At 61.8% G+C, this 56,650-nt stretch carries 51 protein-coding genes, 1 tRNA gene and 2 pseudogenes; 13 read left to right on the forward strand and 41 right to left on the reverse strand.

Going from position 1 to position 56,650, the window contains the following annotated elements; translation table 11 throughout:
• Positions 1–133: 133 nt before the first annotated feature.
• The 10 genes from ACSQ2A_RS19650 to ACSQ2A_RS19695 all read right to left on the reverse strand — a co-directional run bounded on the left by ACSQ2A_RS19650 (position 134) and on the right by ACSQ2A_RS19695 (position 7,459).
• Positions 134–367: a hypothetical protein gene (locus ACSQ2A_RS19650; RefSeq protein WP_436073601.1), complete on the reverse strand. Its 234-nt coding sequence runs from the start codon at positions 365–367 to the stop codon at positions 134–136.
• A 222-nt stretch (positions 368–589) separates the two neighbouring features.
• Entirely contained in the window at positions 590–832 is a 243-nt protein-coding gene (locus ACSQ2A_RS19655) for a DUF6894 family protein (protein WP_436073602.1), read from the reverse strand.
• A gap of 85 nt (positions 833–917) precedes the next feature.
• A complete protein-coding gene (locus ACSQ2A_RS19660; protein ID WP_436073603.1) occupies positions 918–1,157 on the reverse strand; it encodes a sunset domain-containing protein in 240 nt (79 codons plus the stop codon).
• Positions 1,158–1,217: 60 nt separating this feature from the next.
• Complete coding sequence (locus ACSQ2A_RS19665; RefSeq protein WP_436073604.1) at positions 1,218–1,457, reverse strand: hypothetical protein; 240 nt, start codon at positions 1,455–1,457, stop codon at positions 1,218–1,220.
• A gap of 388 nt (positions 1,458–1,845) precedes the next feature.
• A complete protein-coding gene (locus tag ACSQ2A_RS19670) occupies positions 1,846–3,360 on the reverse strand; it encodes an ABC transporter substrate-binding protein (protein WP_436073605.1) in 1,515 nt (504 codons plus the stop codon).
• 368 nt (positions 3,361–3,728) lie between these two features.
• Positions 3,729–4,976 (reverse strand): hypothetical protein, encoded by a 1,248-nt coding sequence (locus tag ACSQ2A_RS19675; protein WP_436073606.1) that lies wholly within the window; start codon positions 4,974–4,976, stop codon positions 3,729–3,731.
• A gap of 107 nt (positions 4,977–5,083) precedes the next feature.
• Positions 5,084–5,872, reverse strand: coding sequence for a metallophosphoesterase (locus ACSQ2A_RS19680; protein ID WP_436073607.1), 789 nt, complete (start codon positions 5,870–5,872; stop codon positions 5,084–5,086).
• 2 nt (positions 5,873–5,874) lie between these two features.
• Entirely contained in the window at positions 5,875–6,729 is an 855-nt protein-coding gene (locus ACSQ2A_RS19685) for a metallophosphoesterase (protein WP_436073608.1), read from the reverse strand.
• Positions 6,726–7,085, reverse strand: a complete 360-nt coding sequence (locus ACSQ2A_RS19690) for a DUF6634 family protein (RefSeq protein ID WP_436073609.1) — start codon at positions 7,083–7,085, stop codon at positions 6,726–6,728. Before ACSQ2A_RS19690 ends, ACSQ2A_RS19685 begins: the two co-directional genes overlap by 4 nt.
• Entirely contained in the window at positions 7,085–7,459 is a 375-nt protein-coding gene (locus ACSQ2A_RS19695; RefSeq protein WP_436073610.1) for a DUF6634 family protein, read from the reverse strand. Before ACSQ2A_RS19695 ends, ACSQ2A_RS19690 begins: the two co-directional genes overlap by 1 nt.
• Positions 7,460–7,669: 210 nt before the next feature.
• Between ACSQ2A_RS19695 and ACSQ2A_RS19700 the strand changes: the two genes are divergently transcribed.
• Complete coding sequence (locus ACSQ2A_RS19700) at positions 7,670–7,963, forward strand: helix-turn-helix transcriptional regulator (RefSeq protein ID WP_436073611.1); 294 nt, start codon at positions 7,670–7,672, stop codon at positions 7,961–7,963.
• A gap of 362 nt (positions 7,964–8,325) precedes the next feature.
• Here ACSQ2A_RS19700 and ACSQ2A_RS19705 read toward each other — a convergent pair whose 3' ends face one another.
• The 7 genes from ACSQ2A_RS19705 to ACSQ2A_RS19735 all read right to left on the reverse strand — a co-directional run bounded on the left by ACSQ2A_RS19705 (position 8,326) and on the right by ACSQ2A_RS19735 (position 16,774).
• Positions 8,326–10,338, reverse strand: coding sequence for a beta-N-acetylhexosaminidase (locus tag ACSQ2A_RS19705; protein ID WP_436073612.1), 2,013 nt, complete (start codon positions 10,336–10,338; stop codon positions 8,326–8,328).
• A gap of 88 nt (positions 10,339–10,426) precedes the next feature.
• Complete coding sequence (locus tag ACSQ2A_RS19710; protein ID WP_295414219.1) at positions 10,427–11,293, reverse strand: MurR/RpiR family transcriptional regulator; 867 nt, start codon at positions 11,291–11,293, stop codon at positions 10,427–10,429.
• 29 nt (positions 11,294–11,322) lie between these two features.
• Positions 11,323–12,399, reverse strand: a complete 1,077-nt coding sequence (locus tag ACSQ2A_RS19715; RefSeq protein ID WP_295414217.1) for an ABC transporter ATP-binding protein — start codon at positions 12,397–12,399, stop codon at positions 11,323–11,325.
• 99 nt (positions 12,400–12,498) lie between these two features.
• Entirely contained in the window at positions 12,499–13,695 is a 1,197-nt protein-coding gene (locus tag ACSQ2A_RS19720; protein ID WP_295414469.1) for an ABC transporter substrate-binding protein, read from the reverse strand.
• Positions 13,696–13,756: 61 nt separating this feature from the next.
• Complete coding sequence (locus ACSQ2A_RS19725; RefSeq protein WP_295414468.1) at positions 13,757–14,599, reverse strand: carbohydrate ABC transporter permease; 843 nt, start codon at positions 14,597–14,599, stop codon at positions 13,757–13,759.
• A 119-nt stretch (positions 14,600–14,718) separates the two neighbouring features.
• The gene (locus tag ACSQ2A_RS19730) at positions 14,719–15,606 is read right to left on the reverse strand and encodes a carbohydrate ABC transporter permease (protein WP_436073613.1); all 888 of its coding nucleotides are present in this window, start codon (positions 15,604–15,606) and stop codon (positions 14,719–14,721) included.
• A gap of 13 nt (positions 15,607–15,619) precedes the next feature.
• Complete coding sequence (locus ACSQ2A_RS19735) at positions 15,620–16,774, reverse strand: Gfo/Idh/MocA family protein (RefSeq protein ID WP_295414214.1); 1,155 nt, start codon at positions 16,772–16,774, stop codon at positions 15,620–15,622.
• A gap of 374 nt (positions 16,775–17,148) precedes the next feature.
• Between ACSQ2A_RS19735 and ACSQ2A_RS19740 the strand changes: the two genes are divergently transcribed.
• The 5 genes from ACSQ2A_RS19740 (at position 17,149) to ACSQ2A_RS19760 (ending at position 22,077) form a co-directional block, all read left to right on the forward strand.
• Positions 17,149–17,637 carry a hypothetical protein gene (locus ACSQ2A_RS19740; protein WP_436073614.1) on the forward strand — a complete coding sequence of 163 codons (489 nt, stop codon included), beginning with the start codon at positions 17,149–17,151 and terminating at the stop codon, positions 17,635–17,637.
• 117 nt (positions 17,638–17,754) lie between these two features.
• Positions 17,755–18,942, forward strand: coding sequence for an MFS transporter (locus ACSQ2A_RS19745; RefSeq protein ID WP_436073615.1), 1,188 nt, complete (start codon positions 17,755–17,757; stop codon positions 18,940–18,942).
• On the forward strand, positions 18,942–20,375 hold the full coding sequence (locus ACSQ2A_RS19750) for a M81 family metallopeptidase (RefSeq protein ID WP_436073616.1): 1,434 nt from the start codon (positions 18,942–18,944) through the stop codon (positions 20,373–20,375). The genes ACSQ2A_RS19745 and ACSQ2A_RS19750 overlap by 1 nt, the downstream gene beginning before the upstream one ends.
• 186 nt (positions 20,376–20,561) lie before the next feature.
• Positions 20,562–21,317, forward strand: a complete 756-nt coding sequence (locus ACSQ2A_RS19755; RefSeq protein ID WP_436073617.1) for a DeoR/GlpR family DNA-binding transcription regulator — start codon at positions 20,562–20,564, stop codon at positions 21,315–21,317.
• Between the two features lie 16 nt (positions 21,318–21,333).
• Positions 21,334–22,077 carry a hypothetical protein gene (locus ACSQ2A_RS19760; protein ID WP_436073618.1) on the forward strand — a complete coding sequence of 248 codons (744 nt, stop codon included), beginning with the start codon at positions 21,334–21,336 and terminating at the stop codon, positions 22,075–22,077.
• Between the two features lie 173 nt (positions 22,078–22,250).
• Here the strand turns inward: ACSQ2A_RS19760 and ACSQ2A_RS19765 are convergent, their stop codons facing one another.
• The 12 genes from ACSQ2A_RS19765 to ACSQ2A_RS19820 form a co-directional block, all read right to left on the reverse strand.
• A complete protein-coding gene (locus ACSQ2A_RS19765; protein WP_436073619.1) occupies positions 22,251–23,966 on the reverse strand; it encodes a hypothetical protein in 1,716 nt (571 codons plus the stop codon).
• Positions 23,963–25,081 (reverse strand): protein-glutamate methylesterase/protein-glutamine glutaminase, encoded by a 1,119-nt coding sequence (locus ACSQ2A_RS19770; RefSeq protein ID WP_436073620.1) that lies wholly within the window; start codon positions 25,079–25,081, stop codon positions 23,963–23,965. The genes ACSQ2A_RS19765 and ACSQ2A_RS19770 overlap by 4 nt, the downstream gene beginning before the upstream one ends.
• A gap of 13 nt (positions 25,082–25,094) precedes the next feature.
• Entirely contained in the window at positions 25,095–25,973 is an 879-nt protein-coding gene (locus tag ACSQ2A_RS19775; protein ID WP_436073621.1) for a CheR family methyltransferase, read from the reverse strand.
• Positions 25,974–26,028: 55 nt separating this feature from the next.
• Positions 26,029–26,490, reverse strand: coding sequence for a chemotaxis protein CheW (locus ACSQ2A_RS19780; RefSeq protein WP_436073622.1), 462 nt, complete (start codon positions 26,488–26,490; stop codon positions 26,029–26,031).
• A gap of 12 nt (positions 26,491–26,502) precedes the next feature.
• Positions 26,503–28,293 carry a methyl-accepting chemotaxis protein gene (locus ACSQ2A_RS19785; protein WP_436073623.1) on the reverse strand — a complete coding sequence of 597 codons (1,791 nt, stop codon included), beginning with the start codon at positions 28,291–28,293 and terminating at the stop codon, positions 26,503–26,505.
• Positions 28,294–28,414: 121 nt separating this feature from the next.
• Positions 28,415–30,730, reverse strand: a complete 2,316-nt coding sequence (locus tag ACSQ2A_RS19790; protein ID WP_436073624.1) for a HAMP domain-containing methyl-accepting chemotaxis protein — start codon at positions 30,728–30,730, stop codon at positions 28,415–28,417.
• Between the two features lie 100 nt (positions 30,731–30,830).
• On the reverse strand, positions 30,831–32,921 hold the full coding sequence (locus ACSQ2A_RS19795; protein WP_436073625.1) for a HAMP domain-containing methyl-accepting chemotaxis protein: 2,091 nt from the start codon (positions 32,919–32,921) through the stop codon (positions 30,831–30,833).
• Positions 32,918–33,415: a chemotaxis protein CheW gene (locus tag ACSQ2A_RS19800; protein WP_436073626.1), complete on the reverse strand. Its 498-nt coding sequence runs from the start codon at positions 33,413–33,415 to the stop codon at positions 32,918–32,920. Before ACSQ2A_RS19800 ends, ACSQ2A_RS19795 begins: the two co-directional genes overlap by 4 nt.
• Entirely contained in the window at positions 33,412–35,508 is a 2,097-nt protein-coding gene (locus ACSQ2A_RS19805; RefSeq protein ID WP_436073627.1) for a chemotaxis protein CheA, read from the reverse strand. The genes ACSQ2A_RS19800 and ACSQ2A_RS19805 overlap by 4 nt, the downstream gene beginning before the upstream one ends.
• Positions 35,505–35,873 carry a response regulator gene (locus ACSQ2A_RS19810; protein WP_035079565.1) on the reverse strand — a complete coding sequence of 123 codons (369 nt, stop codon included), beginning with the start codon at positions 35,871–35,873 and terminating at the stop codon, positions 35,505–35,507. Before ACSQ2A_RS19810 ends, ACSQ2A_RS19805 begins: the two co-directional genes overlap by 4 nt.
• A gap of 19 nt (positions 35,874–35,892) precedes the next feature.
• On the reverse strand, positions 35,893–36,204 hold the full coding sequence (locus tag ACSQ2A_RS19815) for an STAS domain-containing protein (protein WP_436073628.1): 312 nt from the start codon (positions 36,202–36,204) through the stop codon (positions 35,893–35,895).
• Positions 36,205–36,822: 618 nt separating this feature from the next.
• Entirely contained in the window at positions 36,823–37,881 is a 1,059-nt protein-coding gene (locus ACSQ2A_RS19820; RefSeq protein WP_295414190.1) for a LacI family transcriptional regulator, read from the reverse strand.
• A gap of 339 nt (positions 37,882–38,220) precedes the next feature.
• On the opposite strand from ACSQ2A_RS19820, the gene ACSQ2A_RS19825 reads away from it, so the two are divergent.
• A complete protein-coding gene (locus tag ACSQ2A_RS19825; RefSeq protein ID WP_436073629.1) occupies positions 38,221–39,321 on the forward strand; it encodes a Gfo/Idh/MocA family protein in 1,101 nt (366 codons plus the stop codon).
• 139 nt (positions 39,322–39,460) lie between these two features.
• Here the strand turns inward: ACSQ2A_RS19825 and ACSQ2A_RS19830 are convergent, their stop codons facing one another.
• The 4 genes from ACSQ2A_RS19830 to ACSQ2A_RS19845 form a co-directional block, all read right to left on the reverse strand.
• Positions 39,461–39,835 carry a VOC family protein gene (locus tag ACSQ2A_RS19830; RefSeq protein ID WP_295414186.1) on the reverse strand — a complete coding sequence of 125 codons (375 nt, stop codon included), beginning with the start codon at positions 39,833–39,835 and terminating at the stop codon, positions 39,461–39,463.
• 25 nt (positions 39,836–39,860) lie between these two features.
• Complete coding sequence (locus tag ACSQ2A_RS19835) at positions 39,861–40,184, reverse strand: MmcQ/YjbR family DNA-binding protein (protein ID WP_436073630.1); 324 nt, start codon at positions 40,182–40,184, stop codon at positions 39,861–39,863.
• A gap of 126 nt (positions 40,185–40,310) precedes the next feature.
• Positions 40,311–40,967, reverse strand: coding sequence for a peptide-methionine (S)-S-oxide reductase MsrA (gene msrA / locus ACSQ2A_RS19840; protein ID WP_436073631.1), 657 nt, complete (start codon positions 40,965–40,967; stop codon positions 40,311–40,313).
• A gap of 52 nt (positions 40,968–41,019) precedes the next feature.
• Positions 41,020–41,343 carry a hypothetical protein gene (locus ACSQ2A_RS19845; protein ID WP_295414182.1) on the reverse strand — a complete coding sequence of 108 codons (324 nt, stop codon included), beginning with the start codon at positions 41,341–41,343 and terminating at the stop codon, positions 41,020–41,022.
• A 226-nt stretch (positions 41,344–41,569) separates the two neighbouring features.
• On the opposite strand from ACSQ2A_RS19845, the gene ACSQ2A_RS19850 reads away from it, so the two are divergent.
• A tRNA-Ser gene (locus tag ACSQ2A_RS19850) sits at positions 41,570–41,659 on the forward strand.
• Between the two features lie 77 nt (positions 41,660–41,736).
• Here the strand turns inward: ACSQ2A_RS19850 and ACSQ2A_RS19855 are convergent.
• The 4 genes and pseudogenes from ACSQ2A_RS19855 to ACSQ2A_RS19870 form a co-directional block, all read right to left on the reverse strand.
• Positions 41,737–41,901: pseudogene (locus ACSQ2A_RS19855) on the reverse strand (ankyrin repeat domain-containing protein); the annotation flags it as partial.
• Positions 41,897–42,865, reverse strand: a pseudogene (locus ACSQ2A_RS19860) (NAD-dependent epimerase/dehydratase family protein); the annotation flags it as partial. The pseudogenes ACSQ2A_RS19855 and ACSQ2A_RS19860, both read right to left, overlap by 5 nt.
• Before the next feature lie 253 nt (positions 42,866–43,118).
• A complete protein-coding gene (locus ACSQ2A_RS19865) occupies positions 43,119–44,393 on the reverse strand; it encodes an NAD(P)/FAD-dependent oxidoreductase (RefSeq protein ID WP_436073632.1) in 1,275 nt (424 codons plus the stop codon).
• Positions 44,381–45,412: a polysaccharide biosynthesis protein gene (locus ACSQ2A_RS19870; protein WP_295414169.1), complete on the reverse strand. Its 1,032-nt coding sequence runs from the start codon at positions 45,410–45,412 to the stop codon at positions 44,381–44,383. Before ACSQ2A_RS19870 ends, ACSQ2A_RS19865 begins: the two co-directional genes overlap by 13 nt.
• Before the next feature lie 339 nt (positions 45,413–45,751).
• Here ACSQ2A_RS19870 and ACSQ2A_RS19875 point away from each other — a divergent pair, with 339 nt between their 5' ends.
• From ACSQ2A_RS19875 to ACSQ2A_RS19885, 3 genes are all read left to right on the forward strand, one after another.
• Positions 45,752–47,044, forward strand: a complete 1,293-nt coding sequence (locus ACSQ2A_RS19875; protein WP_436073633.1) for a sensor domain-containing phosphodiesterase — start codon at positions 45,752–45,754, stop codon at positions 47,042–47,044.
• Positions 47,045–47,366: 322 nt separating this feature from the next.
• Positions 47,367–48,392, forward strand: a complete 1,026-nt coding sequence (locus ACSQ2A_RS19880) for a helix-turn-helix transcriptional regulator (RefSeq protein ID WP_436073634.1) — start codon at positions 47,367–47,369, stop codon at positions 48,390–48,392.
• 106 nt (positions 48,393–48,498) lie between these two features.
• Positions 48,499–50,568 (forward strand): autotransporter domain-containing protein, encoded by a 2,070-nt coding sequence (locus tag ACSQ2A_RS19885; protein WP_436073635.1) that lies wholly within the window; start codon positions 48,499–48,501, stop codon positions 50,566–50,568.
• A gap of 35 nt (positions 50,569–50,603) precedes the next feature.
• Here ACSQ2A_RS19885 and ubiV read toward each other — a convergent pair whose 3' ends face one another.
• Genes ubiV through ubiT form a run of 3 tightly spaced genes read right to left on the reverse strand, consistent with a single transcriptional unit; the run spans position 50,604 to position 52,987 of the window.
• The gene (ubiV, locus tag ACSQ2A_RS19890) at positions 50,604–51,509 is read right to left on the reverse strand and encodes a ubiquinone anaerobic biosynthesis protein UbiV (RefSeq protein WP_436073636.1); all 906 of its coding nucleotides are present in this window, start codon (positions 51,507–51,509) and stop codon (positions 50,604–50,606) included.
• A gap of 2 nt (positions 51,510–51,511) precedes the next feature.
• A complete protein-coding gene (gene ubiU / locus ACSQ2A_RS19895) occupies positions 51,512–52,489 on the reverse strand; it encodes a ubiquinone anaerobic biosynthesis protein UbiU (protein ID WP_436073637.1) in 978 nt (325 codons plus the stop codon).
• Positions 52,490–52,492: 3 nt separating this feature from the next.
• Positions 52,493–52,987: a ubiquinone anaerobic biosynthesis accessory factor UbiT gene (gene ubiT, locus ACSQ2A_RS19900; protein WP_436073638.1), complete on the reverse strand. Its 495-nt coding sequence runs from the start codon at positions 52,985–52,987 to the stop codon at positions 52,493–52,495.
• Positions 52,988–53,094: 107 nt separating this feature from the next.
• Here ubiT and ACSQ2A_RS19905 point away from each other — a divergent pair, with 107 nt between their 5' ends.
• Positions 53,095–54,606, forward strand: coding sequence for a UbiD family decarboxylase (locus ACSQ2A_RS19905; protein WP_436073639.1), 1,512 nt, complete (start codon positions 53,095–53,097; stop codon positions 54,604–54,606).
• Positions 54,603–55,187 (forward strand): UbiX family flavin prenyltransferase, encoded by a 585-nt coding sequence (locus ACSQ2A_RS19910; RefSeq protein WP_436073640.1) that lies wholly within the window; start codon positions 54,603–54,605, stop codon positions 55,185–55,187. The genes ACSQ2A_RS19905 and ACSQ2A_RS19910 overlap by 4 nt, the downstream gene beginning before the upstream one ends.
• Here the strand turns inward: ACSQ2A_RS19910 and hemN are convergent.
• Positions 55,184–56,539 (reverse strand): oxygen-independent coproporphyrinogen III oxidase, encoded by a 1,356-nt coding sequence (gene hemN, locus ACSQ2A_RS19915; RefSeq protein ID WP_436073641.1) that lies wholly within the window; start codon positions 56,537–56,539, stop codon positions 55,184–55,186. The genes ACSQ2A_RS19910 and hemN overlap by 4 nt on opposite strands.
• Positions 56,540–56,650 lie beyond the last annotated feature (111 nt).

Below are 56,650 nucleotides of genomic sequence, written 5' to 3' on the forward strand. Positions count from 1 at the left end.
CTCGGCCAGTTGAACGACAAAGTGGGGATGCGGTTCCGTGCCGCGATAGAAAATTGGCCCCGACTGTTCGCGCAGCCGGGGCCAGCAACACCACACGATCGGGGACAGGTCGTGGGACACGTCCAACGGTCAATTAGGGTGATAGTTCCGCGGGGCGTCCTGGCTTGGATATCGGAGTGTTTTGCAGAAGCCATTCGAGCAGAAGTGCCCGAACCGTGTCATCCGCGGCGCCGTCGCCTTTCACCGCCGTGAAAAGCCGGCCTTCGATATTTGCCTGAATGATGTCCTGTTCGAGAAAATATGACGCGGTGTAGGTCTGTCCCTCGAACTCTACCTCAACGGTTAGAACTTGGGATTGAGTGTCCATCGCTACCTCCTCTTGACGGAATATTGGTTCGTCTAAAGGTGCGGTCAACTGGTCGGGCCGCCCGACGAAAAAGCGCCCCGGGCTTTGCCGGGGCGAGTGTCAGAGCTTCGTCTGTCCAGAGATGTCGAAGGCCCTGAGCGGTTAAAGGCCTGAATATATCAACCGCCTCGCTCGGCATCATTTAAATAGATTAATCGGCCTCGCTTCTGCGCGGAGGCGCTTTCAATCCGTTTGATCTGAGCGGCTCACGTACGCATCGCGGCGACCGATTTCATTGCCAGTGTCGTCTCTTACCACGATCTGAACCTTGAACTCCGGATGACGCATGGCTTCATCCTGCAGGACACTGATCAGTGTTCGGGATGCCGCGTCCAAGGCTTGGTGAGGGCCATCTAGTTTCACGCCGATCACGTCGTGGGTCATCGTCCCATCTCGTTCCAGCACATCGAAAAAATACATCGGCATGGCTTTGCCTCCGAAGCGCAAACGATGCGTTCGGGTCGATGTTCCCTACGCCGTCTTCACAAGTTACCGGTGGCCCAATTGGGTATCAAACTCGGGACTTACGCCAGCCTGCCGCGCGGGCCTCTTCCTCGGAGCAGAACCAGCGTTCGCCGTGTGAAGCTTGGATCACGGTCTCGTCGTAATATTCCTGCCCCGGCACGTGGTAGATGCGCTCGCCCTTGGTGCTAACGTTACCCTTGATATTGCAACCGTCCTGCGCGCCGGCGGCACCAGCAAGCGCGATGACTAGCGCCGTAGCCGCAGCGATCTGAAATTGTCTTTTCATCTTGAGCCCTCCCAGTGCAGGGCACCACGGAATTCCGCGGCGTGCAAGCGGGCGGGCCAATCACCGAGGCGGCGGTGCAGCTTCCACCTCGTCCCACAGTGGTCGATAGAGCCGGACCATGCTCGTCTGCCCGTCCTGAACCCAATAGACGCGGCACAACAGGCGGGTTTTGTTTTGACCGCCACGAATTCCTTTTTCACCCAACGCCAACATCGCCGCCTCTTCAGGCGAACGGGCATCAATGATGTGTTCAGGCTCGATAACGCCTGAGCGCAAATCGATGACGCGAAACTTGCCCACGGGCGATTCCTCCAATTTGGAGGGCGAGCCATAGCAGGTCGCGCCAGTTCCACTCTTTCACTTTGCAAACTAGGAGGCCCATATGGCCAATGAGCGCGGCCTTTGACCAAACGCTTCTGCACATTCACGAAGTTGGCAAGGACAACCACCCTACGCTTCGAACAATCGATTGCTCGATAGGTCTGCTTTCGGGAATCTTCCCAATGACGCTGAACGGCTGAAATGGGGCGCAAGGCGGAGCTTTGTCTACTACCGCAAAGCATTGCTTAAAGTTGAGACCGGCATCCCAGGAACCGAGATCAGAAGCACGACGAAATAGTGCTTCAGTGGGGCCTGCCACCCTGCGACTACAAAGTCGTTGGGATGCACGATGCCATCAGTTCAGCTGCTACGGATCCGCGTCCCTTACAAACGCCAAGCCCGTGCCTGCCGCGATATCGTCGCCGGTTCGCCAAGCATGCGTAATAGGAAGTGATACGAGATAAACCGTTGCAGCGTCCTCAGCGAGTTGGTCGAACACACCTTGGAAGTGTTCCCTCTCGGCTTGGATTGTTGTGTCCGGCATGTCGCGGAGCGACTGCACGATCTTCTCGTTGCTATAGCCACCAACCCAGACGTTGCCGGCATTTTCGGGGTCGTAGTAGCCGAAGACCCGATACCAATCGTAGGGATGCGATTGGTTGTAGATGACTAAGTCGTAGTCCAAGCCAAATGCTCTCTTATAAGCAATATTCTCGTCGTCGATCACGTCTACCGTGACCTCAAATCCAACGATACTCAGCTGCCGGCTGATCTCTTCCCACAGCTTCTCGTCCGATCCTGCCTGTCGGATTGCGGTAATCCGCCGCCGCTCATCGCTCACAGTTTTCAAAACACCTGCAGCGGCATCTACGGACATAACATCAACGGACTCAACCAGCCGAAGGTTTGATGTGGCGGGAAATGGCTGTGTTTGGGCAACAGCGACACCAGAATAGACCGCTTCGCTTATCGCATGCCTGTCAATTGACGCTGCCACAACGCGGCGCATCTCAACGTCACTGAATGGCTCACGAGTGTGATTGAATACGAGGCGTGATACTGTACCGTTGTCGAAAGAGCCAACCTCGACCCCCGAGCCTTCCAACTCGTGTAGGCTTTCCAAAGGCAGCGCGTATACCCAGTCAACCCGTCCGTCTTCCAAAGCTTGGAGGCGCGCAGCCGCATCCGGTTCTACACTGATTATAGCCTCGTCAGCCAGAGCCTCATCCCGGAGTCGAGGATGCGGAGAAAACTTGGTGAGCACCGCTTGGCGCGTCGTGAACTCGTTCAGTCTGTAGGGCCCTGAGCCGATTGGACTGACGATATTTCCGTCACCATCTACAGATTCAGGAGGGATTATTGCGCAACGACAACCGAGGGCAAGGTCGCTGAGAAACGATGAACCGCCACGATGCAGCTCTATCTCTATTGTTGCGTCGTCCAACGCTGCAACTTTGGCGATTCTTTCGCTCAGAATGGTGTGCATTGCGAAGCGCGCATCACCCAGGACACGATTGAGCGAGAAGACAACATCTTGAGCTGTCACACGCCGGCCGTTGTGAAATTCAGCGTCCCTAAGCGTAAATCGCCAAAGCCTGTTTTGGTCATCAGAGAACCAAGAGGTCGCCAGAGAAGGCATCACCTCGGGAAACCGCATCCTTACAAGGCCCTCGTACACCACCGAGTGGACGATCATATCCGCATCGGAGAGGACTTGGTGTGGATCAGGCGTGTTTAGTGCCATATCTAGCAAGCCTCGGAATGTCGAGCTCTTACCATCTTGCCCGTGGGCGCCGCCTCCAAGCGCGTAGCTTGTTACCGCAGCGCTGGTTATTAAAGAGAACCGCCGTCGTGAAATCCGCAGATGATCATCGTTCGCCATAACCACTTCCTGTACAACTAATAAATTGCCCTGAAGTAACCTTGCGAATTCACTATATGGCGCTCGCTTCTAAGCGTCGATCCCCTAGTCGCTATTCCGAAGGTGCCGCTCGAGCTTAAGTAGATGTGCCAGTCCGAATATTGGCTCCATCTCAATTATCCGAGCTGTCGCAACACGTCGGCGGGCATCAGGACAGTTGTTTAGACGATGCAAGTTTGAGCGCTCGTAACGGACGCTTAGGTACCCAGCCCAAAACTCCCTCATGATTCAGAAGCCGACGTCCGCTTTTGGAAACGCGCGACGGTTCGTCGAAATCGAATGGCCGGAATGGGGCGCAGAGTCGTTAGAGCGCTTGTCCGAATTCCACTTCAGAGACCGAACAACTCTTCCGCCGTTAGTTCTTTGACCTCGTTCGGTGGGATCATGTCGTGAGATCCGATCTTCCATTTCAGCAATTCCGGGTGGATATCTCCCCACTTGGCGAACAGCTTGAGCTGGTAGCTTCTGGCCCACTCCGGAGGCAACACGTTCAGCAGGTGGAATGTAGGCTCATCAACCCCGGTGAGATCGGTAATGGCCTCCTCGCAGACAGTAATCACCTCGTGGAGAATTTGACCGGGAAATGGAATACCGGCGGCACTGTCGAGCTGGATCCAGGCTGAATATGCTTGGGTCATGAGCAGCCCCAACCGCATTGCACCGGGTGGATGACGCTCCTTAAGCACGGTTTGCGGATCAAATTTCCGCCGCTGAAAGAGCCGGCACGCGATGTAGATCGAGATCATCGTGTTGTAGAGGCGAAACCGAAGCCGATCCTCTAAACTCTTAAAGCGGAAATGCTTCTCCACCGAAAGAGATGTTTGAAGCGAGCCACCTATAATTCGCACACCTGCGAACATGTCGGCATCCCACTCCAAAGCATGTGCAGTCCATTGTTCGTCGCCCGAACAATGCGCGAACTCTTCCCACTCCAAGAGCTCACGGCGATCGCGCGCCGCCGAGAGGAAGAGGTGCCCATTGAGCACATGCGCGATTTCGTGGGAGATGAGAAACGCTGCAAACTGGGAGTTCAAGTTGCTGACGAGGTCTCGTTCATCCTCGTTCAACGATCCGAAGGGCCGAGGTTCCCTTAAGGCCTGAAAAGCCTCGAAAGTGTCCAACCCGTCTAAAGGGCCGATGGAGGCCTCCGGTCGCGCCTCTATTCTATATCTCTTCGCGAGGGTCGGAGTTACCAACAGCCGATTGATCAGCCCCTGGCCAATGATCAATGCACCCATCCAGATGGCGATGCATCTGGTGTTTCCTTGCAATAGGAATGAACACCCTTGAATGGCTGGTGACGACACAAGGCAATAGTAGATCGGCTCGTCGACTTCGCAGCTCTTTCGGATCGCCGAAATAACTGTGTTGGTCCTCCTCCCCGCGCGGATGGCGCTGATCGAGAAGGCCTCATCAAGCGGAAGCTCAAAAATGATATCCGCCTCCGGATCTTGCTTCCACAAGATGGCTTGGGCTTCACGCTGCAAGCGCGCAGGAAGGTTTGTCAGCAAACCATGATATCGGCCGCTAAGCTTACGCTGAGCTCGTGTGAGGCCAGGCTTTCCAAATTCAGACATCGCGCGTCAGCGGCCCCTTCGCGGACGCAGCGTTCGGCGTCGTTGAAGCATTGCTATTTCAGATCTAGGGAAAGTCCAGCGGTTGAGGGCCGAGCCCTTGCATAGAGCTAGATCTCTACGACCAAACCTGGATTAAACTCGTCAGCGTTCTCAGTCCCGTATCCTCGGGGATTGCAAATGACCCTCGTGTCGCCGACGCGGTAGTCGGAAGAGTTATGCGTGTGGCCGTGAATCCAGAGTTCCGGATGATGCTCTGCAATAGCGGCGGTCAGATCGCTCACGAAAGCCGCGGTTAGCGGGTCGTTGTGGAACCTGGGGGCGACCGAGCCCGGGTGGGGCGCGTTGTGGGTCACTACGACCTTTCGTCGGTCCGTTCCAGCCATGGCGGTCTCTAGCCAAGTTCGCGAAATGAGGTGCTCTCTGCGAGCTCGGGATGCAGTCCAGATTTCCAGCGAATTCTCGTCCGGGCGAATGAGCCGAAAGTCGTTCATGTACATCTCGCACCACGCCATATCCCGCTGGCGCCTTGCCTCGTCGCCCTTGGCGAAAAAGTCAAAATCAGACCACAGTGTGCTGCCGAAGAACCTGATGTCGCCGATGTCCACGAATTCGTTGTCCAAGAAGTCTATCCCCGACTGAAGAGCTGTTTCTTTCGCCTTCTCTTTCAGGTCCTGCATGCTTGAATAGCGATTGTAGTACTCGTGATTCCCCGGCACATAGATTACGGGCATGTTCGGCCGGACGTAGTAGGCTAGCCAAGCCACACCGTCCTCGGGGTCGCCTTCACTCAGATCGCCGGCACAGACAGCGAGGTCCGCCTGAGCGGGGGCCAGCGTAAGGTTCCACGGGGTGCCTCGACGGCGACGATGGAGGTCGCTGAAAATCCAAATCTTCATCGCTAGAGCTCAACGATGAGGTGCGGATCGAAGTCTCGGGAGTAACCATCCTGGGTAAACCGAAGACCCAGAGGATTTGCGACAATCCTCGTCTTTCCGATTCGGTAATCCGACTTCTTGTGGATGTGCCCATGGACCCACAGGTCTGGAGCGTCGGGTCGATGAAGGATTGCGCTCAAGTCACTGGCATAGCAGTGATCCAGGGGCCCGATGCGGTCCGAATGCAAAGAATTCGGATGCGGAGCGTGATGACTGACCATCACCGTCGGTCCCGCAAAGGGCATCGTCAAGACCTCACGCACGTAGTTCAAGGTGCCTATATGTAGGCCAATGGTGTCGATCGGTCGCATTCGCCGACGCTGCTCGGGATTTTTCTGAGAGGGGCGCTTAATGCGGCGGTAGTCGTTCATCCCTTCTCTGCCTCTGGCGACCCTCATTTTTTCAAACATGGGTGGGTCAAAACCGAGTCGGAAATCGGTCCAGAGGGTTGCCCCGATGAAGCGCACACCAGCAATCTCGACGGTGTCATTCTCGAGGAGATGGATACCGAGTTGATTGGCTCGTTCTCGAGCGCGATTCAGGACCTGCAAATAGGTTTGCAATCCTTCATCGCCGCCGGCTTGGGGAAACTGATAATAATCGTGATTTCCCAAGACATAGACGACCGGAACGTTGCTGAAATTCCGGGAAATCCAGTCGAGAGAACGCGTGGCGGGTACGTGTACGTCCCCAGCGAGAACGACCACGTCAACGGCGTCGAGGATAGGGTCGGGTGCAAAGAATTGCGCCGAAGCGGTCTGGCGATCCCCAAGGGTGAATTCTTGATGCAAGTCGCTCAGTACAGCGATACGCGTCATGTTGCGGTTTCCGACAATTTGAGAGCTTCGAAAGGCTCGCCAAATCTGTAGTAGCGAGAGGCAGTCCTGACCCATCCGCTGTTGCCCCAGACTACGATTTCACTGGTTGTGATAATCCGACGCCCCTGAAGGCTCCCCGGTAGGTTCGGATGGTCAGCAACATGGCCGACGAGTGCCGGCACTCTGCGGTCACCGCCGATCCAGTTGGAAATCGTGACAGCGGTTTCTAGTTCGCCGGTTGAGGGAGCTTCGCCTTGCAGCATTCGGCGGAGGTCGCGTGCCAATGCCTCGAGCTTTTCAATTTTCTGCCAGACCGCGGCCGGGTCTGCGAAACCGTTCTGCTCAAAGAGAAGCATTATCGGCTACCCCCGATGTCGGGGCTCGGATCTCCCCAGACCCCATCGCCGTCAAACTTCTTTCCGAGGCGGTAAAAGCGCCCGACTGTCCTTACCCAGCCCCCCTCCTGGTTCTCGATTACGACGGCCGATGTAAGCCGACTTTCCATGCTCGATGCGGCATCGGGGTGATCTATCGCCATAGCTGCTAACGCCACGGCGTCTGGTCGAGCCACGGCCCAACCCACGAGTAGCGGGGCTGCTGCCAAAGTCTGGCGGGATACTGGCTCGCCGTTGAGAAGCCTCTCAATGTCGGTGGCCAACACCTGCAGCCGGCTCAGTTCGGCCTGTGCCGCGGATGGATCAAGAAACCCCGTCGACCGATAGCTCAGCATCTATGCTCCATCCACGCTTGGTGATTCGGAAATGCGATCGTCTATTCGCTTGCTTCGTCCGTTTCGTAATCCTTTGAATGGCGACGGCACAGATGGATTGTCACACAAAGTGACACTTTTTGTCACTTGAAGTGACACGCATTACGTGACTTATGGACTATTTTGCGTTGCCGCTGGCAGCGCCAAATGTCGTGTGCCATGCCAAAGCGCATGAGCACCAACATCCATATCCTCAAAGCTGTGCGGGTGGCCTTTGGCTACAGCCAGGCCGATGTGGCCGCGATGATCAACGTGAGCCGGAGGTCGGTCATTCGCATGGAAAATGGTGAGGATAATGGACTGAGCACGTTCAAAGCTGTGCAAGCAGAATTTGAGCGACAAGGGGTGCGCTTCATCAAGGCGGATGAAGATGGTGGCTGGGGAGTAAGAATGCCCATGGGCTGGAGTGGCCCCACTCCAGAGATTAGGAACGCATCTTCGCTACAAGGGCGCAAGGACGACTAAGGTGCCCTCAAGATAGTCTGAGGCAAGACGCCACTGCTGAGCCAAATTGCAGCTCCGGTTGAATACCGGCGTGATCTACGAGGCTAAGAGTCGGTGCGCACAATTACATCCAGCAGGGGTGGTCCGGCTCCTCCGCTAGGTGGTGGCCCCTCCGCCGGCCCACCCTTCCAAACGCCCCGCTGACGGTCGGCATATGGAAATCACCCTGGTTCTACAACCTTCATTTTCAATGATCGGACAGACAATCGTGCGCTGCTTCATGAAATTCCCCCATTCGCCCGAATGGCGACATCAAGTGCTAACAGTATGTCAGCAAAAAGCCGCCGTTTGACAACGGCGGCTTCTCGTTTTTTCAGGCCTTGTTATTCGGCAGCCCAGTTGCCGTACATGATCGGCATCAGTCCGACCATGGACTTGAACCGGTCCCAGCTCTTGCGCTCGGGCAGCGTCCAGCCGGCTTCTGCAATGGCCGAAAGACGCGGGAAAACCAGGCGATCGAAAATGGCGCGGTCGGTCATGGATTCAGACCAGATGCAGCTCTGGATACCCAGGAGATGCTTGAGCCCTTCTTCCGAGAAACCGGCGCGGGCTTCGAACTCATAGGTTTCCTGCGGACCCGACCAGCCGGCCCAGCCGGCGCCCGGTTCGGCCCAGGAAATTCCGTTCGCCATATCAAGATAGTAGCGCTGGCCGGGCGAGACGACGATGTCGAAACCGCGCTCGGCAAGTGCCGCATTGATCTCCACATTGCGCCAGCCGATGACATAGGAGGTCTTCTTGTCCACGGCATCGCCATGGGCCGCTTCTTCCCAGCCGCCGGTGATCGCGCCCTTGGACGCAATGTACTTGTGCACACGCTTGATGAACTCGGCCTGGATGATCGCCGTGGGCGAGCCTTCGATTTCATCGGCGCCGTGGTGATTGCCCAACTGGTTGAATTGCTTGGCGTGCTTTTCGCGCATTGCCGGGCCGGCGATCTTCTCGATCATGTCGAGCGCCAGGGGCGAGCCCGACCAGGCGGCCAGCGGCACTTCGTCGGCGCCAAGGTGGAAAATGCCCGCGGGGAACATTTCCAGCACTTCGTCGATGACGGTCTCGACGAACTTGTAGACCGGCTCATGCGCGGGATTGAGGCTGTTGTTCGGAAAGCCCTGAACCGACTGATATTCGCCCTGTTCGTTGGGGTCGCGCAGTTCGGGCAGTGCCTGCAGAGCCGCGTAGAAGTGGCCCGGCATATCGACTTCCGGGATCACGGCGATGCCGAGGCTGTCGGCGAGCGCCACGATCTGGCGAATGACGTTCTTGGAATAAAAGCCGCCCGTCGGCTGCGGACCGGAGCCGAGCAGCGGCGGCAGCGCCTTGCCATGGCCGCGCCAGGCGGCAACTTCGGTCAGAGCCGGATAGGCATCGATCTCGATGCGCCAGGCTTCGTCTTCCGTAAGATGCCAGTGGAATTTGTTCATCTTGTTCCAGGCCATGATCTTGATGAGCTGGCTGACTTCGCCGCCGGTATAGAACTGGCGCGCCACGTCGAGATGGCTACCGCGGAAGGCAAAGCCCGGCTCGTCGGCAATGACACCGCCTGTCGGGAAGGTAAAAGTGTGCGGATACTGCTTGGCGCCGCGCAGGATATGGCCGAGCGTCACGAGACCATAGAACATGCCTTGGCGCGTGCTGGCCGAAATGGTGGCGCTATTCTCAGCAAAGGTCAGTTCATAGGCTTCCGGGCCCATGCCGACCTTCTCGGTAATGTGGACCGGCATGCCGGCTTCCGAAGCCGGACGCACCAGTGCTTCGACCGCAAAGAGATCATGCACAAGGCCGGCAAACGCGGCGGCAGCGCGGTTGGCAGCTTCGCCCTGCGGCTGCAGGTCGAGCCCGGCCGGGGCGATGCGCGCGCCAGTCGTCGCGACCGACTTCGGCCAGGGAATGATCGAATGCGGCACCGCAGCCTTGGCTGGCACCGGGAATTTTGCCGTGCCCTTCAGCAGCGGCGAATTGTGGCCCTTGCCCTGGGTCGGCTTGGTCGGGATGACGACGGTCTGGCCGTTCTCGAGCACGACATAGGCCGAATTGGCGCCATCACTCCAGTGGCGCAGGCCATAGGAGAGGCCACGTGCCGTCGAGGTCCAGGTCGCACCGGGCTCGAGCACATAGCCATCGGGCGGCGCGATCAGGGTGTGGTTGGAGAGGCGCACCAGCAGCTTGCCGTTTTCCAGCGTCGCATGCGGGTCGACGCGGGCGGGACCGGAAAAGCCGAGCTGAAAATTGGAAACGGGTTCGTCGCCGATATTGGTCAGCTCAAGCCCATAGCCGAGCGGCTCGCTGCCTGCAGCAGGGGTCCAGGTGGTGACGAGGGAAAACTTGGCAGTCATTTGCTTCTCGTTTTTTTGGCAAAAGGCGCCGCGCAACCGCGATGCCGTGTCGGGATGGATGGCTGCGGACTGACGTCCGGGATGAGGGTCAGTCCCCGAGGGGCTGGCCGTCGTCGCCGTCACGATTGACGACGAGCTGATGTTTTATGCGGCGCATGCTGGCGACAGCGGATGGGCCAAGACGGGTGGCAACGGTCTGGGCGAGCACGTCGACCGTGGCGAGAAAGGCATAGCGGCCGGGCGTTGGCCGCAGAATGTCGGCATTTTCGTGCCAGTTGACCGGCAGCAGAATGTCGGACTGGGCCGAAACCATCGAAGCCGACCGGGTCGCAACGACGCGCGTCAGCCCATATTCGCCGGCAACCGTCAGCGTCTTGGCGAGCTGCGCATTATTGCCCGAAAGCGAAAAGGCGACGATCACCGTGCCCGGCGGGGCGGCGGCCACGCGCATCAACTGCAGCTGATGATCATCGGTCGAAGCAACCTTCAGCCCCAGCCGGAAGAACCGCGTCTCGATCTCCCCGGCCATCATCGACGAGGCGCCGCCCGAACCGAACGAGAGAATAAAACTGGACTTGGCGATGCTCTCGGCGGCGCGTTCGACGGCGCCGAAATCGAGATGCTCAAAGGTCTCGTAGATGATCGACTGGATGCCGTTGACGACGCCCTGGGCGATTTCGTGCACCGAAGTCGGGCTTGCCGCGGGCGAAAAATAGCGCTGGCCGACAAAGCGCGACTGGGCCAGCCGCACCTTGAAATCAGCATAGCTGTCGCAGCCGAGGCGGCGGCAGAAGCGGGTCACCGTGGGCGGGGACACTTCGGCCTGGGCCGCGAGGTCGACAATGCTCATTTTCAGAACAGAGTCGACATCGGCAAGGACGATGTCCGTAAGGGCCCGTTCGGAGCGGGTAAAGCCGTTCTTCTCGGTCTGCAAGAGGCCGACGATGTCGAGCATTTTCCCTCTCCCCAGCGGGCCCCTCGGGCTTAGTAGACGGCCAGCCCCCTGGCGTCGAAGAGGTGCGTATGGGCGACAGAAAAGCCCATGTTCAGCGCCTTGCCATCCTCGATCGACGGGTCGCCTTCGAAGAGCCCGATAAAGGGTTCGCCGCCCGGCAGGGTCGAATAGGCAATGGTGTGGATGCCCAGATGCTCGACGATGTTCGGCGTGATTTCGAGGGTGAACTCGCCATTACCGAGCTGCATATGCTCGGGACGAATGCCCACGGTTACGTCCTGACCGGCGACAGAGGTGCTGGTGCGCGGCAGCACCAGGGTGCCGAGCGCGCCGAGGTCGATAGTGACCTTGGAGCCATCGGCGCTGCGCACCTTGCCGTTGATGAAGTTCATCTTCGGGCTACCGATGAAGCCCGCGACAAAGAGATTGTCGGGCTTGTGGTAGAGTTCGAGCGGCGAGCCGACCTGGGAAATTTCGCCGGCATTGAGCACGACGATCTTGTCGGCCATGGTCATGGCTTCGATCTGGTCGTGGGTCACATAGATCATGGTCGAGCCGAGGCGCTTGTGCAGCTCCATCAGTTCGATGCGCATTTCCGAGCGGAGCGCGGCGTCGAGGTTGGACAGCGGCTCGTCGAAAAGGAAAATCTTGGGCTGGCGCACGATGGCGCGGCCGATGGCAACGCGCTGACGCTGGCCGCCGGAGAGCTGGCCGGGGCGGTGCTGCAAACGGCTTTCAAGCTGGAGCACTTTTGCGGCAGCGCCGACGCGCTTGTCGACTTCGTCCTGCGGCAGTTTTTCGACGCGCAGCGGGAAGGCAATGTTCTCATAGACCGACATATGCGGATAGAGCGCATAGGACTGGAACACCATGGCGATGCCGCGCTGCACGGGCGGCAGGTCGTTGACGACCCTGCCTGCGATCTCGATGTCGCCGGCCGTAACGTCCTCGAGGCCTGCGATCATGCGCAGCAGGGTGGATTTGCCACAGCCCGAAGGACCGACAAAAACGACGAACTCACCATCGGCGACTTCGAGGTCGATACCCTTGATGATGCGCGCTTCGTTAAAGCTCTTTTCGAGGCGCTTGAGGCTCAGTTGCGACATGGTTCGCGTCTCCGGTCGGCGGGGCGGTTCCCGCGGGCAGGCAATCTGGGATTTTGGTGCCGCCGCCCCAAAGGGCGGCGGCGGGATCAAAGCTGAGGCTTACTTGTACTGCTCGAGTTCGCTGGCAGCCTTTTCAAGGGCAGCCTGCGGCTCGGCAGCGCCGGTCACGACCGACTGAACCATTTCGATCATCACGTTCTGCAGACCGATATAGTCGGTGAACAGCGGTTCCGGACCACCGAATTCGATGCCGTCGAGGAACGGCTTCCAGTACGGCTTTTCGGCAACCAGTTCATCGGAGTGCAGCGGACGGAGCGGGGTCAGACCCTGGGCCATTTCAGCGTCCCACTGGCGGTCGCCGGTGGTGATGAACTTGGCAAGGCTGGTGGCCTGTTCTTCAACACCGGTGCCCTTGAAGATGGCGAGAGCGTCGGTGATCAGCAGCGTGCCGGGACCCTTGGCATCCGGACCGAGCGGCAGGTTGGCAACGCCCCAGTTCATGCCGGCTTCTTCAGCGCGGATGGCAGCGCCGGGCGAGGCTTCGATCATGGCAACGCCACCATCGAGCCAGATGGCGCGAACTTCGTTCTGTTCGTAAGCGGTCGGGCCTTCTTCGCCATAGGGAACGATGTCCTTGAGGGCGGTCAGAGCAGCCAGAACCTGCGGCGAGTTCAGGACGATATTGCCATCGGCGTCGATGACGAGGCCGTCATTGGTGTAAACCCAGTGCAGGAACTGGTGCATGGTGTTGTCAAAAGTCTTGGCGACAACGCCGTAGCCGGCTGCATCGGTCTTTTCAGTGATCTGCTTGGCGAAAGCGATCTTTTCTTCCCAGGTCTTGGGCGGGGTTTCCGGATCGAGGCCAGCGGCTTCGAACAGGTCCTTGTTCCAGAACAGGGCCTTGGTCGAGAAAGCGACCGGAACGCCCCACTGAGTGCCGTCGAAGGTCACGGTGTCGGGAACGTAGTTGTAGTAGGAGGCCTTTTCTTCGTCCGTCATCGGCACCGGAACGATCAGGTCGTTCTGGGCGAACTGCTTGAGGGTACGCGAACCGACATAGGCGAGAGCAACCGGTGTACCGGCAGCAGCAAGCGTCGTCACCTTGTCCTGGCACTGGCCCCAGCCGACGATTTCCGGAACGACCTTGAAGCCGGGATTGGCAGCTTCCCACTCGGCGAAGATTTCGGCATAGCCGGCAGTCAGCTCGTCGCCGCAGTTGATGAAGGAGATTTCCTTCACGTCCTGGGCGAAGGCGCCGGTCGACGCACTGGCAAGAGCCAGCATCGATACGGCCATCAAACCGATAGTCTTGTTCATTGTAGTCTCCCTTGAATTGGGCCCCCTCGGGCCCTTCTCACTACTGCTTCACGGCTCCGGCGGTCAGGCCGGCGACGAGATAGCGCTGCAGGAATATGATCACGATCATGACCGGCAGGATTCCGACGAAAGACGCTGCCATCAGCTCGTTCCAGATCACTTCCTGCTTGCCGAAGAAGGCGAAGAGGCCAACCGGCAGCGGCATGAATTCGGTCTTGGAGTTGAAGGTCAGCGCGAAAATGAACTGCTGAGCATAGGCACCGATGAAGGTCATGATGGCGACCACGACGATGCCAGGCATGGCGAGCGGCAGGATGACGCGACGCAGGGTGTAGAGGCGCGAGGCGCCATCGACCCAGGCGGCTTCGTCAAGCTCGCGGGGAATGCGCATCATATAGGTGCGCAGGAGCCAGATGGACGACGGGATGAGGAAAGCCGCACCCGGCACGATCATGGCGAAATAGGTGTTGAGCAGCCCCAGGCTCCGCATCAGGCGGAAGAGCGGGATCAAGAGCACGGCGCCCGAGAACATGTTCACGGCAAGGAACATGCCGAGCAACAGCGCCTGGCCGCCAAAATTGAAGCGGGCGAAGGAATAGGCCGCGGGCACCACGATGGCGACGACGATCAGCGTCACCACCGAGGAGATGAAGAAGGAGTTGAAGATGTGCATGCCCAGTGCAGGGACCGAGGTCCACATATTGATATAGGCATCGAACGACCAGGTCTTCGGGATGAAGCTATAGGGCGTCGAAAAGAGCTGGGCCAGCGGCTTCAATGAAACCAGGAACCCTTCGATGAAGGGCGAGAGCACGAAGAACAGGAAGACCGCGATGCCGGCATAGAGGGCGGCAACTTCGTACCACTGGTAGCGGTCGATCATGGCCTTGGCGGGACGCGCTTTCGCCTTGGCCTTGGCTTTGCTGAGTTCGGCGACGGAACTGGCGCTGGCGGCCAGGGGGTTGGCACCGGCAGGCAGGGTTACCTTGGAGTCATGAAAGCTCATTTGGCTTCTCCCTGCTGGAGCTTGCGGACGGCGCGGAAGTAGGCGAGGCAGAACAGCGACACGAAGATACAGATCACCACGGCGCGGGCGGCGCCTTCGCCATATTTGCGGCTGCCGATAGCGGTCTTGTAGGTGTCGATGATCATGGTCGTGGTCGAGCCCGAGGGACCGCCCTGGGTCAGGATCCAGATGATGTCGAACGAGTTGAACGTGGCGATGAGCGAGAGAAGGCTCATGGTGATGATGGCAGGCACCATCAGCGGCACGGTGATGCGGCGGAAGCGGTAGAAGCGACCGGCGCCATCGGTCCAGGCAGCCTCGTAGAGATCCTTGGGGATCGACTGCATGGCGGCGAGGAAATAGATGGTGACCATGGGCACGCCGATCCACACGTCGGTGACGATGGTTGCCCAGAAGGCGGTGTGGCCATAGGCGAGCCAGGCGACGGGACCGTCGACGATGCCGAAATTCTGCAGCAGGCCCGAGATCATGCCGAACTGGCCGTTATACATCCAGCTCCACATATAGATGCCGATGGCCATGGGCACGATCCAGGGCGGCATGGTGAGGATGCGGAACACGGCCTGGCCAGGAATGGCGGCATTGAGCAGCACAGCGCCGGCCATGCCGATGATCATCTTGGTTGTGACCGAGAAGAAGGTCCAGATGAAGGTGCGAAGGATCACCTCGGTGAAATTGCCGACACCGAAAATGCGCTGATAGTTGGCCCAGCCGACAAAATCATGGCCGGCCTTGAGCGAGGCATTGGTGAAGCTGAGAATGATCGTATCGACCAGCGGATAGGCAACGATGGTCAGGATGTAGATCAGTGCCGGAGCCAGAAGGGCGAGGGCGAAAATGGTGGCGCTACGCGTACTGGTCATCGGCTAATCCTCCTCAGCCCTGTCGTCCGAGGGCAGTGTCGAAACGCTGCCAGATGGGGGCCATGTCGACCACGGACTTGCTGCGCATGGCTTCATCCATGGCAAGAGCAAGCAGCCCAGCTTCGAGCGCATCGACCACCGAAACCGGCAGCGGCGCGCCATCGACGAGATGCTTCAAAATATCTTCGGCCATCTGCTCGTCAGCACCGTAGTGCTGCGACAGTGTGCTCGCCTCATAGGTTTTGTCTTCGAGCCGATCCGAAGTGCGGCTGTCGGTGACCTTGAAGTAGTTGCGCACGAAGTCGCCTTCGGCCATGCCCTTGGCGCCGATCACGGCAAAGCGCCGGAAATCGTCAGCCACGTTGAGATTGGTGTGGAAGGTCAGCGCCGCGCCGTTTTCGTACTGCACGAGAGCGGTCTGGAAATCGATGATGTCGCCATCGCTGTCGAACACCTTGTCCGAACCCATCCAGCCCGAGGGCTTGCGGTGGTAGACTTCGAGATCGTTGACGCCGGAAACCTGCGGTGCGTTTTCCGGCACGAAGCTGCGGCGGCCACCAAAGCTTGCGACATAGCGCGGGCGGCAGCCCATGACGCCATTGTAGAGATCGAGGTCGTGGCAGCACTTTTCGAGCATGAAGCTGCCCGAATAACGGCCGTAACGGCGCCAGTCGCGCATGAAGAAGGCGCCGTGATAGGGCGGAATGGTTTCCGAGGCTTCGATCGAGGCAATATTGCCGATCTTGCCCTCGGCCTGCGCCTTGCGCAGGTCGACATAGAGCGGCGCATAACGCAGCACTAGACCGACCATGACATTGTCAGAGCCGTATTCGCCGATCAGTTCGGCAATGGCCATCGTGTCTTCGATCGAGGTCACGACCGGCTTTTCAGCAAACATCTTCATGCCGCGCTCAAGGCCGATGCGGATGTGCTCGAGATGCATGTGATTGGGCGAACCGACCATAAGAAGGTCGAGATTACCATTGTCGATCAGCGCTTCGAGGCTGTCATATTGCTTGCCGACGGAGACACCATGCTCCTTCGTGTAGGGGAGACCGGCCGGAGCCGGGTCGACATAACCGACGATCTCGAAATCACTCCGGGCGGCGGTAAAAACCCGCGCCAGATAAGCCAAGCGATAGCCAAGGCCGATAATGCCTACCCGCATATTCCCTGTACCCTGTTTTCCGCCAATCTCTTCCGGATTAGTCGGCATTTCTGTAAACGATTTTCAAGACTAGGCGCCTTTATGACACAATGTCAACACAGATTCCGAGCGTTGACAATACCAATTTAAGCCACCTCTTCGTGACGCATTTTTGGGCGGCACTTTGCTGTATTTCTAGGCGTTTGGCAGGGGTTTGGCAGAAAAATCCATGTGGACAAGCCGCCGGAAAGCGCGCAGCATGTCGCAATTGGTATCCATGTGGCCTCTTTCAGGAGTGTCACCAGAGATGACATGCCTGAAAATTTCATACAGAGTGCATCGCACGGCCCAAAATGAGGAGCGGGCCGTTCGAAAGATCACGAAAGACCCCTAAAATGAGCCTTTCCACCAACCCCTTCCCCAATGACGCCGACCGCTCTGATATCTGGACCATGCTGGTGCCGCGCGATATCGCCGCCTATGTGGCCGCCGACTGGTCCATGGTCGCAGGTGATTTCGTCGCCGAAGACTTTGTCGGTATCAACGGCAACAAGAACGACAATCCCGACGGCTGGACCATCAGCTATCCCACCCTTGCCGACTATAGCGCCGAATGGCTGCGCCAGGCGCATGAAGGCCAGAAGCAATCCTATGCCGAGGATGTGGAAGCCGGCATTCACCGCGCCACGAGCCTCACGGAAATCGAGATCACCGGCGACCGCGCCATCGCGCACAAGAAGTTCAACGGCGAGATCAAGCTGAGCAATGGCGGCGTCGATCGCCTGAACTGGCAGACCCTCTACTTCTGCCGCAAGGTTGCGGGCCAGTGGAAGCTGACGGGGTTTGTGGGGTATCTGCCCTACCCCATGGGTAAATCGGCTTAAGAAGCTCGGTGTCATTCCCGCGAAAGCGGGAACCCCTGTTTGCGTTCGGTCATCCCAAACGGAGGTCCCCGCTTTCGCGGGGATGACACCGCAGGGACAAGCCACGGAATTTGTTCCATGTCCTTCCTCTCCCCCCAGCGTCTGACCATGCTGGTCTTCTTCCTGCAACCGATCGCCTTCGGGTCCTGGCTACCGCGCATTCCGGAAATCCAGGCTGGCCTCGGCCTCGGCCCCGCCGCCCTGGCGCTGGCGCTTCTCGGCATGCCCTGCGGCACGCTGCTCACCCTGCCCTTTGCCGGCCCGCTGGTGGCCAAGATCGGCGCCCGTAGCGCCATCATCTGGGGTTTTATCTTCTATTCCATCGCCGCCAGCCTGCCCGTGCTGGCGCCGCACCCGATCCTGCTCTTCATCGCCCTGATGCTGGCCGGTTCCGCCATTTCCTTCGTCGAACTCGGCCTCAACGTGCAGGCCGACCTCGTTGAAAAATCGAGCGGCAAGATGATCATGAACACCTCCCATGGCTGCTGGTCGCTCGGCATCATGGCGGGCAGCCTCATCGGCTCGGGCTTTGCCGCCATCGGCGTTATCCCCCAGATCGCCGTGCCGCTCCTTGCCGCCCTGGTCCTGCCTGTTGCCATCGCCGTCGGCTACGCCCTGCCAGTGCTGCATGACGCACCGGCCGAGGGCCAAACGCAAAAATCCGCATGGTCGCTGCCGAGCCCGGCCCTGGTCGGCATCTGCCTCTTCGTCTTCGGCATCACCATGACCGAAGGCGCCATGGCCGATTGGTCGGCCATCTTCCTCCGCGACGCGCTTTCGGCCGAAGGCGGTCTCGTCGGTCTCGGTTATTCGCTCTTCGCATTCATGGTCGCCGCCGGCCGCTTTGGCGGCGATACGCTCAAGCGCACCTTTGGCGCCGTGAACACCGCCCGCATCTGCGGCACCCTCGCCGTCCTCGGCGGTGTTTTGCTCTATTTTGCCCCAGGGGTCGAACTCGCCCTTGTCGGCTTTGGCATCGTCGGCGTCGGCGTATCCGTTGGCTTCCCGCTCGCCGTTACTGCCGCCGCCGGCATTGGTGATCGCGCCGCCTCAGCCAACGTCGCCGTGCTCTCTTTCGTAGCGCTGACCGGCTTTCTCATCGGCCCGCCGCTGATCGGCTTTGTCGCCGAACATTCCGGCATCCGCTTCGGCATTGCCTGCGTCGTGCCCTTCCTCTTGGTCAGCCTTTTCCTCACCGGACGCCTCACCCCGCGCCCGGTTAAAACCAATCACAATCCAGAAGCCGAAGTTCCAGGAGTGCTCTGATGCGCATTGCCGTTGCTGGCCTGCATACCGAATGCAGCACCTATAATCCCGTCATCGCCCGCGAGGCCGATTTCCGCGTGCTGCGCGGCCCGAGCATGCTCAAGGACCAATACTTTGACTTCCTGACGCACTTCCCGGCCGAATTCATCACAGTGCTCCATGCACGCGCCATTGCCGGCGGCCCCGTCGAGAACGCGCTCTACAGCAGGTGGAAGGCCGAAATCCTCGACGGCATCAAGGCGGCCCTCCCGCTCGATGGCGTCTATCTCGCCATGCACGGCGCCATGTTCGTTGAAGGCATGTTCGACGCCGAGGGCGACTTCATCGCCTCGGTCCGCGAGGTCGTGGGCCCCGATGTCATTATCGCGGCGAGCTACGACCTCCACGGCAATGTCAGCCAAAAGATCGTCGACGGCCTCGACATCTTTTCCACCTATCGCACAGCGCCCCATATCGACGTGCCCGATACCATGCGCCGCGCCGTGACCATGCTGGTCCGGGCCCTGCGCACCGGCGTCAGGCCCAAAGTCGCCTGGTCCCCGGTCCCGGTCCTCCTGCCAGGCGAGCGCACCTCCACCCAGGATGAACCCGCAAAGAGCTTTTACACCCAGCTCCACGAAGTCGAAGAACCGACGGGCATCTGGGATGCATCCTTCCAGGTTGGCTATGTCTGGGCCGACGAACCCCGCTCCACCGCCTGCGCCGTCATCACCGGCACCGACAAGGCGGCCATGGAAAAAGCCGCCACCAAGCTCGCCCAGGACTACTGGGATGTCCGCGAGCAATTCGTGTTCGGCATGGAAGTCGGTTCCATCGACGAATGCGTCGACCGCGCCATTGCCAGCAAGACGGGCCCAGTCGTGCTCGCCGAATCCGGCGACAACCCAACCGGCGGCGGTGTCGGCGACCGCGCCGAAGTGCTCGCCGCCCTCATCGCCCGCAATGCGCAGGGCGTGGTCTTTGCCGGCATCGCCGACAAGGCTGCCACCGAAGCCGCCTATGCAGCCGGTGTCGGCGCCACCATCCCGCTCCATATCGGCGCCAGCCTCGACCCGTCCTCGACCCCGGTCGATACCACGGCGGAAGTGGTCTTCCTCCTCGAACACGACAACCCGCTCTTCCGCGAAGCCGTCGTCCGCATCGGCGGCATCGATCTCGTCCTCACCGTCCGCCGCCGCCCCTTCCACAATATCGCCGACTTCACCAAGCTCGGCCTCGATCCGCGCACCGCAAAGATCGTCGCGGTGAAATCGGGCTATCTCTCCCCCGAACTCGGCCCCATCGCCAATCCCGGCATCATGGCCCTGTCGCCGGGCGTCGTGGACCAGTTCGTGGAACGCACCACCCGCAACCACACCCCGCGCCCGAGTTTTCCATTCGATCGCGATTTTGCCTTCGTGCCGCAAGTGAAGTGGTCGGCGCTGGCCAAGTAGTTCCGCCCACCACCGCACGTCATCCTCGGGCTTGACCCGAGGACACTTCACTCACGGAAGCACACCTCAAGTACGGAGCCCTCGGGTCAAGCCCGAGGGTGACGACGGAGGAAGGAGCACCCTTCCCCCGCCCCCCACTTTCGTTTACTCAAAAACCGAAAGCGGCAGGCCCTCATGAATCCCTTGATGCGACAGGCTCAGATCGTCGAACTCGCCCGCAAGAAGGGCGGGGTCACGGTGGAACAGCTTGTCGAAGCCTTCGACGTCACTCCCCAAACCATCCGCAAGGATCTCAACCTCCTCTGCGATCGCGGCGCGCTCAAACGCACCCATGGCGGGGCCATGCACCCCTCGGGCGTCGAAAACGTCGAATACGAAGCCCGCCGCCAGATTGCCACGGACGAAAAGCAGGCCATCGGCCGGGCCGCCGCCGCGCTGATCCCCGACAATGCCTCGCTCTTCATCAATATCGGCACGACGACGGAAGCCGTGAGCCAGGCCCTTGCCGAGCATCGCGGTCTCATGGTCATCACCAACAATATCAATGTCGCCAATCGCCTGCGCGTGGCCCCCACCATGGAAGTGGTTATCGCCGGCGGCGTCGTGCGCTCGTCCGATGGCGGCATTGTCGGCGAGGCAGCGGTCGATTTTATCCGCCAGTTCAAGGTCGATTTCGCCGTCATCGGCGTCTCGGCCATCGATGCCGACGGGGCCCTCCTCGATTTCGATTTTCGCGAGGTGAAGGTGGCCCAAGCCATCATCGCCAATGCCCGCCACGTCATCCTCGTGTCGGATTCGAGCAAATTTGCCCGCACCGCCCCGGTGCGCATCGGCCACCTTTCCCAGGCTCATACGTTCATCACCGATCACTGCCCCTATGACTCGATCAGAACCCTCTGCGCCAATGCAGGAATCACGCTGATCGAAACTGCCGCTTCCTAACCAGACAGGACCCCAAATGACCGCCAGCCAAGAGACTCTCGCAAAAGCCCTGATCGCCGCCCATGATGGCGGCCCGCTGGTGGGGCCGGTTGCTGCCGCAGACGTGCCCGCCGACATGGCCGCAGTCTACGAGATGCAGAACCTTATCATTGCGGGGATCGGGCCGGTCGGCGGCTGGAAGATCGTTGCCGGTGGCCAGGGCGAACCGCTCTGCTCGCCCATCCCGGCCAATCGCTTCTTTGCCAATGGCGCAGTGCTCGATGCCAAGACGCATCGCCACTTTATCGCCGAAGTCGAAGTCGCCGTGCTCCTGGGCGCCGATCTCTTCGGCAAGCCCAACAAGTTCGAAGTCGAAGCCGCCATTGCCTCGATCAATCCGGTCCTCGAAATGGTCGCCAACCCGTTCACCGACCGCGACGCCACCCCGCGCAATCTGCAGCTGGGCGATCTCCAGAGCAATGGCGCCGTCGTCGTCGGCCCGGCCGTCTCCAACGACATTCGCGCCGATCTGCCGACCCTGGCGGTGTCGCTGGTCTATGACGGCACCCTCGCCAAGGATGTCGCAATCGGCGCTTCCTGGGACGACATCGTCGCCGCCCTCGTCTGGCTCGCCCCGCATGCTGAAGCCCGCGGCTTCCCGCTCAAGGCCGGCCAGACCATCATCACCGGCGCCCGCGTCGCCGCCCCGCTCGGCACTGCCGATCTCGTCGAAGGCAAGCTCGGGGATTGGGGCAAGGTTTCGGCTCGCTGCACATATTAGGCGTCTCAGCCCCTCCTCGCCATCGTCACCACCGGGCTTGTCCCGGTGGTCCATGCCTCCCCGAGCTGGATTGCCGGGACAAGCCCGGCAATGACGACAGAATTGACGTTTGATCCAAAACCTTCTGTTGGCGCCCCCAACAAAAAAGGCCCGCTTTCGCGGGCCTTTTTCATTCAGAACATCAGGGCTTCGAGGTCCATGTCATCGGCCGCTTCTTCCACCGGCGCTGCAACCGCGCCACCGAAGAACCGGCTATGAATCTGCCGCTCCGCTTCCATCGTATAGGTTTTGCGCAGGCGTTCGAGCACCGGCACGAGTTCCGCCGCCAGTGGGTCAGGCATGGCCTCGGACGAAAGCCCGGCAATCTGGAGCGCAATATCGTCCATGCTCTCGGCCAGGCGCGACTGCCCATCAATGCCCCGCGCTGCGGCCTGCAACTGGGCGATGACCTTCGGGCCATCGGCATTGAGGCTGGCCATGGCGGCAGACAGGCCTTCATCCAGCTGCGTCAGCAGCGTCATGGCGTGATTGGCCTGCTGTTCGAGCCGCCCAATCTGGCCGGCATTGTCCCCACCTGCAGCGGCGCCAAAGGCACCGGCCAGGGCCGAGGCCTCATCAAGCTGCGCCATGGCAGCTTCCGCCGCGACAACGGTTTCGGTGGTCAATTCGCGCAGCTGCGAAGCGATCACCGTGAGCGAGGCACCGCGCGGCCCCAGCTGGGCGCAGCGCACCGCCGCGTTGAGCGAGACAAGGCGCATATTGGATTCGATATCCTGCACCGCCGCGACATGGCCGAGAAGGATCGACACGGTCTGCTGCACCGCCGCGGCCACCGCTTCGAGCTTGCTGCGCTCCATTTCGCAATCGCGCAAAATTTCCGTCGCCACCCGCAACTGCGCACTCAGCACTGTCAGGGCCGAAGCCTCGTTGTCGCCGTCGCCGTAAAGATTGCGGCTGCGCGCCATGATGGTGCCGGCATCGCTTGCCAGCGCCTGCAATGCCTGTTCGGCCTCGCCCACTTCGCCGGCGAAGTCGGCGGCGGTTGCCCGTAACTGTTCCTGTTCGAGCAGGCTCAGCGCGGTCAGCGCCTGGGCGCTGGCGGCCGCATCAAACTCGGCACCGCCAACGATATCGGCGAGGCAATTGAGCCCGGCTTCCACATGTTCAAGCCGCTGGCGGGTGGAATCGCCCACCTGCAGGGCCATCACCGCACTGCCGATCCGGCCGACGATCTGGCGCGACACGCGGCCTGTCTCGGCCGAGCTTTCCACCGCCGACTGCCGCTGCCGGTCGAGCGCTTCGAGCGTCTCGTCGAGATTGTGCGCCAGTTCGGTAAGCGTATGAGCATGGGCCGCATCAAAGCGGTCGCGCTGGCCCGCGGCCTGATCGACCTCGGTCACCAATTGCCGATAGACCTGGCTGAATTCGTGGATGGTCGAGCGTGCCGAATCCGACAGCGTCGAGATATCGGTGGTAAAGACCTCAAAATCGTCGCTGTCGCCGACAATGCCGGCCGCCGTCACCCGCGCATTGATCGAAACGATACCGATCATTTTTACCGTGCGCCGCAAGACGCTGATCGGGCCATTGGCGGCCGAAACCACTTCCACGAGGCGCGTCAGATCGGCCTTTTCCTTGGCAAAGTCTTCAGTGAGCTGCAGCGCCGTGCGCGCCACGGCACGCAACTGGCTCGAGGCTTCGCTCACTTCCTCGCCCTGCAAGGCCGCGGGCAGTGCTTCGAACTGCCGCGTCAGCCTGTTGAGCATGGCCGCGCCCTCAGACAGGCGCGAACCGACGGAAACGAAGGCCTCCTCGATTTCCTGCCGCGGCTTGGCGAGAGCCGAAGAAAGTGCGGAAACGTCCCTGGCTTGGGGCTTGTTATTGGTCATGCCATGCCTCCGGTTGGTTTTGGAGCGTTACGGGCAAAGGCGACGATTTCGGTCGCCATGCGAGAAAGTGGCAGCACGCGCACGGCCGCACCGCGCTGGATGGCCTCCTTGGGCATGCCGAAGACGACGCTGCTTTCTTCGTCCTGAGCGACCGTGGGACTACCCATCTGCCGCATTTCGAGGAGGCCCCGCGCGCCATCGTCGCCCATGCCTGTAAGAAGCATGCCGAGCGCATTGCGGCCTGCGGCCTGGGCCGTCGAGCGGAAGAGCACGTCCACCGAAGGACGATGGCGCGACACATGCGGGCCTTCGACGATCTTGATGGTGTAGCGCGAACCATTGCGCACGAGCTGCATATGCACATTGCCCGGCGCAATCAGCGCGCGGCCAGCCATCACCAGGTCGCCATCCTCGGCTTCCTTGACGGTAATGGCACAGGTGGAATCGAGCCGGCGCGCAAAGGCCCCGGTGAATTTTTCCGGCATGTGCTGGACGATGAGAATGGCCGGGCTATTGGCCGGCAATTCCTCCAGCACCTCGCGCAGGGCTTCGGTGCCACCGGTCGAAGCGCCGATTGAAACAATCGGCTCGGTCACCGGCATGCGTGCAATCAGGCTGTCGCGGCGCATATCCGAAATCGGCGGCACCACGGCGTCGGCCGTCAGCTTGGCTTCGACCTTGAGTTCCGGGGCGGCCTTCTTGAGGCCCTTCATCTTGGCATGCGCTGCCGCCTTGGCGGCGTCGCAGATGCGCATGCGCGATTCTTGCAAAAACTGCGCCGTGTCGACACGCGGCTTGGTCACGACATCGACCGCGCCCGCTTCCATGCACTGCATCAGGGTATCTGAGCCCGCCTGGGCCAGGCCCGAGCAGATGACCACCGGAATGGGGCGCTGCGACATGATCTTCTTGAGGAAAGTCAGGCCATCCATGCGCGGCATTTCGACATCGAGAAAGATCACGTCGGGCACTTCGTGCCGGATCTTCTCGACCGCCACATAGGGATCGGCTGCCGTCGCCATGACCTCGAGGTCAGGGTCGGCGGAAATGATTTCGCTCAGCGTGGTTCGGACCGAGGCGCTGTCATCGACGATCAGCACGCGGATCTTGTTCATGACTAATCAGCTCTCACACGCGCTGGAAGACGGCAGGTGCAACCTGCCGGACGGGGATCGACGTACCGATCATGGACTCGGAATGACCAAGAAGTAGATAACCACCGGGCCGCAGATGGCCGACAAGCCGGTTGATCACCTTGGCCTGGTCGGCCTTGTCGAAATAGATCAGCACATTGCGCAGGAGGACGATGTCGACATCCTTGTCGAAGGGGTACTTCTCGTCCATCAGGTTGAGCCGGTGGAACTGCACCAGACGCCGCAGTTCAGGCACGATGCGCACATCGGGCCGGACGCCGGCCTTGCGCGACCACATCAGATATTGCGCCTGCATGGATTGGGGCACCGGCACGATCTGCTCGGCCGGATAAACGGCCCGCCGGCCCATATCGAGCACGTCGGTCGAAATGTCGGTCCCAAGGATCGAAAAACGGAAATTCTTCTGGGCCTTCATCATGTCGGCCAGAACCATGGCGCAGGTAAAGGCCTCGGCGCCGGTTGAAGACGCCGCGCTCCAGATTTTCAGCACCGGATTGCGCTCGGCGTCCCGCGCCGCCAGCAATTCCGGCACCATCTTGGACCGCATCAGCTCGAAATGCTCGGGCTCGCGGAAAAAGTCCGTCTTGTTGGTCGTCACCACATTGATGAGATAAGGCAGCTCGGCCTTGAGCCCATCCTTGCGGAAAACATAGTCGCAATAGCCGTCGAAGGTCGCGATCTGCAGGGCGCGGAGGCGCCGGCGCAGGCGGCCTTCCACCATCAGGCGCTTGGCCGGCGGCAGGCGGATGCCGGCCTCGGAACCGATCAGGGCCGAAATCTTGGCAAAATCGGCATGGCTCAGATGGTCTTCGCCATCGTCTTCAAGAATTTGGGCACGCGATACTAGAGCCACTCTGGTCTCCAAGGGGAGAGGAGCCCGCGCCAAAAGCGGCGCGGGTCGATAAGGTTCAGGCAGCCGAGAGGACGTCAGCCCCCTCGCCCAGGAGCTTGTCGAGATCGAGCACGGTCACGAAGGCGCCGTTGCGCCGACCGATGCCCTCGATGCAGTGGTCCTGCCAGCGTGCATTGAAGGTCGGGGGCGGATCGAGCGTCTCGCTGTCGAGCACCGTCACCTCGAAGACGCGGTCGGCCCGAAGGCCCAGTGTCACCGGCCCCGAAGCGCTGTTGACGCAGAGCACGACGATGCGCGTCGTTTCCGTGTCGGCCGCCGGCTCCATGCCGAGCGTCAGCCGCAGGTCGAGCACAGGCACGCCCTGCCCGCGCACGTCGATAATGCCGAGGAAATTGTCCGGGGCCCGCGGCAGGCGCGAGATGACGCGCATGTCGAGGATCTCCTGGACCTTGGTCACCGGGGCAGCGAAGAGTTCCTCCGCCACGCCCAGGGTCACATATTGATTGTGGTCGGCCATGGTGCCCTCTTGTTATGCCGAAATACGGGTGAAGCCTTCGTCGATCTCGTCCGACGCGCTATCGAGCGACAGATCGAAGCCGCCGGCATTCGCCTTGGGCCGGCCGGCCGCCTTGTTCATGTGGGGAGCCGAGGCCATGACGGCGCTCTTGAGATCGCGCTTGGCCTTGGGTGCGCTCGCCTGGGTGGCGGCGGCCTTGTTGAGACGGAAGTAGCTGATCGCCGCCTGCAGCTGTTCGGACTGGCTCGCCAGTTCCTCGGCGGTCGAAGACATTTCCTCGGCGGCCGAAGTGTTCTGCTGGGTCACCTTGTCGAGCTGCTGGATGGCGGTATTGATCTGGGCAGCACCGGCATTCTGCTCGCGGCTGCCGGCAGAAATTTCCTCCACCAGTTCCGCGGTACGCTGAATATCGGGCACGAGCTTGTTCAGCATCTCGCCGGCCGACTGCGCTGCCTTGACCGTCGTCCCCGACAGGGTCGAGATTTCGGCAGCAGCCGCCTGGGAGCGCTCAGCGAGTTTTCTCACTTCCGAGGCAACAACCGCAAAGCCGCGGCCATGTTCACCGGCGCGGGCAGCTTCCACCGCCGCATTGAGAGCCAGCAAATCGGTCTGGCGGGCGATTTCCTGCACCACCATGATCTTCTGGGCGATGGTCTCCATGGCGTTGACAGCGTCCGCGACGGCCTGGCCCGAGGCAATGGCGTCGGCAGCGGACTGGCGAGCGATCTTTTCGGTCTGGCTCGCATTGTCGGCCGACTGCCGGATGGTCGCGGCCATTTCTTCCATCGAGGCGGAGGCCTCTTCGGTGGACGAAGCCTGTTCGGTTGCGCCCTGGCTCAGCTGTTCGGCCGTGGAGGACATTTCCTGGGCACCGGCCGAAACATTGTCGGCTGAGGAGATGGCGTCGGCGATGACCTCACGCAGCTTTTCAACCATGCGCTCGAGCGCAATGCCCAGCGTATCCTTGTCCGACAGGCGCTTGGGTTCGACTGTCAGGTCGCCATTGGCGATCTGGTCGGCAAGCGCGGCGGTCCCACGCAGGTTCTCCGTCATTTTGTTGACGGTTTCGACCACGTCGCGGATTTCGTCATTGCTGGTCACCTTGATCGTCTGATCGAGATCGCCAATGGCGACCGCGTCGATGGCCCGCTTGACGCTGGCAAGGCCCCGGGCAACGCCGACCGCGATCCAGAAGGCGGCAACGAGCGCAAACAGCACCGCGCCGATCGAGACGATGATGGTCGCCATCGAGGTCGAGGCATATTGCTGATTGGTGCTTTCATCGGCCTCGCGCAGCATTTCGTCGGCCCGCTCCACGAGCTGCCTGACGGCCTCGTCCATCTCGACGGTAACATCGCGCGATTCACCCTTGGAAAGCTGGGTTGCGGCCGTCACATTGCCCGCCTGCACCAGGGCCAGCAGGCGATCGCTGATGGCGTCGAAGCGCTTGCCCACGGCGCTGGCATTCTGCCACAGCGCCTTGCCTTCGGCCGGCACACTGCCTTCGCCGGCCACCTGGGCCGACCAGAAGGCATCGCGCGCCGCGACCATGGCCGTGGCATATTCCTCCACATCGGCCATGCTGGTGGTCAGCAGCATGCTCTTCTGCTGGCGCACGCTTTCCAGCGTCGCCATCTGCAGGTTCTGGGCCAGCTTGAGACGCTCGACCGGGCCCGTGATGATATTGGTGATTTCCTGGTTGAAGTGGCCGAGATTGAGCATGCCGAACGTGGCGATGCCGGCCATCATGACAATCAGGAGGCCGAAGGCAGCGGCCAGTTTAAGCTTGATCGTTAAACGCATTTGGTTTGTCCGGGCGGAAAGCCGATTGACGATATGACGCTTGGTTCGCCGCCGTGTTCGGGCGTGGGCGATCTTCAGGCGGACGCGCCGGGAATGCGGCGCGTCCGGCTCATGTCAGAAGTCAGGCTGCGCCTGCGCGGGAGAACTCGCTGTCGAGATCATCCGAAGCGCCATCGAGCTCGAGATCAAAACCACCCGTATTGGCCTTGGTCCGCCCGACGGAAGCCGTCATGTGCGGCGCCGAGGCAGCGACAGCGGCGCGCAGGTCGCGCTTGGCTGCCGGTTTGCGGGCGGCCTGACCGGCCGTTGCCGAGACGTTGAGGCGGAAGTAGCTGATCGCGGTCTGCAGCTGGTCGGCCTGGCTCGCCAGCTCTTCGGAGGTCGAGGACATTTCCTCGGCTGCCGAAGTGTTCTGCTGGGTCACCTTGTCGAGCTGCTGGATGGCGGTGTTGATCTGGGCCGCGCCAACATTCTGCTCGCGAGAGCCGGCAGAGATTTCTTCCACCAGTTCCGCCGTGCGCTGAATGTCGGGCACGAGCTTTGAGAGCATTTCGCCGGCCGACTGTGCTGCCTTCACCGTGGTGCCCGACAGGGTCGAGATTTCGGCCGCAGCTGCCTGGGAACGTTCAGCCAGTTTTCTCACCTCAGAGGCGACCACCGCAAAGCCGCGACCATGTTCGCCGGCACGGGCGGCTTCCACCGCAGCGTTAAGGGCAAGCAGGTCGGTCTGGCGGGCGATTTCCTGCACCACCATGATCTTCTGGGCGATGGTCTCCATGGCCGCCACGGCATTGTTCACTGCTTCACCCGAGGCGATCGCATCGGCAGCGGACTGGCGGGCGATCTTTTCGGTCTGGGCGGCATTGTCTGCCGATTGCTTGATGGTGGAGGCCATTTCTTCCATCGAGGCGGAAGCCTCTTCGGTGGACGAAGCCTGTTCGGTCGCACCCTGGCTCAGCTGTTCGGCGGTTGCCGACATTTCCTGAGCGCCGGCCGAGACATTGTTGGCCGAGGTGATGGCGTCGGAGATCACGTCGCGCAGCTTTTCGACCATGCGTTCGAGCGCAATGCCCAGCGTGTCCTTTTCCGACAGACGGCGCGGCTCGACAGTGAGGTCGCCGGCGGCGATCTTTTCGGCCACAGCAGCCGAGGCGCTGAGGCCTTCGACCATGCGCTGCATGGCCTGACCGAGCACGTCCTTTTCCGAGAGCACGGTGGGCTTGGCAGAGAGGTCGCCATAGGCCACCTGATCGACCACCTTGGCCGAAGCGCGCAGGTTGTCGGTCATGACATTGACGGTGTCGACGAGGTCCTTGATCTCGTCATTGCTCTTGATTTCGACGCGCTGGTCGAGATCGCCGATGGCAACGCCATTGACCACCTGCTTGACCCGATTGAGGCCACGGCTGATGCCCAGAACGATCCAGGTTGCAGCGACGCCGGCGATGATGGCCGAACCAATGAGCAGGCCGAGCAGCAGCATCATGGAATTCTGATAGGTGGCGTTGGCCTGCAGCACACCGTCACGCAATGCGTCGCGGTTGGTCTGGATCATGGTGTCCAGAATGGCGACGGCTTCGAGGCGAATGGCATTGGCCGCATCAACCTGCTCGGTGGCCAGGAGGTCGGCGCGCGTAATGCTCATGGCGACGGCCTTGTCCATGGCCAGGACCATTTCGTCGTAGGCAGCCTGGACGGCGCCGAAGAGCCCGGCTTCGCTGGCCGGCAGGGCGCGTCCCAGCGTCGGCATCTGCGAGGCGATGGCGGCGACACCGTCGAGGTAGTCCGTGTGCCACTTGTCCTGCAGCTCGCGATCCATCGAGGCGAGGAGCACGTTGCGTTGCTGCCGGAAGATGTCCGTCATGGTGAGGAACATGTCCGTGGCCTGCTGATAGGCTGGGAAGGCGCCGGCATCGCCAGCAGCAACGCGGCTCGCCAGCGACTTCTTGAGCGCGCCCATGCTCTCTTCGACCTTGCCCAAGGCGGCGCTGCCCTCGCTGCGGCTGATCGCCAGCGCCTGCAGGTCGCTGTTGACCTGTGCCGGTTCCGAGGCCTGCTTCACGCCTTCAACATAGGCTTCAAACTTGACGGTAAACTGTTCCAGAGTCGCAATGTTTTGCGGATCGATCAGGTTGGCCTCGAGCTTTTCCGTAGCGGCCGAGGCCGCGTTATAGCTCTCGAGCAGTCGCTCGGTGATGGTGGTCATGGTGGCCGGATCGTCGGTGAGGATCAGGGCGCGCGCACGCGACCCCATCGCTTCCATGTCGGCCTTGAGGTCCGCCATCGTCAGGGAGTTCGCTGCCCGGACATTGACGATGTTCTCGAGCGAGTCGTTGAGCTGACCCAGGTTCTGGATCGCGATCAACATGCTGCCCGCCGAAAGTGCGACGACCGTCGCAAAAGTGGCCGCGAGCTTGGCCTTGATAGTCATTCTCATTTAGATAGTGCCCCTTCTAGGCCGGTCGTGGCGCGTCACAGCGCGGTCGTCGAAATGGATGCCGCGTCGTCCATCGCGGCACCCGGGTTTGCAATCGGTCTCAGGCCGCGCCGCGGCGTGAGAATTCGTCGTCGAGGTCGTCCGAGCCGCCTTCGAGATCGAGATCGAAGCCGCCGGAATTGGCCTTGGCGCGGACCGGAGCCTTGCTCATATGCGGTGCCGTCGCCATGACAGCCGAGCGCAGGTCGCGCTTGGCCTTCCTGGCCGGCGGAGCGGCATGGAGCGCGGCGGCCGCCGTGGCGTCGAGCCGGAAGTAGCTGATCGCGGCCTGGAGCTGCTCGGCCTGGCTCGCCAGTTCCTCGGCGGTGGAGGACATTTCCTCGGCCGCCGAAGTGTTCTGCTGGGTCACCTTGTCGAGCTGCTGGATGGCGGTGTTGATCTGGGCCGCGCCGGCATTCTGTTCGCGGCTGCCGGCGGAGATTTCTTCCACCAGTTCCGCCGTGCGCTGGATGTCGGGCACGAGTTTGCCCAACATCTCACCGGCAGACTGCGCCGCTTTCACCGTGGTGCCCGACAGGGTCGAGATTTCGGCAGCAGCGGCCTGCGAGCGTTCAGCCAGTTTTCTCACCTCAGAGGCGACCACCGCAAAACCGCGGCCATGTTCGCCGGCACGGGCGGCTTCCACCGCGGCGTTAAGAGCCAGCAGGTCGGTCTGGCGGGCGATTTCCTGCACCACCATGATCTTTTCGGCGATCGTCTGCATGGCCGCCACGGCATTGTTCACCGCTTCGCCCGAGGCGATGGCGTCGGCAGCAGACTGACGGGCAATCTTCTCGGTCTGGGAAGCGTTGTCGGCCGACTGCTTGATGGTGGAGGCCATTTCTTCCATCGAGGCGGAGGCCTCTTCGGTGGACGAAGCCTGTTCGGTCGCGCCCTGGCTCAGCTGTTCGGCCGTGGCCGACATTTCCTGGCTGCCCGAAGCGACATTGCGGGTCGCGGCGGTCACTTCGGACACCACTTCGCGCAGCTTGGCGGTCATGGCGTTGAGCGCCTTGATCAGGTCGCCGACTTCGTCGTCGCCCTTGATGCTGACACTGGCATTGAGGTCGCCGTCGGCCACTTCATTGGCGAGACGAACTGCGCTCGACAGGGCCTTCGAGATCGACATGACGATCCAGGTGGCCGCGACGGCGGCGATCAGCACGGAAGCGATCAGGAGGCCGATCAGGAGGGTCAGCGACTGGCTATAGAGATTGTCGGCTTCGACATTGGCCGCCACTACCGAGTCGTTGTTGGTCTTGATGACCACGTCGAGCGCACCAATCAGCTCGTCCCGCGCCGTCCGCAGACCGCCGGACAGAACTGCGCGCGCCTTGGCATCGCCATTTTCAAGCGCCACTTCCGAAACCCGATCGGCGGCGTCGAGCCAGGTCGAAATGGCCGCGGTCAGAGTGTCGAACTGGTTGCGATCGCTCCCGACCAGTTGCCGGCCCAGGGCGTCAGTGCTGGCCTGAAGATCGGCGCGCAGCTGGGTCAGTTCGGCACCGAACCGGGCCTGCTCGTCTATGTCGTCCGAAGAGACGAGCACCTGCAACAGGTTCGCCTCATATTCGGCAATGGCGGTATCGAGGTCGCCGACCGCCTGATAGCGGGCGAACTCCACCACGCCGCCGCCGGAAACCGGAATCGCCAAGGTCGATTCAAGCGCATCCATGGCCGCGTCAACCTGGGTGTAGGCAGCGGCAACCTCGGTCTGGGCCAGTTCGCGGGCGACGGTACCCGAGTTCTGCAAAGCCAGCTGGCGGAGGTCGGCGTCGGCGGCCTTATAGGCTTCCCAGGCCGGCATCATGGCATTGACTTCAGCGTCTTCCGCCTCGGTCTCGGCCAGATCGAGCAGCGTCTGAACGCCGGCTTCGAAGGCTGCCATTTCGGCATCAATGGTACCAACGATGGTTTCCATTTCCGGGACGTCATCGGCCAGCACGAGCGAGCGCTGCTCCCGGCCGATCCGCGTCACCCGCTCCTGCAGCTCGTTGGCTGCCGATGCGCCGGTGAAGTCCAGATCGATGATGTCATCGAGCGTGGTCTTGAGCGTGCCAAAATTGGTGATGGCGACAAACATGCTGACGCCGGAGAGCAGCACGACTGCGCCGAATGTGGCGGCCAGTTTGGCCTTGATGGTCAGTCTCACGATGCAGGTCTTTCTTCTGAAGCTGCCACGGACGCGCTTCTGCCGCCCGGTGTTTCGAAAATGCGTTCCATGTCGGGAATGATGATGAAGCCGCCATTGCGCTTGCCGATGCCCTTGACGAATTCGGGGCGCCAGCGCATGCCGACCTTGGGTGCCTCTTCGATGGAAGCAGCCTCGATATCGGTGACGTCATGCACCTTGTCGGCCAGGATGCCGGCAATGGTGGGTTCGCCGTCGATATCGACTTCCATGACGACGATGCGGGTATCCTCATCGGGTTCGGGCCGTTCCATGCCGAACATGACCCGCAGATCCGCCAGCGGCACGACGCGGCCGCGCACATTGATCAGCCCGCCCACGAATGCCCTGGCGCTCGGCACTTCGGTGATCGGCACGAGATCGAGAATCTCGCGCACTCGGCTCGCCTCGACCGCAAAGAGCTCGTCTTCGAGCCTGATGGTCAGGGCGGTCATAAACTCCTGGTTCTCGCTCATGCGGCCCTCCCCAAATTGCGTTCGACATAGGACTGGCCGGAGGCCACGAGGTGCGCGGTGTCGAGGATCAGCGCCACCGTGCCGTCACCGAGAATGGTGGCGCCGGAGAACGACTTGATGCCCGAGTGCAGTTTTGAGAGCTGCTTGATGACCGTCTGGTTGTTGCCGATGATCTGGTCGACCACGAGCCCGACACGGCCTTCGCCCGAGGAGACGATGACCACCTTTTCGTGCTCGTCGCCCTGCCCCTTCAAACCGAAGACTTCGCGCAGGCGCAGATAGGGCACGAGCGAGCCGCGGATATCGAGGAAGTTGCGCCCCTTGGCCGAGGCTTCAAGGCCAACCGGCAGCTCGACGCATTCCTCCACCGCCGCGAGCGGGATGGTGTAGCGTCCATCCCCGACCCGGATCAGCATGCCGTCGATAATGGCAAGCGTCAGCGGCAGCCTGAGCGTAAAGACCGAACCCTTGCCCGGCGTCGTCGTCACATCGATGGTACCGCGCAGTCCATCAATGGTGCGCTTGACCACATCCATGCCAACGCCACGGCCCGAAAGTGCCGTCACCTCTTTCGCCGTCGAAAAGCCCGGGGCGAAAATGAGATGGTTCAGTTCCTGCTCGGTCAGCTTGGCATCGGCAGTGATGAGCCCGTTTTCCTCCGCCTTGGCGCGGATGCGCTCATGGTTGAGGCCGGCGCCATCGTCGATGACGGAGATCGCCACTTCCGCGCCCGAATAGACTGCCGAAAGCCGCACCGTACCCTTGGGCGATTTTCCGGCGGCAATGCGCTTTTCCGCGCTTTCAAGCCCATGGTCGACCGAGTTGCGAATGAGGTGCACCAGCGGATCAGCCAGGCGCTCGATAACGGTCTTGTCCAGTTCGGTTTCTTCACCGGTGGTGATGAACTCGATCTGCTTGCCCAGTTCCCCCGAAAGGTCATGCACGAGGCGCCGGAAGCGCGAGAAAATCGTTCCGATCGGCACCATGCGAATGCCCATGGTGGTGTCGCGCAGGCCCGAAGACAGGCGCTCCAATTCCTCGGCAATGGTTTTCAGCGCCGTATCGGAGGAACTATTGGCGATCTGGCTGAGGCGCGCCTGGGCGATGACCAGTTCGCCAACGCGGTCCATTAGCTCATCGAGCCGTTCGGCCGGCACGCGCAGCGAGGTTGCCGCCGGCTTGTCGGCTTCAGCCTTTTCGGCAGCCTTTGCCTTCTTCGCTGGCGCCTTGGCGACCGCGGGTTCGGGCACGAAGGGCGCTTCGGGCATGGCGTCGTCGGACGGCGCTGCAACGGCGACTTCAACCACCGGTGCCGGCACCTCGATCACGGGCGCCGCCGCCTCGCCACCAAGCGGGGCCAGCGTCAGTTCCATATTGTCGCGCAGGAACAGGAAGACATCGTCGATCGCGGCGGTCGGATCGTCCGCCACCTCGATATCGACCTGCCAGCCGAGATAGCTGACTTCGGGATCGATGATGTCGAGATCGGGAATCCGGTCGGTCAGCGCCAGAACCACTGTCGGGCCAATCCCGGCCAGCTCCTTGAGCAGCAGTTCGGGATTGGTGCCGTAGATCAGCGCATCGCTGGGCAGATAGAAGGTCAGGCGCCAGCGCTTTGCACCGCTGTCCGCGGGCTTTGCCGGTTCCGCAACAACGGCTGCCGGGGCAGGAGCCGGTGCTGCCACCGGCTCGGAAGCCGCTTCCTCATGCCCACCAACCGCAGCGCCATCGACGATAGCGCGCAGCTGAACAAGAATCTCGGTGCCGCCATCCACAGGCGCATCCGGGTTCTCGATAAGAAGGTGAATATGGTCCTTGGCATCGAGCGCCACGCCGATAAGAGCGGTATTGGCCTTGCTCTGGCCCTTGCGCACACGGTCAAAGGCGGTCTCGAATTCGTGCACGAATTCGGCGACCGCCGTAAAACCGAACATGGCCCCCGAACCCTTGATCGTATGCAGGGCCCGGAAGGTGGAATTGATCAGGTCGTCATTGGAGGGGTCCTGCTCGAGATCGAGCAGGCCGGCCTCGAGCTGATCGAGCAGCTCGCGCGCCTCCTGGCGGAATGTCTCGGTGGGATCGGAGATGTTCATGCCCCGGTGACCTTCTTGATAACGGCCAGCAACTGGTCCTGCTTGAAGGGCTTTACGATCCAGCCGGTCGCGCCCGCTTCCTTGGCCTGACGCTTGAGTTCCTCGTCGGACTCGGTCGTGAGCAGGATGATCGGGATGCCCTTGCTGGCGGGATGCTGGCGATATTTGCGAATGAATTCGATGCCGTTGAGAACCGGCATGTTGAGGTCGGTGATGATGGCATGGACCGTATTGGTGGTGGCCTTGTCATAGCCGTCCTGCCCGTTGACGGCTTCGATCACGTCGAGGCCGGCGGCGGTCAGGGTCATGGCCACCATCTGGCGGATGGAGGCGGAGTCATCGATGGTGAGAATTGTCTTGGTCATGCCGTCGCGTCCCGTGGCGTTAAATGTGTTCTGTCCAGAAGCGGGCCGTCGGCTGGGCCGGGTTGAGGAACCCCGCGCCTTCAAGCACAGCTTGCAATTTCGGGCCCGGCGGCCCCTTCAATGTCAGTGATTTGCCCAGGGCCTCGGCCTTGGTGCGCGCCGCCAGAAGTGTCTGGACGGTAGTCACGTCGGCCTGGGCAATGTCCCTGGTGTCGAGCGCAACCGCGGCATGTTCGGCAACCGCCTCCTTGAGGCGGCCAAGCATGTCCTGAGCGGACTTGACCGAAACGTCACCGGTCAAAACGAGCGTGAAAGTGCTGCTCCCGGTCATTGCAGCGACCTGGTCGGAAAAAATATCAGCGATGTCATAATGCTCTCAGGCGTGGGTTAGTTAACAACCGATGAACGGTTCAAAGTATTCAGGCGGCGTGCGAACCCGTCTGGATAGTCAATGGACGATGTTTGCAGCCGTATTCCCATCCGGCCTGGTTATGATCATTCCTTAAATGGCTTAATCATTGGTTACAGGCAGAAGTTTTTTACTAGTCTAGCTTGCTGTCCGTTAGTATAACTCGCGAATAAATACAGACTCTTCTCAAGAGTATCCCGCACCACGATTCTGAGTCCAACCGGAGCGGCGGGGAATCGTGGCAAATAGACTCTTGAACGATTCAGAGTCCTGCGCCGGGCAATATTGATTGATTCATTGGTCCCGCTACTTGCCAGCGGGCCGGAAACGCCAAAATTGATGCAATTTTATGCAGTGCGGCAGGGCGCCAGGGCCGGGCGCGCCCTGCCTTTATTTTGCCCTGATTGCGGCAAGGTCAAATCGCGCACGTGCTGAGCGCCAGTTCGCGAAAATGCGAAATGCGACTATTTTCTCATGTCATCAGATATTTGCGCGGCGGACCACGCCGCCGCATTGCCCAGCCACGAAAATCCGGCGGGATCAGGACGCGGCCCGTTCGGTCCAGTGGAGGCTGGGCTTTGCCAGATAGGAAAGCCCCTCGGTCTCGCCGGAAATACGGCGCAGCAATATCTGGCCGAGCTGACGCCCCGCTTCGACAAAGTCCTCGCCCACGGTTTCGGCGGCCGGCTGGAACTGCATGAACATGGAGGACGCCTGCTTGGTCACCACATGAGCGGTCTTGCCCACCACATGGCCGCTATCGGCCAGGCCGCCCAGAATGGCCAGGGCCGAAATCTCGGAGGCGCCGATATAGCCGTCCGGACCATCCGGGCGCTTGGAGCGCTTGATCACATAGTTGCGGATGGCATCGGTGGCACTGTTGAGGTTCACGTCGGCGGCAAATTCATAGGCGATACCGGTCTCGCGCGCCCCCCGCTCGATGCCGGACTTGAGATGTTCCGTATAGGTCAGCGCGCTGTCGGGCAGCACGATGGACACCTTCTTGCAGCCATGCGCCGCGAGGCGCAGCGTTGCATGATAGGCAAAATCCTCATTGTCGAAATCGACATAGGGATGGGCCTCGGGCCACTGGCTGCGGCCGTGGCTGACAAAGGGGAAATCATTGTCGACGAGGAAGCGGATACGCTCGTCGAATGTTTCGGCTTTCGAGAAGATCACCCCGTCGGCCATGCGGTTGCGCACGATGTGCCGGATCGGCTCGATCGGCTGCACATTGCGGAACAGCGGGGTGATGACGAGGTGATAGGACGTGTCGCGCAGCGATTCGGTGATCCCGGTCACGAGCGAAGTGCCAAACCCATAGATCTGCTCATCCGGTTCAAGCACCAGCGCGATGACATTGGTGCGTCCGGTTTTCAGGCGCAGAGCCGCGCGGTCGGGCAGATAGCCTATTTCGGCAGCGATGCGCTGCACGCGGTCGCGCGTTTCCTGAGCCAGTTCCGGCGCATTGTTGAGCGCCCGGGAAATGGTGGTCACGGCAAGGCCCGTCATCTGGGCAATGGTCTTGAGCGTCGGCTTGCCGGAAGGCTTCACGCCGCGCTTGCTGCGCCCGGCGGACGGCAAATCGTCTTGCGACACGGAAATATCCCCTCATCCGTCCTTGGGCGGACGACGTTGTGAAGGGAAAACAACATCAGATTGAAGGCAAGAGATCAAGATAAAGCACAAAAGTCCCAACAGGCTCGACGCCCGTGGGATGTGCTCAACGCTTGGAGGCTGCCAATTCGGCCACCTTTGCGCAGTAAAATCCTCCTGAGGTACGTATGTCAATATGCCTCCGACAATATTTGCGGCGACAGCTCTTAGCCGTTGTCTTGGCCCAAGTTGACATGTCAGAAGCGAAGTGAGGACGCTGCCATACAAGGCGGCGAGGCATTTTGGCGGCGATGACTTTCCCGCGGCAGGAGGAGACAGAAGATGCGCAAGGTCGGCATCGGTATCGTTGGTTTGGGCAATATTTCGGCCGCCTATCTGAAGGCCGCGCAGAGTTTTCCGGTTCTCGACATCAAGGCCGTGGCCGATCTCAATCCGGCCGCCGCTGCGGCGCGCGCCGCCGAATTCGGCGTCAAGGCGGTCAGCATGGACGAGATCTTTGCCGATCCTGAAATCGAGATCATCCTCAACCTCACCATTCCAAAGGCCCATGTCGAAGTGGGCCTGCGCGCCATTGCCGCCGGCAAGCACGTCTATTCGGAAAAGCCGCTCGGCGTCGTCTTTGCTGAAGGCAAGAAGCTGGTCGAGGCGGCCAAGGCGAAAAACCTGCGCGTTGGTTCGGCGCCCGACACTTTCCTTGGCGGTTCGCACCAGACCGCCCGCCGCATCGTCGATGAAGGCCAGCTCGGCCAGGCCGTCGGCGGCACCGCCTATTTCATGTGCCCCGGCCACGAGCGCTGGCACCCCAATCCGGCCTTCTACTATGAAGCCGGCGGCGGCCCCATGCTCGATATGGGCCCCTATTACATCACCGACCTCGTCAACCTCCTCGGTCCGGTCGCAAAAGTCTCCGGCTTTGGCACCATGCTGCGCGATACGCGCACCATCACCGCCAAGGAGCGCAATGGCGAGGTGATCCCGGTGCATGTGGCGACCCACGTCTCGGGCACCCTCGTCTTTGCCAATGGCGCCGTGGTGCAGATTTCCATGAGTTTTGACGTTGCCGGCCACAAGCATGTGCCGCTCGAAATCTATGGCACGGACGCGACGCTTGTTGTTCCCGATCCCAACAATTTTGGCGGCCAGGTCGAAATCTTCAAAAAGGGCGGCGAGTGGACCAATGTCGACACCGACCAGCCCTATGCCGACGGCAATTACCGCTCGATCGGCCTCGCCGACATGGCCCATGCCATCGTCGAAAACCGCCCTCATCGCTGCAATGGCGACCTGGCGCTCCACGTCCTCGAAGTCATGGAAGCGTTTGAAACGTCCGCGCGCAGCGGCCAGGCCGTCGAAATCACCACCCCCGTCACCCGCCCTGCCCCGCTCGGCACTTCATTGGTGGACGGCAAGCTCGGGCGGTAGGCAGCTCGAGCCGAAGCCACACACTCGATTGTCACCCCGGCGAAGGCCGGGGCCCATCTTGAGATCTCGGGATGGATCCCGGCCTTCGCCGGGATGACAGCCGGGGTAGTCACGCCAGACCGCGGCGGTTCGTCAGGGCTCAGCCCCGCTTCTGCGCCATCAGCGCCAGCGGCCTGCCTTCGAGATCGCCAAAAAAACCCATCCACTCTTCCATTCCATCTTCATGTCGATGGATGAGGTGAGGCGTCTGCATGAACTCGACCCCACGCGCCGCGAGCGCCTCATGGGCCGCGTCGATATCGGCAACGCGAAAATACAGCACCGATTCCGGCCCCGCCTCGGTGCTCTCCTGCAGATAGAGCCGCAGCCCACCGCAATCGAAAAAGCTCAAGGCGCCGAACTGATAAAGATGCGTCAGACCCAAGACGTCGCGATACCAGGCCGTAGACGCCTCGATATCGAGCACCTGGCGCGAGACCTGCCCTACCGCCTGCAATAGTCCTTCATCGGCCATTTTCTCCTCCCCTCCCAAGCCCAACCTAAATTGGCGCCTGCCGGGGAGAAACGTCGAGTCCCAATTGCTGTCGGAGCTTCTTGCTCAGTTTCGCAGCGACGAGCCGATGCGCTTCGACCACATAGGCTTCCACGTCCTCTGGCCCGAGCGGCGAGTTGACCGAAATCGCCACCCAACCCGCCCGCGCAAAATAGGGTGCGGGGCGAATGCCGGGCAGCTCGGTAAGAAGGTCGAAGCTCATATCCGAGACCTTGCACCAGACCTCGCCGGGATCACGATCGAGCAGCGCAAAGATCTTGCCGCCGACTTTTGCGACCGAATCGTCGCGCCACTGGCGCACCAGCGTCACCGCCGGGAGCGCCTCGAGAAGGCTTCGAAACCTTCGCGTCGCATGATGGAGGGATAGGTGAGGCTCAACGTTAACAGTCTGCTAACAAAAAGCGGCGCGTCAGAGACGCGCCGCACAGGGAAGTGACTACTCGGCGGCAACCCCGAGCCCGATGGGACAGCTCACGCCCGTCCCGTTGAGCCCGCAATAGCCATTGGGGTTCTTGGCCAGGTATTGCTGGTGATAGGTCTCGGCATAGTAGAACGGACCGGCCTCGCCGATCTCGGTGGTGATTGCTCCCAACCCCTTCTCGCGCAAGGCCTTTTCGTACATGGCCTTACTCGCAGCCACGGTTTCAGCCTGCGCCGGCGTCGTCGTATATATGGCCGAGCGATACTGGGTGCCCACGTCATTGCCCTGGCGCATACCCTGGGTCGGATCGTGCTCCTCCCAGAAGGTTTTCAGCAGCGTTTCCAATGAGATAGCCTTTGGATCATAGACCACCTTGACGCTCTCGGTATGGCCCGTACGGCCCGAACAGACCTCCTCATAGGAGGCATTGGGCGTGTGCCCGCCCTGATAGCCCACGGCAGTCACGAAAACCCCGGACAACTTCCAGAACAGGCGCTCAGCGCCCCAGAAGCAACCGAGCCCGAAATAGATGGTCTCGGCACCCTCGGGATAGGGTCCCTTGAGAGCGGCGCCATTGACAAAATGTTGTGATGCGACAGGCATTTCCATGTCGCGACCGGGCAACGCCTCGGCTTCGGTGGGGATGGTAGTCGGCTTGGTGCGGAAGAACATGAGTTTCTCCTTTCGCCGCGTAATATGGGGATTGTCGCCCCCGATTTTTAGATCAGATATCGTCAGCCCGCAAAAACCGCTCCCGCCGCGGCTTGCGCCCCAGAAGCGCGAGCACGATCCCCGGCACGCCGATCACAGCGAACGCGGGATAGGTGAGAACAGCGTCGAAGACCCGGTCGAGCAGATTGGCAAAGAACCGGCTATGAAAAAACTCTCGAACAATATCAAGGCTTTGCGCATGGATCTGCAGCCAGATATCGCCCAATGACGTCATGACGACGGCATTGGCCGCCAGTGACTTCGTGCCATCAATGACAAGCAAGACCAGCGCCAGGCCAATGAGCCAGGTGCCGACAATTCGCAAGGCTATCCGCATTCACCCCGTCCTGTGCTTGTGGGCGCCGACCGCTGCACCCCTGCACGTCCTTCCTTTTGCCACGCACCGGGGCCGTTTCACAAGAGATCAGCCCAATCACGAAAAACATACGGGACAGGACAAAACTCATGCTTGCGCCCGAAACGTTCATCAGTATATTGCGCCACGCTCGCAACGGCATAACAAGGCCGTGCGCTACCTGGTTCCAGGGTTGCAAAGGCGATGCGGAGAGATGGCCGAGTGGTCGAAGGCGCACGCCTGGAAAGTGTGTAGGCGGGGAACCGTCTCGAGGGTTCGAATCCCTCTCTCTCCGCCATTTACCCCAAAGCCAGCACTTTCAATAACTTGGGCACCCGGAAATCTTGCGGACGCATTCGCATGTCTGTCCGCCCTTCAAGACCCTTCCGCCGCAAGGAGAATGGCTTCGATTGCCGCATAACCGCGGTTGCGAGCGTGCTCGAGCGCGGTGACGCCTTCCCTGTCGGCGAGATTGATGTCGGCCCCGGCATCAACGAGCAACCGCACGATCTCTACGTGGCGCTCGCCGCCGTCGCCGAGCGCCGGTCATCTCGGAAATGGTCTTGGCCAGATCGCGCACGCGCTGCGTCTCGGCCACCTGGTTGAAGATCTTGACCCGATCGCCGCGCTGGGGCGGATGCTCGATCGCCAGGCGAATGCAGCGAACCGTATCCTGGATATTGATGAGAGCCCGCGTCTGCCCGCCGGTGCCGTGCACAGTCAGGGCATGCCCGACCGCGGCCTGCATGAGGAAGCGATTGAGCACGGTGCCATAATCGCCATCATAATCGAAGCGGTTGATCAGATCGTCGTGGAGGCGCGTCTCTTCGGTCTGCGTGCCCCAGACGATCCCCTGATGGAGATCGGTGATCCGCAGCTCGTCATTGCGGGCATAGAACTGGAACAGCAACTGATCCATGGACTTGGTCATGTGATAGACCGAGCCGGGCGCGGTGGGGAACAGGATGGAACGGGGATAAACCTCTTCGTTCGGTCCTTTCACGACGACGTCCAGATAGCCCTCCGGAATTTCAAGGCCCGAGCCGTCATAGCCATAGACCCCCATGGTTCCCAGGTGCACCACATGGATGTCCCGGCCCAGTTCGGAAATGGCGACGAGCAGATTGTGGGTGCCGCGGATATTGTTGTCGACCGTGTAGCGCTTATGCGTCGCATTGGTCATCGAATAGGGCGCGGCGCGCTGTTCGGCAAAGTGCACGACGGCATCGGGCTTGAAGCTGTCGATGGCGTCGCGCAGCCCGGCATAGTCGTTGGCAATGTCGATATGGAAATAGTCGATCGTCTGGCCGGCAACGCCATGCCAGGCCTGCAGGCGTTGGCCGATGGAGGCGATCGGGGTGAGACTGGCCGCACCCAGCTCATCGTCGATATGCCGGCGCGAGAGATTGTCGATGATACCAACGCGATAGCCGTTGGCTGACAGATGCAGGCTAGTCGGCCAGCCGCAAAAGCCATCACCGCCAAGGATAAGAACTGACTTCATCGGTTGCCTCCTCGCTGGTGGAAGAGGCTATCACGACGAAATTCGACCGATACTCCCGGAAGAGGTAGCGGTAACACAACCTTAACTTGGTATTACTGAATCCTTAACATTCGCGGCGGTGGATCAACCGCTCCGACATGGGTCGGGTGCAACGGAAACGCGGCCCCGCATTAGCGCGCTGCGGGCACCGGCGGAAGCCGGACCAAGCGAAGAAAGCAGGGAGCAACACACCGCGTCGCTCCCCTGAACGGCCTTAGCGCAGACGACCCGAAAGGTTCGGCACGGCCGCCGGGCGCTCGGCAGCGGGCGCCGTTCTGCCACCCGTGATCCTGCCCAGCGTTGCGCCCCAGGCGTTCTGCGACAGGTGCGAAAGAACCGAAAGGGCACGGCGATGGGAGGGCATGAACCAGGCAAAGAACAGGACGCGGATGACCCAGGCGAGGCGCCCGGTAAACTGCAGGCCCCAAAGCTCGGTGATGCCGCGCTGACCGGCAAGGCCCGCCGCCTGACCAAGGCCGCGGAAGTTGAAGCCCTTGACCGGCTGGCCCTTGATGGTGCGGGCAATGTTGCGACCGACGCAGTCGCCCTGCTTCATGGCAAAGAGGGCATTGGTCGGGCAAGGTTCGCCGGTGACCGGATGCGGCACTGCAGCGATGTCGCCGGCAACCCAGATATTGTGACTGCCGCGAACACGCAGGTCTTCGTCGGCAATGATCTGGCCAACGCCATTGCGCGGCAACGATTCAGTGCCAGGCAGGACGCTAAAACTCACCCCGGCCGCCACGACCGACAGATCGGACGCGACGGTCGCGCCGTTGGCGAGTTCGACATGGTCGGCCAGGATCTGGGAAACGCGCACGCCCTGATGGAGCTGCACGCCCTGATCGAGGAGCTGGCGCGTGGCCGTCTCGGCGATATGGGTAAAGTCGGGGCGCAGCGAGGGCAGGAGCTTGTCGCTGGAGGAGACAAGGTGGACATTGACCTTGCCCGAACCAGCGCGACCGTAGCGGGCGGCAAGAGCGGAGGCCGTTTCGACGCCGGCAAGCCCGCCGCCAACGACCACGACATTGCGCGTCGTTTGGGCAGCGGCATCGCGGCTTTCGAGTTCGCCGACGAGCTTTTGCATGTCGCGCGAATTCTTGACGCACCAGCCGTTCTCTGCGAGCCCGGGAATGCGATCGAAGGGATCGACGGACCCGGCGGCGATCACGAGATGCTCGAACTTGATTTCCCGTGCGGCCCCCTCGCCCTGCACGGTCAGCGTACGGCCGGGCAGATCTGCGGAAACGACTTCGCCCTGCACGAAGCTATTGCCCAGGATCGGCTGGATCGGGGTCAATGTGCTGCCCACAGCCAGGTCGCCGGACAGCACTTCGCCGGTCCAGCCGTGATAGGTGTGGTGCCCATCGCGCGAGATCAGGGTCAGCTCGACCTCGCCGCGCGCGACCTGGGAACCGAGGCGCGAACGCAGGACGGAAAAGGCGTGCAGGCCGGCATAGCCGCCGCCCAGGATGACTATGCGGCGCATATGACCTGCTCCTCTGCGGGTGCGAATGTGCGGGAGGGGGCGTCTTCGATCAGCCGGCCAAAGGACCGGAACGGGGCGAGGTGGAAGCCCAGATGCTCGTGCTCTTTTGCGAGCTTGAGGATGTGCTCTGCCTGATCGAGCTGAGCGTCGCCCATGCAGAAGTGCCCCTGGTGACCAGAGAGGGCGAGCAGCATGGTTTCGGCAAGGCACGCATAGGCAAGCTTGGGCGCCAGCGCGATCGAGCCGCGCAGATCAAAGCCCGGAATTTCAACGAGGCCGCCATCGACGATCAGAACGTCCGGGCGCTCCGTAAGAAGGCGCTCATCGGTGTTGCGCGGCACGGTATCGTCGAGAACGATGGCGCCGCGCTTGAGGTGTTCGCTGCGCAGCAGGGCATCGGGCGAGGACGTCAGCAGGACGACCAGATCGGCCTTGGCCACATCCGCCATGTCCGTGCTCACGGTGGCTTCGACGCCATCACGACGGACATCGGCGGCCAGCGCTTCCAGACGCTTTTCGTTGCGCGCAACCAGGAGAAGGCGGCCGGGGTGCTTGCGGGCATAGAGCCGGGTCAGGCACGAGCCGACGCTGCCCGTCGCACCGACCATGGCAATCAGCGGGTCGTGGCCAAGCGAGGCGGTCAGCTTTTCAATCGCCTGCAGCGTCATGGCCGCCGTAAAGGCATTGCCATTGGTGACGCCGATATCGCTGCGCTTGGCAAAGGCCTTGCCGCCCACGGAAGCCGGTGCGGTGAGCGCCCCGAGACCCACAACGGAAGCGCCAAGATCGCGCGCCTTGTCGATGGCAGCAGAAATACGACCCTGCACCTGCGAGCGCGGCAGTGTAAGCAACTGCGTCGGCGTCAGAGGAACAGTAATGATCCTGCCGACAACTTTCCCGGGCAGATCAACCCGAGACATCTTGCCTGTAACCATCGGCGGCACCGGAAGATGCTTCAGCGCGCTACGCCAGATGACCTCTGGAACCAGCGAGAACGGCTTGCCGAACAGTATACCCATATCTGCACGCAGCGTATTTCTTGGGTGCACCAAGAACGCAAACTCAGAATGCATAACAACCCCGCCCTACTCGCGCCGCAACTGGCGACGCCGCAGAAAGGGTTTTAGCACAATTTTAAGAAAAGTTTAACGAACTGTTAGGAGACTTTAAGACTTAGTTAACGCGACCCGTTCAAATGCACGAAAACATGGCAACACACGTTTAAGCCTTTGCCTTTATGATGCTATTTTGGAGTATCTCCGTAGCGCCTAGTGTCAGGCCCGTTGCGAATGGCAGGGTTCCCTGCTCCTCGCCTGAAAATTCAGGGCCTTGCCGCGGGTGGGAAGCAGGGGTTGGTCATGAGTGCAACTGAGCCGGACATTTTCGACCTCAAAGGTCTTACGACCGCTTTGGACGACAAGGCGGAATATTCGCTGAGACGCGCCCTCGAAGCCGTGCGCGTGCATCTTGGGATGCAGGTGGCCTATGTCTCGGAATTCGTCGGCGACCGTTCCTATTTCCGAGAAGTCGATGCGCCGGGGCTGGAGCATGTGATCAAGCCCGGCGACTCCATGCCGCTTGACTATGTCTATTGCCGGCACATTCTCGAGGGCCGCCTGCCCGAACTGATGCCCGATGTGCTCGACGTGCCCTTCGCGGCGGCCATGCCCTTTACCCATGACATGGGTATTCGCGCCCATATGAGCGTGCCCATCAAGCTCCAAGACGGCACGACGCATGGCATGTTCTGCTGCATCAGTACCGAACCGCAGCCTTCGCTCAATATGCGCGACCTCAAGATGATGCGCGCCGTCGCCGAACTGACGGCCGTCCTGATCGGCCGCGAGATCGATGCCACGACCGAGCACCGGACCAATCTCGAACGCATCCAGCGGGTCCTGGCCAGCGACGAACTTTCGATCGTGGTGCAGCCCATTTACCGGATCGCCGACCACCGGCTGGTCGGGTTCGAATGCCTGTCGCGCTTTGCCAGCCCCGAGGGATGGACGCCTGATATCTGGTTCACCATGGCAGCCTCGGTTGGCCTCGGCATTGAACTTGAAATGATGGCTGTCCAAAAAGGTCTGGCGCTGCTCGATCTCTTCCCCAAGGACATCTACCTGACCTTCAACGTCTCGCCCGAAACGATCATTTCGGGCGCCGTGGCGGAAGCCATTGCGGGCAAGGACGGACGGCGCGTGGTGGTCGAAATCACCGAGCATGCCAGCGTCTCGGACTATGAGGCGCTGGGTCGCGCCCTGAACGACATTCGCGTCAACGGCGTTCGTCTGGCCGTGGACGATGCGGGTGCCGGTTATGCGAGCCTGCGTCATATCCTGGCGCTGCAGCCCGATATCATCAAGCTCGACATCAGCCTGACCCGCAACATCCAGGACGACCTGGCGCGCCATGCCCTGGCCGCCGCGCTGGTGCATTTCGGCCGCGAGACCAAGAGCCAGATTCTGGCGGAAGGCGTTGAGTCGGCCGTTGAATTTGAAGCCTTGCGCAAGCTTGGTGTTGAAACGGCGCAGGGATATTTTATCGGCCGGCCAATGCCATGCGCCGATGCCTGCCTGCTCATTGCCCAGCAGCAGATCGCTGCCCGGCCGCGGCCAAAGCTGGCTACCCCCAGCGTAAAGGCGGCCATGTAAAGCGGGCCTATCGACGGGTGGGCATCCTCACCCGTCGACAGTTGTGCCGCCCGGTCTCTACCCCTCAAAATCAGGTTTTTTGGCGCGTCGCGAGCTTCCGGCGTCGCGCTGCGCTTTGGTGCAAGTCACCGTCAGAACTGGAGCCGCATTCGGGGTGCGGTCATTAGCAACTCTAAATCATCATAAGCAAGATTAAATTGCCTAATCTTCTCGGGATCGCTAGCGCAGCCGAGCCCAAGCGTTGGGTGGCCCAAATGCGTTGTGCAGAACGCAATTGCGCAGACATCAGGATGTGTCGTTCGCACATGTCGAGGGGGAACGATTGAACTACAATGCCGCAATTCCGGAAGCCAAGCGAGGCTACCAGGCCCTTCCCGCCAATTGGGTATTCATCGGCAATGGCGAACCCGAGCCGCAGAGTTTTCATGTCTCCCGGCGGGTCACCCTCGAAGGTCCGGTCTCAGGGCACCTGATCTCGGAACCCGTTCGACCGGGTGTGGACCTCTTTTCGGTAGAGGCCCGTGCCGAGGCGGGGTTTCATCTGACCATCGACCAGCAGGTCAAGCCGGGCACCTTGCATATTGGCTGTGTCGCCACCGGCGAGGGGACGTTCGCGACCTCGCCCGGCAAGCTGGCGCCACAACGCTGGCGCGGATCGGGGACCATCATGACCCTTGTGCCGCCAGAAGATCGCTTGATGTATGAGGTTCAGCTCGATCAACCCGTGGCGGGCCTCGGGATCAGCGTCGAACCCGAGGCGCTGGGGGCGATGTTTGGGGGCGATGAATTGCCCGATATCCTGCGCAATATCGTCGAGGGCCGGGTGACGCCGGTGTCGCAGGTGACAAAGGCGCGGTTCGACCCGGTTCGCGTCGCCAATGAACTGCTGCGCCCGACATTTACCGGATCCTTGATGAGCCTGCACCGGGAGTCCAAATCCCTTGAGTTCCTGGTGCATCTGCTTGGATCGCTGGACGGCGCGCCGCCCGCAGGCGCCGAAGAACTCTCGCGACGCGTGCTTGCCAGAGTTGAGGAGGCGCGCGACAGGCTGGTATCGGACCTGCGCAACCCGCCCGGGCTGCACGACCTGGCCGGTGCCGTCGGCCTGACGGCCAAGGTGCTCAATCAGGGTTTTAGGGAACTCTACGGCACGACCGTTTTCGACTATCTGCGCGACACGCGGCTGCAGGCGGCCCGGCGCATGATCGAAGAGGGGCTGAACCTGCCGCTCAAGCAGATCGCCTGGCAGGTCGGCTATGCCCAGGCCAGCAATTTCGTCAGCGCCTATCGCCGCCATTTCGGCACGACGCCGCGCCGGCATGGCCTGCAATACGAAGCCGAAAACTGAGGGGTCGATTATGCGCACGAGCAATGCTTATGCGCGGAAAAATCGACATTGAACCGGTTCACTCCCAATCGCTAACCCTGCCTGCAAAACATCAGGCAGGTACATTTTGCGTAACAATCACCATCGGCTCCCCGGCTCGGCCCGGGCCTCAAAACTTCCCCTCGCCGTCCTGGCCCTGATGGGCTGCAGCGCACTCACGCCCAGTTCGGCCTTGGCCGGCGGCGATGTCGCCTGGTTTCTTGATTGGCTGTCGCCGGCTCGCCTAATGGCCATCTCGGCCGATGGCAAGGTGGTGGGCGGCTATGTCAGCAATGGTGCTTATCCAGTTGCCACCGTCTGGTCGGCCGCAGATGGCCGTGTGGATCTCGGGTCCAATGGCGGCCTGACCAGCGCGGTCCATGCGCTCTCGCCAGACGGGTCAAGTGCAGTTGGGTATTGGGTGACTTCGACCGGCAAGCAATATGCCATGCGCTGGACCAAGACAGGCGGCATGGAAGATTTGGGCTCGCTCGGCGTCGATGGCTTCGCATTCGCCAATGCCATGTCCGCCGACGGCAGCGTGGTTGTGGGTACGTCCGACCACGACAACACCAATCTCATCGACGAACGGCGGGCTTTCCGCTGGGTCGAGGGCGGCACCGGGGGCGATGCCGCCAATCCGCAGATGTATTCGCTCGGCACGCTGGGCGGACAGTACAGCACCGGCACCGGCGTTTCAGCGGATGGCACCATCATCGTCGGGGATTCCGACAATGGCATGGGCTCCATCCTCGCCTATCGCTGGACCGAAGGGACCGGGATGATCGGACTTGGCCATCTGGGCGGCGGCCACAGTTTCGCCAATGCGATTTCCGCCGATGGCAGCACTATTGTCGGCCGATCGCTCGACGCCGAGAATACGGTCGACGCCTATCGCTGGCGTGAAGATATCGGCATGCAGAGCCTCGGCACCCTGGCCGGCGACGTATCCAGCCACGCAACGGCCGTTTCTGCCGATGGCTCGGTGATCGTGGGGCGCTCCTTTAGCCCCGGAACCAATACGGCGTTCCGCTGGACTGAGCAAACTCAGATGCAATCGGTCTCCGACTGGCTCGCGGCTGGCAATGTATCCGCCCCGGTCTGGGATAGGTCCGAAGCCACCGGCGTTTCAGCCGACGGCACGGTGGTGGTGGGCAATAGTGCCGGCGCCGACGGGGTCTGGCATCCCTATATTGCCAGGGTCACCCCGACGACGGCCGGCGTCATCGATCCGACGAAATTTGCCGCATCGCTCTATGATGCGACCCAGACCGCCTATGCGGCGCAGCAGCTTTCCTTCCTGCCGCTCAATGGCGCGCACCACCAGCCGCTGATGACACAGCAGAGCCTGGCGGAGGATAGCTGCGTCTGGGCGACGGGCGACATCGGCTATTCCGGCCATGGCCGCGATGGCGGTGCCGGCCTTGCCGAAGTGGGCGCCTGCCACGACTTTGCCGACAATGTCCGGGCCGGGCTCGGGGTGGGCAAGAGCGGCGCCTGGCAGAACCTGGCGCTTGGCGGCAGCATGCGTGCCGATGGTCAATATATCGTCGGCGAGATCGACTGGGCGCCCGAGGGCACGCCGCTGCTGCTCTCGGCCACGGCCCTTTATGGTGGCTGGGCGACGACCACGCGCCGTGGCTATGCCAATGGCGGCGGCACGGACTATTCGGAAGGCTCGACCCATGCACGGGCCGCCATGCTGCGGGCCCGCATCGACTGGCTGGACGCGGCAAGCCTGGGGGCCACAACGTTCAGCCCCTGGGCCGCGCTCACGCTCTCGCAGACCAATGTGGACGGCTATACCGAACAGGGCGGCGCGTTTCCGGCCCGGTTCGACGCCCTGGCCCATACCGCGGCCGAGCTGCGCGTGGGCCTGACGGCAAAGCGGCCGATCACCGATGCCACCACGCTGACCGGCACGATCGAGGCAGTGCATCGCTTCGATGCCACGGGACCGGCGACTTCGGGCGAAACCCTCGGCTTGTTCGCCTTCAACCTGCCCGGCCAGGCCCAGAACCAGACCTGGCTGCGGGTCGGTGCCGATCTAGAACACAAGTTCTCGGCCTCCGCCGCCGGCTCGCTCTCGCTCCATGCCAGCACCAATGGCCAGGATGCGGCACTCTCGGGCGCCGCCGGTCTGCGCTTCAGCTTCTGAGAAAAGAGGGGCCCGCATCGCGGGCCCCTCTCCGTTCAGGCAGCGACCCAGTTCATCCCGGCCTCGCCATGGAGAAAGCCGTTGGCGAAGGGCGCCTGCGGATAGATTTCCCGCAGCCGCTCCATGGCCTCGTCGGCGGCAAGCGCGCCGTCGCGAACTCTAGCAAAGAGCTGCGCCACCGCCACCATGTCGCAATCCTGCGGCGAGAGGCGGAGATGGGTAACACCGAGCGCCGCCAGCCCCGGCAATTCGCCGAACAGGACCTGACAATGGCGCGACATCGTCTGGACGCCATTGATGGAGAGGAAGGGCTGGCCATCGAGCGTATCGACATCGAGCCCATCGGGCTCGTCGCCGCAGACGAACTGGCAATTGTCCTTGGCGTGCCCCTTGGCGCGGGCATGGGCACAGCGGGCCGAAATCGCCAGCGGCAGGCGGCCAAAGGCAAAGACCTCGTATTCCGCATCCGGCGCGCCGGCGATGATCGGGCCAATCGACGTTTCAGACAATTCGGGGCCAAGGCAGAGCCGGACAGCCCCGCGCTTGATGAGCAGGCGCGCCGTGGAAGCATTGTAGACATTGACGAAGGGGCCGACGAGGTGCGGCCTGCCGGCGAGAAGCCGCAGGGCTGAGAGGTCGTTGGCCTCGACAAGACTGGTCGCAACGGCAAGCTTTCGCGTCGCGGCGACTTCGCGCTCCTGCGTCACCAGGATCAGCGAAGCCAGAGCCACCGCCTTGCCGCTCTTTTCCAGGCGCTCGACGACCTCGGGAAGAAAGGGCCGGGTGAAGTGGTCGCGCTTGGAACAGACCGCTTCACCCAGCGTCACCGCATCAACATGCCCCGAATCGGCGATGCGGTAATAGAAATCGCGCCATTTTTCGCCCGACCAAAGATAGGGGACCGGCCCCATGGTGATCTTGAGCGTTTTCGTTTCAGCCATGGTCAGCGCCACTTCTTCTCATAGGCCCCGGACGTGGTGCGCTGGCCCTCGCTGAGGCGCCGGAGCTGGGCGAGATGCGCGGGGCGATCGGCGGGCGCGGCCGAAAGCGCCGAGCGCAGCTGCGAAACGACCTGGGCGACATAGGCCTTGCCGCGCTGCCGGCCCTCAATCTTGAGCGCCGTAACCCCAGCAGCTTTCAGCGCATCGAGATGATCCATGACATCGAGGCTTACGGGGTCCTCGAAGGCATAGGCGTCCTCGTCGGCAATATGGAACCGCCCTTTGCATAGGGTCGGATAGCCCGCCGGCTCATCGGCGCCAAAGCGATTGATGGTGAAACCGCCGAGTTCGGACACCATCTCCGCCCCGTCCTCGCGATAGCGCACATGGCTCGCTGGCGAGCAGACGCCCTGCATATTGGGGGATTGTCCGGTGATATAGGAGGAGAGCGAGCAGCGCCCCTCGGCCATGACGCAGAGCCCGCCAAAGGCGAAGACCTCCAGTTCGCAATCGACCTGCCGCGCGATATTGGCGATTTCGGGCACGGTCAGCACGCGGGGCAGCACCAGGCGCTTGGCGCCAAAGCTCTCCACCAGGAGGCTGACGGCATCGACATTGGAGGCCGAGGCCTGCACCGAGACATGCAGGCGCTGGCCGGGGTGATTGGTCGCCACATGCTCCATCAGTGCAAGATCGGCGAGGATGACGGCATCGGCACCCGCCGCGACCGCGTCGTCGGCCGCCTGGAACCACAGCTCCTCGGCCCCGGCACGCATAAAAGTGTTGAGTGCCACATAGGTCTGGACACCACGGGCATGACCGAAGGCCACGGCTTCCCTAAGTTCGGCGCGGCTAAAATTGAGGCCGGGGAAATTGCGGGCATTGGTTTCGTCCCGAAAGCCGCAATAGACGGCATCGGCGCCGGCTTCGACGGCCTCGCGATAGGCGGCGGGCGTGCCGGCTGGGCAGATCAGTTCCATGGCTCAGACGATCCCGACCAGGGCGCGCTGCCGCACCAACTCGCCCACCCGGCGGAAGGGCTGCGCAAAGGGGCCGGCCAGGCCGGAGAGATCGGCGGGCAGGTCAAAGCCGCAATCATCGAGCCCATTGCGCAGGGCCAGCATGGCCTCCATGTCGCCGGTCACAGTCAGGCTGCGCGAGAAAAAGACCGCATCGCCATCGATGCGCCCTTCGAGCAAAGCCAGCAGCATCAGCATAGGGCCGGAAACGGCGGAAGAAACGGGCGGTGCCTTGTCCTTGCGATAGGCGCGGATCGTGCGCCGGGCGGGGTGAATGACGAAGCTGAGGTCGAGGTCGGCGGGGGTAAAGCGAAAGCTCTTTTCCGCCTGGGAACCGAGGCGATCAAAGAGGTCGGGGTGCTGCTGCAAGGCGCGGTGAAAGACCGCGTCGACCACGCGCTGCACGACGCCGAGCGGTACGTGATCGATGGCACGGGAGAGAGGCCGGGGCAGCAACATCGGGCGAGGTCCTGTTGGTGAACGCGGGCAAAATCTAGGTCGCGCCAGCCCCCCTCACGTTGATGTGGCGCAAAGATGGGTGGGATTGACGGCGCTAGGGTCTGGCCATGTCCTCACCCCTGCTCCCGCCGCTGCGCCACCCCACCGCCGACACGCTTCGAGGTTTTCTGGACCTTTTGGAAACACGCGGGCTGCTGAAGCGAATTTCCCAGCCGGTCAGTGTGCGGCACGAGATCACCGAGATTCATCGTCGGGTGCTGGCCGATCACGGGCAGGCGCTGCTGGTGGAAAAGCCAGAGCTCGCCGATGGCACGGCTGCCTCGATGCCCATGCTCGTCAACCTCTTCGGCACGGTCGAACGCGTGGCGCTGGGGATGGGGCTCGACGCTGCCGATCTGCCGGCTCTGGGTGAGGCACTGGCCGATCTGCGCTCGCCAAAACCGCCGCGCAATCTCAGGGCCGCCTGGGCGCAGCGCGACATGTTGAAGGCGGCGCTGACCCTGCGCACCAAAAGCGTGCAACGTCCCGCCTGCCAGCAGGTGGTTCGCGAAAATGGGGCCATAGACCTGACGCGATTGCCGATCCAGTGGTGCTGGTCGGGGGAACCGGCACCACTGATCACCTGGCCCTTGGTCATCACCCGGGCGCCGGACGATCCCGATGACATCAATGTCGGCATCTATCGCATGCAGGTCCTGGGGCCGAACCGGGCGATTGTGCGCTGGTTGCCGAGCCGGGGCGGCGCACGGCATCATCGGCTCTGGCAGAAACAGGGCCGCGACATGCCCATTGCGGTCGCCATCGGCGCCGATCCCGCGACCATTCTGGCGGCGGTCATGCCCCTGCCCGATGGCATCAACGAGATGGCCTTTGCCGGCGTATTGCGTCGCCGCGCCAGCCCGGTGGGGCGGGCGACCAGCGTCGACCTGCCCGTGCCGGCCGAGGCGGAAATGGTGATCGAGGGGACGGTTTCGGCCAGCGAAACGGCACCCGAAGGCCCCTATGGCGACCATACCGGCTACTATAATGGCGTCGAGCCGTTTCCGGTGATGACGGTTTCGGCCGTGACCTCCCGGCGCGATCCCATCTATCTCTCGACCTATACCGGGCGCCCGCCGGACGAGCCTTCCCGGCTCGGCGAGGCGATGACGCCGCTTTTCGTGCCGCTGGCCAGGCGGCAATTTCCCGAGATCACCGATCTGTGGTTGCCGCCGGAGGCCTGTTCCTATCGCGCCATGGTTGTGGCCGTGGACAAGCGCTATCCGGGCCAGGCGCGGCGGGTGATGATGGGGCTCTGGTCCATGCTGCCGCAATTCAGCATGACCAAGCTGATCATTGCCGTCGATCCCGATATCGATGTGCGCAACTGGGCCGATGTCATCTGGGCCCTCTCCACCCGCTTCGATGCCCCGCGCGACCTGGTTGTCGTGCCCGACACGCCCATCGACTATCTCGACTTTGCCTCGGCACATCCGGGCCTTGGGGGTAAACTGGGGCTTGATGCCACCAACAAAATCGGGGCGGAAACCAGCCGCGAATGGGGACGGCCGCTTACCATGTCGGCAGACGTGGCCACCCGCATTGACGCCATCTGGCCGAGCCTGGGATTGGGCATATGAGCAAGCAACGCGTCATTGTCGCGCTGACCGGCGCTTCGGGGGCGGCTCTCGGCCTGCGCGCGGTCGAAAAACTGGCGGCGCGCGGCGATGTGGAAACCCATGTCGTGGTTTCGCCCTCGGCGGAGCGAACCTTACGGCACGAAGTGGACGCGGGCGCGCTCGAACGACTGCGCCGGCTGGCATTCCAGTTTCACGCCCATGACGATATCGGGGCCAGCATTGCCAGCGGCTCTTTCCGGGTCGCGGGAATGATCGTGGCGCCCTGCTCCATGCGCACGCTCGCCGCAATTGCCTGCGGCATCAGCGACAATCTGATTGCTCGCGCCGCCGATGTGCAGCTCAAGGAGCGTCGGCGGCTGGTGCTTTTGGCGCGCGAGACGCCGCTGCATCTGGGCCATTTGCGGAACATGCTGGCGGTGACCGAGATGGGTGCCATGGTGATGCCGCCCGTTCCCGCGTTTTACCATTTGCCGCAGACGGTTGCCGACATTGTCGATCATCTGGCGGCGCGCGCCATTGACCTGCTCGCGCTGCCGGGCGAGCCTGAGGCCCGCCCGTGGACCGGGCAGGGTCTTGCCTAAACCGCGAGCGAGTGGCGCGCGGCGCCCTGGCCGAAATAGCTGTCGAGGCGCGCGGCGATGGAGCGCACGAAGGGGCGGCCGCGAGCGGTGACGCGGAATTGCCCCTCGGCCATTTCCACCAGCCCGTCCTCGTCCACCAGGGCGATGGCCTCTATTTCGTGGAACAGCGCCAGGCCGGCTTCGCCAAAGCCCGAGAGGTCCCGGGGCGAGAGGGTGAATTTGCACAGCAGTGTCATGATGGCATGGGCGCGCAACTTATCCGCCGGCATCAGGGCAAAGCCCTTGGCTATGGCGCCATCGCCGCCTGCGACGGCCTTGCGATACTCGCCGGTCGCGGTAATGTTCTGCACATAGCCCTGCGGTAATTGGCCGATGGCGGAAGCGCCAAGCCCGATCAGCGCATCGGCGCCATCTTCGGTATAGCCCTGGAAATTGCGCCTGAGCCGGCCGGTGCGGGCCGCAATCGCCAGCCCGTCGTCGGGCCGGGCAAAATGGTCAAAGCCGATCGCCTCCATGCCCGACGCCTCGAGCCGGTCCGCCGCCAGTTGCGCCTGGGCGAAACGGGCGTGACGATCGGGCAAGGCTGCTTCGGGGATCATCTTCTGGTGCGGCTTCATCCAGGGCACATGGGCATAGCCGAAGAGCGCCACCCGATCGGGCGCCAGGGACAAGGCCGAAGCGATGGTGCTTTCAAGCCCCGCCTCGGTCTGGTGCGGCAGGCCATAGAGGAGGTCGAGATTGACCGAGCGGACATTTCGCGCCCGCATGGCGGCGACAACGTCCCGTGTCTGTTCAAACGTCTGCAGGCGGTTGATCGCCTGCTGCACCTTGGGGTCAAAATCCTGCACCCCGATGCTGGCGCGGGTCAGGCCGAAATCGGCCATGGCGTCGTAGCGCCCGTCATCGAGATCATTGGGGTCGATCTCGATGCTGATCTGGGCATCAGGCGCGATATTGAAATGCTCCGCAAGTTTTCGCTTGAGCACCGCAAAATCCTCGGGCGCAAGCAGCGTTGGCGAGCCGCCACCGAGGTGGATGGCCGTCACCTTGCCATGCCCGCGCAATTGCCGGGAAACCCAGGCGATCTCGTCGTAAAGCGCCAGCAGATAGTCGGCGACCGGCTCATAGCGCAGCGTGTGCTTGGTGTGGCAACCGCAGAACCAGCAGAGCCGATCGCAATAGGGAATGTGGAGATAGAGCGAGATGGTGGCGCGCTCGGGCAGGGCCGCGAGCCAGCGGGCATAGGTTTTCGTGTCGATGCCGGCATGAAAATGCGGCGCCGTGGGATAGCTGGTATAGCGGGGAACCGGCGTTGAATATTTCTCGACCAGAAAAGTGGTTTGGTCCTGCATCGCCGCACCTGATTTGTTTGACCAGGAGCCAGTATCACTCGGGGCGAAAGCGAGATTGATGCGGATCAAACCGGATCGGGATTGCGCGCATGCCTCTCCTTCCGGATGGGA

The sequence above is a fragment of the Devosia sp. LjRoot3 genome (genome assembly GCF_964252865.1).
In the GTDB taxonomy this organism is placed as follows: Bacteria; Pseudomonadota; Alphaproteobacteria; order Rhizobiales; family Devosiaceae; genus Devosia.

Excerpts from the sequence above, each read along its gene's own strand:
- ACSQ2A_RS19650 (WP_436073601.1), bottom strand. The coding sequence starts at position 367 with ATGGACACTCAATCCCAAGTTCTAACCGTTGAGGTAGAGTTCGAGGGA.
- ACSQ2A_RS19655 (WP_436073602.1), bottom strand. The coding sequence starts at position 832 with ATGCCGATGTATTTTTTCGATGTGCTGGAACGAGATGGGACGATGACC.
- ACSQ2A_RS19660 (WP_436073603.1), bottom strand. The coding sequence starts at position 1,157 with ATGAAAAGACAATTTCAGATCGCTGCGGCTACGGCGCTAGTCATCGCG.
- ACSQ2A_RS19670 (WP_436073605.1), bottom strand. The coding sequence starts at position 3,360 with ATGGCGAACGATGATCATCTGCGGATTTCACGACGGCGGTTCTCTTTA.
- ACSQ2A_RS19675 (WP_436073606.1), bottom strand. The coding sequence starts at position 4,976 with ATGTCTGAATTTGGAAAGCCTGGCCTCACACGAGCTCAGCGTAAGCTT.
- ACSQ2A_RS19680 (WP_436073607.1), bottom strand. The coding sequence starts at position 5,872 with ATGAAGATTTGGATTTTCAGCGACCTCCATCGTCGCCGTCGAGGCACC.
- ACSQ2A_RS19685 (WP_436073608.1), bottom strand. The coding sequence starts at position 6,729 with ATGACGCGTATCGCTGTACTGAGCGACTTGCATCAAGAATTCACCCTT.
- ACSQ2A_RS19690 (WP_436073609.1), bottom strand. The coding sequence starts at position 7,085 with ATGCTTCTCTTTGAGCAGAACGGTTTCGCAGACCCGGCCGCGGTCTGG.
- ACSQ2A_RS19695 (WP_436073610.1), bottom strand. The coding sequence starts at position 7,459 with ATGCTGAGCTATCGGTCGACGGGGTTTCTTGATCCATCCGCGGCACAG.
- ACSQ2A_RS19700 (WP_436073611.1), top strand. The coding sequence starts at position 7,670 with ATGAGCACCAACATCCATATCCTCAAAGCTGTGCGGGTGGCCTTTGGC.
- ACSQ2A_RS19705 (WP_436073612.1), bottom strand. The coding sequence starts at position 10,338 with ATGACTGCCAAGTTTTCCCTCGTCACCACCTGGACCCCTGCTGCAGGC.
- ACSQ2A_RS19710 (WP_295414219.1), bottom strand. The coding sequence starts at position 11,293 with ATGCTCGACATCGTCGGCCTCTTGCAGACCGAGAAGAACGGCTTTACC.
- ACSQ2A_RS19715 (WP_295414217.1), bottom strand. The coding sequence starts at position 12,399 with ATGTCGCAACTGAGCCTCAAGCGCCTCGAAAAGAGCTTTAACGAAGCG.
- ACSQ2A_RS19720 (WP_295414469.1), bottom strand. The coding sequence starts at position 13,695 with ATGGCCGTATCGATGCTGGCTCTTGCCAGTGCGTCGACCGGCGCCTTC.
- ACSQ2A_RS19725 (WP_295414468.1), bottom strand. The coding sequence starts at position 14,599 with ATGATCGACCGCTACCAGTGGTACGAAGTTGCCGCCCTCTATGCCGGC.
- ACSQ2A_RS19730 (WP_436073613.1), bottom strand. The coding sequence starts at position 15,606 with ATGACCAGTACGCGTAGCGCCACCATTTTCGCCCTCGCCCTTCTGGCT.
- ACSQ2A_RS19735 (WP_295414214.1), bottom strand. The coding sequence starts at position 16,774 with ATGCGGGTAGGCATTATCGGCCTTGGCTATCGCTTGGCTTATCTGGCG.
- ACSQ2A_RS19740 (WP_436073614.1), top strand. The coding sequence starts at position 17,149 with ATGAGCCTTTCCACCAACCCCTTCCCCAATGACGCCGACCGCTCTGAT.
- ACSQ2A_RS19745 (WP_436073615.1), top strand. The coding sequence starts at position 17,755 with ATGTCCTTCCTCTCCCCCCAGCGTCTGACCATGCTGGTCTTCTTCCTG.
- ACSQ2A_RS19750 (WP_436073616.1), top strand. The coding sequence starts at position 18,942 with ATGCGCATTGCCGTTGCTGGCCTGCATACCGAATGCAGCACCTATAAT.
- ACSQ2A_RS19755 (WP_436073617.1), top strand. The coding sequence starts at position 20,562 with ATGCGACAGGCTCAGATCGTCGAACTCGCCCGCAAGAAGGGCGGGGTC.
- ACSQ2A_RS19760 (WP_436073618.1), top strand. The coding sequence starts at position 21,334 with ATGACCGCCAGCCAAGAGACTCTCGCAAAAGCCCTGATCGCCGCCCAT.
- ACSQ2A_RS19765 (WP_436073619.1), bottom strand. The coding sequence starts at position 23,966 with ATGACCAATAACAAGCCCCAAGCCAGGGACGTTTCCGCACTTTCTTCG.
- ACSQ2A_RS19770 (WP_436073620.1), bottom strand. The coding sequence starts at position 25,081 with ATGAACAAGATCCGCGTGCTGATCGTCGATGACAGCGCCTCGGTCCGA.
- ACSQ2A_RS19780 (WP_436073622.1), bottom strand. The coding sequence starts at position 26,490 with ATGGCCGACCACAATCAATATGTGACCCTGGGCGTGGCGGAGGAACTC.
- ACSQ2A_RS19785 (WP_436073623.1), bottom strand. The coding sequence starts at position 28,293 with ATGCGTTTAACGATCAAGCTTAAACTGGCCGCTGCCTTCGGCCTCCTG.
- ACSQ2A_RS19790 (WP_436073624.1), bottom strand. The coding sequence starts at position 30,730 with ATGAGAATGACTATCAAGGCCAAGCTCGCGGCCACTTTTGCGACGGTC.
- ACSQ2A_RS19800 (WP_436073626.1), bottom strand. The coding sequence starts at position 33,415 with ATGAGCGAGAACCAGGAGTTTATGACCGCCCTGACCATCAGGCTCGAA.
- ACSQ2A_RS19805 (WP_436073627.1), bottom strand. The coding sequence starts at position 35,508 with ATGAACATCTCCGATCCCACCGAGACATTCCGCCAGGAGGCGCGCGAG.
- ACSQ2A_RS19810 (WP_035079565.1), bottom strand. The coding sequence starts at position 35,873 with ATGACCAAGACAATTCTCACCATCGATGACTCCGCCTCCATCCGCCAG.
- ACSQ2A_RS19815 (WP_436073628.1), bottom strand. The coding sequence starts at position 36,204 with ATGACCGGGAGCAGCACTTTCACGCTCGTTTTGACCGGTGACGTTTCG.
- ACSQ2A_RS19825 (WP_436073629.1), top strand. The coding sequence starts at position 38,221 with ATGCGCAAGGTCGGCATCGGTATCGTTGGTTTGGGCAATATTTCGGCC.
- ACSQ2A_RS19830 (WP_295414186.1), bottom strand. The coding sequence starts at position 39,835 with ATGGCCGATGAAGGACTATTGCAGGCGGTAGGGCAGGTCTCGCGCCAG.
- msrA (WP_436073631.1), bottom strand. The coding sequence starts at position 40,967 with ATGTTCTTCCGCACCAAGCCGACTACCATCCCCACCGAAGCCGAGGCG.
- ACSQ2A_RS19845 (WP_295414182.1), bottom strand. The coding sequence starts at position 41,343 with ATGCGGATAGCCTTGCGAATTGTCGGCACCTGGCTCATTGGCCTGGCG.
- ACSQ2A_RS19865 (WP_436073632.1), bottom strand. The coding sequence starts at position 44,393 with ATGCGCCGCATAGTCATCCTGGGCGGCGGCTATGCCGGCCTGCACGCC.
- ACSQ2A_RS19870 (WP_295414169.1), bottom strand. The coding sequence starts at position 45,412 with ATGGGTATACTGTTCGGCAAGCCGTTCTCGCTGGTTCCAGAGGTCATC.
- ACSQ2A_RS19875 (WP_436073633.1), top strand. The coding sequence starts at position 45,752 with ATGAGTGCAACTGAGCCGGACATTTTCGACCTCAAAGGTCTTACGACC.
- ubiV (WP_436073636.1), bottom strand. The coding sequence starts at position 51,509 with ATGGCTGAAACGAAAACGCTCAAGATCACCATGGGGCCGGTCCCCTAT.
- ubiU (WP_436073637.1), bottom strand. The coding sequence starts at position 52,489 with ATGGAACTGATCTGCCCAGCCGGCACGCCCGCCGCCTATCGCGAGGCC.
- ubiT (WP_436073638.1), bottom strand. The coding sequence starts at position 52,987 with ATGTTGCTGCCCCGGCCTCTCTCCCGTGCCATCGATCACGTACCGCTC.
- ACSQ2A_RS19905 (WP_436073639.1), top strand. The coding sequence starts at position 53,095 with ATGTCCTCACCCCTGCTCCCGCCGCTGCGCCACCCCACCGCCGACACG.
- ACSQ2A_RS19910 (WP_436073640.1), top strand. The coding sequence starts at position 54,603 with ATGAGCAAGCAACGCGTCATTGTCGCGCTGACCGGCGCTTCGGGGGCG.
- hemN (WP_436073641.1), bottom strand. The coding sequence starts at position 56,539 with ATGCAGGACCAAACCACTTTTCTGGTCGAGAAATATTCAACGCCGGTT.